This window comes from Haemophilus sp. HMSC068C11, from assembly GCF_001815355.1.
In the GTDB taxonomy this organism is placed as follows: Bacteria; Pseudomonadota; Gammaproteobacteria; order Enterobacterales; family Pasteurellaceae; genus Haemophilus_D.
In genome coordinates, this window is record NZ_KV820360.1 from 282,730 (window position 1) to 340,400 (window position 57,671).

Below are 57,671 nucleotides of genomic sequence, written 5' to 3' on the forward strand. Positions count from 1 at the left end.
AAAGAGAATTTGCCCATTGAGTGCAGGTTGCAACCCAAGCAAAGTTTTTAAGAAAGTGCTTTTCCCAGCCCCATTGGCGCCAAGCAAACAGCAAATTTGCTGAGGTTTTAATGCAAAATTGATCTTGTCTAACAGAGGTTTATTGCCATAACCAATCGTCAGTTGTTGAGTTTCAATTAAATTCATTTTCGCCCTCTCAACAATAAATAGAGGAAAAACGGTGCACCACAAGCAGAGGTTAAAATCCCTATTGGGAGTTCAATGCTCGCAACAGTACGGGCGAGTGTGTCTGTGAGAAGTAAAAAACTCGCACCAAGTAACAACGATGTTGGCAGCAATAAAATGAAATTGGCGCCCACTAATAATCGTGCAATATGGGGCACAAGCAAACCGATCCAGCCAATAATCCCCGTAATGGAGACCGCACTTGCCGTACAAAGCGTAGTGAAAATAATCAAAATATAGCGCGTACGTTGGATAGGAATACCGAGGCTTTTAGCCTCATCTTCTTCTAAAGCGAGCAGATTTAAGCGCCAACGCAATAAGAAAAGTGGCAGAATACCAAGTATTAAAATAGGGGTAAGTTGAGTTAATTCTTTCATACCAACGGCCGTGAAACTGCCTAATAGCCAAAAGGTAATCGAAGGTAATTGGGTGAAAGGATCAGCTAAAATTTTTAACAGTGAAATGCCCGCGCCAAGTAATGAACCGATCGCAATCCCCGAAAGCACTAAGACCAAAATGGGATCTTGATTACGGCTTCTTGATGCGACCATAGAGACACATAGCACCGCCAAGATACCGCCACTAAAGGCAAAAAGCTGCACGTAAAACATCGGTAAGTTGTAGAAAATCGCCAATGACGCACCAAGTCCAGCACCGCTTGAAACACCTAAGATATCAGGAGAAACCAACGGATTTTTAAACATCCCTTGATAAGTCGCGCCTGCGGCGGCTAATGCGGCACCTACTAAACAGGCGACCAAAATACGTGGGGTACGAATATGCCAAAGCACCGTTTCAACGGAAGAAGGCGTTTGACATTTCGTTTCAAATAGACAACGAATCGCTTGTCCAAGTTGAAGGGGAGAAATCGGAAATCGCCCCACATTCAACGAAAGCAAAATGGTGGCGACTAATAAAATCACTAAGGAAGTGAAAAAGAGTTTGGGATTACGTTGAACAAAATACGGCATAACTATTTCACATCATGTAGCAATTGAGTCGCTTGCTCTGGGGTTAATTCAATCTGATAGAACACGTGATAAAACGTTTGCACTTCTTTTGTAAATTCAGTCATAGGTTTACCGCTAACTAAATGCGAGACCCAACGCACCCCAAGCAAACGGTTCACACTAGGTGGCGAATCTAACCAACCAAATGGATTATTCGGGATTAAAAAAACTTGTCCATTTTTGACCGCACTTAACTGTTGCCATTGCGGATTCTCTTTTAAGGTTTGCAAAAACTCTGGGTATTGGCTAAAAATTACATCAGGATTCCATAATAAAAGCTGCTCCATCGAAACCTGCGTAAGCCCTTTATGATTGCCTTCTACCACATTTTTTAAACCCACGATTTCAATGGCTTCTGTATGAATAGAGCCTTTTTGCCCTGTTTGTAGGCCATCTGCACTACGAGCTAAATAGAAGGTTTTGGTCAATTTAGAGGCATTTTCGACCGCTTGTTTAAGGGTTTCTTCGGCATACTTCGCTTGAGGTTCTGTAAGATTTTCTACGCCTAACACTTTCCCTAAATAACGCAAAGTAGTGGGTGTTTCACTGAGTTTGCCGTCTAGCAGCAAATAAGGTACACCCGTTTGCTCAAAAGCCCGTTTAGCTTGGTCGATATAGTTTGGGGTGACATTGCCTACATCAATAATTAAATTCGGTTGCAATGCCACAATTTTCTCTGGCGAGAGCGTACTGCCTTTTCCGGCAATTTTTCCCAAGGTTGGGAGAGATTGTTGTGCTGCAGGAAACAATTTTCCACGTTTTTCCATATTAAATCCCGCCAATCCCGGTAATTTATTGGGCGCACTTGAAAGGAGCAACACGTCAGCCGGATTACCTGCACTTAATACTTTTTCAATTTTAGCTGACGGAGGTAATTCCCCTGCCAAATAAGCGATTTCCTCTGTTGCGAATGCACTGGTTGATAAATAAAACGCGAGTGCAATACCTATCCATTTTTTCATATTCTTCTCTCTTTAGCGGTTTAAAATGAGATGACTTTATTTTAACGCTATATATCTTTTAACATAGCAAATGAAATTTGGTAGAATGTCATCGTTATATTTTTTATTATATAATATTTATTATTCATAGCTAAAGGTGAAAAAATGAAATGGGATGTGATTTATAAGTTTTGCTTGCTTTGCATGCTCATTGCGGGATTGGCTGGCATATTGTTCAGCGGCTTGGGGATCTATTTTCAGTGGCCCATTCAGGGCATCTTTCAGTGGCATTTAGGTTCGGCTTTACTGTTTATTTTGGGCGTGGTTTTGCACTTCTTCAATCGTAAAAATAAAGCGGTCAAAATTGTGCAACAATTTAACGATTTGGTGACACATAATCGCTATCCCACCTATTGCAATTTAGATCGTTTAATCATGACGTTTGAGCACTTTTCAATTCTACAAATTGCAGAGCAACTTCAGCTCACCCCTTCGATTTTACTCACTGAATTAGCTAACGGAAAAATAAACTTCAGCGATTCTAACCGCACTTTACGAGAAAATTTCCCCCATAATGATGAGAAAATTTTCGCCGCGATCACCATTGCATTGAAGTTACGTTTCAACCCCAACCTAAAAGGATGTTCCAATGGAAAAGAAACTGCTTTGCATCGCCATTAGTTTGGCTTGTTTGCCTGCTTATGCCGAGAATGTATTTACTCTTGGTCAAATTGAAGTTATCGGTGAAAAAGCGAGTGATCTCAGCACCGCGCGTATTGATCAAGCTGAATTACAAAAAAATAACCAAGATCGTGTGTCTGATGTAGCAAAAAGCACACCGGGTGTGTTTGTCGAACATGGCGGCGCACGCAACGAATACAACTTACTAGTACGTGGTTTTAATGCTCGCCGGGTACCCGTATTTATGGATGGTATTCCGGTTTATGTCCCTTATGATGGTGAAATGGACTTAGGTCGTTTTACCACCTTTGATTTATCTCGCATTGATATTTCTAAAGGCGCAAGCTCTGTGCTTTATGGCGCAAATACGCTGGGTGGTGCAGTAAATTTAATTTCCAAAAAACCAGCTCAACCTATCGAAGGTTCTATTGGCTATGGCTTTTCACATGGTAAAAGTGGTGGTACAGCAACCAATAAAACAGATTTTGATTTAGGCACTAAACAAGAACGATTTTATGCGCAAGTAAGTGGTTCTTTTATTGAGAAACAAGGCTTACAACTTTCTCATCATTATCAACAAATCAATCCCAAAGGCGATGATGGTGGTCGAGCAGAAAATTCTAAACAACGTGATAAAAAATTAAGTTTGAAAGTCGCTTATACGCCAAATGAGCATGATGAATACGCACTGGCGTTCTCTACACAAAAAGGCACCAAAGAATCACCGTTCTATTCTGGCGCTGATAGTTTTGAACGCTATTGGCGCTGGCCGATGTGGGATAAAGACAGTATCTATTTCCTTTCCCATACTGAATTTGGCGCCCATCATCTCACATTGAACACGAAGGCATTTTATGACACCTTTAAAAATGACCTACATGCTTTTGATGATGCCACATTCAGCACTCAAAAGAAAAAATCAAGCTTTAATAGCTATTATCGTGACTACGCCTATGGGGCTGGCTTTGATTTAGGTGGCGATTTAACCTCCAAAGATCGCTTAAAATTCTCTACCCTCATTAAATATGACGTGCATCGCGAACATAATGATGATGAACCTAGCGCAGTCGATAAAGATCGTACCTACAGCTTTGGTTTAGAAAATACTCATCATTTTAATGAGCAAACCTCTCTGATTACAGGCATCAGCTACGACAAACGTGATTCACACCGTGCAGAGAAATTTGAAAAACAATGTGCATCAACTCACCAAAAAAATGCGATTTGTCCGTTTGATATCGGTAATAAACACGCCTTTAATTATCAAATCAAACTTGCCCATCATTTCTCTGAAAATGATGAATTTGCGCTAAGTTTTGCGAAGAAAACACGTTTTGCCACAATGAAAGAACGTTATTCTCGCCGATTTGGTCGTACTGAACCGAATCCGTTCTTAAGCCCAGAAACCGCTTACCATTACGAAGCTAGTTATATGCATACCTTCGGCGATTGGTTAAGAATGGATAGCGCACTTTTCTATTCTGAAGTGAAAGATGCTATTGAAGAAATCGCGATTAGCAAGAAACTCAATCAATATCAAAATGTGGGTAAAGAAGCCTTTAAAGGTGTTGAATTAGCCGTGAATGTTTTTGCAACCGATAATTTAACGTTAGGGGCAAACTACACCTATACTCACGCAAAAAATAAAACCCAAGATACCATTGCTAAGAATGTGCCAAAACATAAATTCTTTGCATTTGTTGATTGGAAAATGTTACCAAATCTTTCACTTTATGTGAGCCAAGAAGCGGAACATGGCCGTTATTATTTAGATGGCGGTGAAACCGTGAAACTCTCTGGTTTTGGAAACAGCAATGCAAAATTGATCTATGAACCGGTTTCAGGATTAAGTTTAGAAGCAGGGGTATCAAACCTCTTTGATAAAAACTACTACTATCAAGCAGGTTATCCGGAAGAAGGTCGTGTTTATTTCGGCAATATTCGATATAAATTCTAAAATAAAAAACGGGCAACTTGTAAAACAGGTTGCCCGTTGTTTTTATAAAGTTATTAATCTTTCAGCGATTTGATTTTCTCAATCACATTTGTAGTTGAACAGCCATTTTCGAAATTCAATACACGAACGTCACCACCATTCGCCCACACTTCTTTGCTGCCTGCAATCTCTTCAGGTTTATAATCGCCACCTTTTACTAATAAATCCGGTAAAATCTCACCGATTAAACGTTGTGGCGTATCTTCATCAAAAGAGACCACCCAATCCACTGACGCTAAACCAGCTAATACTGCCATACGTGCATTCAGATTGTTAATTGGACGACTTTCACCTTTTAAGCGTTTGACTGAATCATCCGTATTCACGGCAACAATTAAACGATCGCCAAGTTTGCGAGCATTTTCTAAATAAGACACATGGCCAGGGTGAAGAATATCGAAACAACCGTTTGTCATCACAATTTTCTCACCACGTGCTTTAGCATGATCTACGGCAATTTTTAATTGGCTTTCAGACATAATACCGAAACCCGTTTCAGAACGGCCATGGATTGCATTCTCTAACTCCACAGTAGAAACGGTTGATGTACCCAATTTACCGACCACAATACCTGCTGCCACATTGGCTAAATAGCAAGATTCTTCAAAAGAACGACCATCTGCAAGTGCAGTAGCTAAGACACTGATTACCGTATCACCTGCCCCCGTTACATCAAACACTTCTTTGGCAACGGTTGGCAAATGGAAAGGCTCTTGATTTGGACGAAGTAATGTCATGCCTTTTTCAGAACGAGTCACTAAAAGTGCGGTCAATTCAATGTCTGAAATTAATTTTAGGCCCTTTTCAATGATCTCTTCTTCAGAAACACATTTACCCACTACGGCTTCAAACTCAGACATATTTGGCGTCAGTAAAGTCGCACCACGATAACGCTCAAAATCTGTGCCTTTTGGATCGATCAAGACTGGTACGTTTGCTTTGCGTGCAATTTGAATCATTTTTTGCACATCTTTTAACGTGCCTTTACCATAATCAGAAAGCACTAACGCACCAAAGTTTTTCACTTCCGCTTCTAATTTCGCAAGCAACTCATGACATTCAACATTTTGAAAATCTTCTTCAAAATCCAAACGAAGTAATTGTTGGTGACGAGACAAAATACGTAATTTCGTAATGGTTGGGTGAGTATCCAATGCCACAAAATTACAATCAATTTTTTGATGTTGTAATAAATTGGTTAAGGCTGTGCCTGTTTCATCTTGACCAATTAAACCTAAAATTTGCACAGGGACATTAAGAGAAGCAATATTCATTGCCACGTTTGCTGCACCACCTGCACGCTCTTCATTATCTTGTACACGAACCACAGGAACCGGTGCTTCCGGCGAAATACGATTAGTCGCACCAAACCAGTAACGATCAAGCATGACATCGCCTAGCACTAATACTTTTGCTTGATTAAAATTGGCAGAATATTGAGCCATTTTGAAATCTCTCTGTTGGAATAATAAAAATTTGGCGCAATTTTACCACAACTCAAATTTGCGATAAACTACACGCCGAACTAACCAGAAAAGAATTATGAAAAACGAAAAACTCCCTCAATTTCAACCGCACTTTCTAGCCCCAAAATACTGGGGATTTTGGCTTGGTGTGGCGATTTGGCGAAGCCTTTTGTTACTTCCCTATCCAATTCTACGTCATATCGGCAATGGCTTAGGCTGGCTTTTCTCAAAATTAAAAGTGGGAAAACGTCGTGCGGCAATTGCCCGTCGAAATCTTGAGCTCTGCTTCCCTGAAATGCCCGTTCAAGAACGTGAAGGCGTTTTGCAAGAAAACTTACGTGCCGTTGGGATGGCGATTATTGAAACCGGCATAGCATGGTTTTGGTCTGATGCTCGCATCAAAAAATGGTCAAAAATTGAAGGGTTAAATTATTTAAAAGAAAACGCCCAAGACGGCATTATCTTTGTGGGTGTCCATTTCCTTACCCTTGAATTAGGCGCGCGTATTGTGGGCTTACATCATCCTGGCGTAGGCGTTTATCGTCCCAATGACAATCCTGTACTGGATTGGTTACAAATTAAAGGTCGTTTGCGTTCAAACAAAGACATGCTGAATCGAAAAGATCTGCGTGGCATGCTCAAAGCTTTACGTAAAGGTGAAACCATTTGGTATGCGCCCGATCATGATTACGGCCGAAAAAATGCGGTATTTGTGCCTTTCTTTGCAGTAAAAGAAGCCGCAACTACGACAGGCAGTTATTATCTGCTTAAATCTGCACCAAATTGTAAAGTTGTCCCTTTTGCTCCATTGCGTAATAAAGACGGCTCAGGCTATACGGTCAGTATTTCTCCACCAGTGGATTTTTCCGATCTTTCAGATGAAACAGCAATCGCTGCAAGAATGAATAAAGTTGTGGAAAAAGAAATCTTAAAAGGCGTGGAACAATACATGTGGTTACACCGCCGATTTAAAACGCGTCCAACTGAAGATGAACCAAGTTTGTATTCATAAGTGCGGTTGATTTTTCATCTATTTTCGAATACAAAAACGACATATCGAAAAATAAGGAAAATTTCCTTATTTTTTTCTTGATCTTTATATAATAAAATATATAATGAACTCGTTTTAAGGTTTTAGATAGTAAACTTGTGTTATGACATACACACTACTGGCTAGTGCATTCCCCCCACTCCTTTTGCACTAGCCATTTTTTTTTAAATCCCTTACCATATCTCACCCTTTTCTTTTTTCTCAAAAATGATGAACAATCTAAAACTTGAACGTTTACTAAACGAAAAACTTAGCACAGACAGAATCAATGATTACGCCCCTAACGGTTTGCAAGTAGAAGGTAAAGCAGAGATCAAAAAGATCATCACGGGTGTCACCGCAAGCCAAGCTTTGATTGATTATGCCATTGCACAACAAGCTGATGCGGTACTTGTCCACCACGGTTATTTTTGGAAAAGTGAAAATCCGTGCATCCGCGGTATGAAAGGCAAACGCATCAAAACCTTGCTTGTGAATGATATCAATTTATACGGCTACCACTTGCCTTTGGATGTCCACCCAGAATTAGGTAACAACGCAAAACTTGCTCAGTTATTAGGGATTAGCGATCTTCAACCTTTAGAAAATAGCGCAACCAGCATTCCTGTTTGGGGAACGTTAAAAGATCCCGTTACTGCTGAAGAATTTGCGCACCGTATTGAACAAGTGCTTCACCGTAAACCGTTAATTTGCACCGAAAACGGACCGCACTTAATCCGTAAAGTAGGCATTTGTACCGGTGGCGGACAAGGCTATATTGATTTAGCGGCAGCACAAGGTTGTGATGCCTTTATTACGGGCGAAGTTTCGGAGCAAACCATTCACTCTGCTCGTGAGCAAGGTATTCATTTCTTTGCGGCTGGTCACCATGCAACAGAACGCTACGGCATTAAGGCATTAGGTGAATGGCTAGCGGCTGAATATGGCTTGGATGTAGAATTTAAAGATATTGATAATCCGGCCTAACTGGTACAAAGTGTGATTAATTGACGAAAGCACACAAAACAAGTATAATCTTGTCGATTTTTTTAACTCAAACATAGGAAAAAAATATGGGTTTCTTAACTGGTAAACGTATTTTAGTAACAGGTCTTGCAAGCAACCGTTCTATTGCTTACGGGATCGCAAAAGCAATGAAAGAACAAGGCGCTGAACTTGCTTTCACTTATTTAAACGATAAATTACAACCACGCGTAGAAGAATTTGCAAAAGAATTTGGTTCTGACATCGTCCTTCCTTTAGACGTAGCGACCGATGAAAGCATCCAAAACTGCTTTGCAGAATTAAGCAAACGTTGGGAAAAATTTGATGGTTTCGTACACGCTATCGCATTCGCACCAGGCGATCAATTAGATGGTGATTACGTAAACGCAGCAACTCGTGAAGGCTACCGTATCGCTCATGACATCAGTGCATTCAGCTTTGTTGCTATGGCACAAGCGGCACGTCCTTACTTAAATCCAAATGCAGCGTTATTAACCCTTTCTTACTTAGGAGCAGAGCGCGCAATTCCTAACTACAACGTGATGTGTTTAGCGAAAGCGTCTCTTGAAGCGGCAACTCGTGTAATGGCGGCTGATTTAGGTAAAGAAGGTATTCGTGTGAATGCAATCTCTGCAGGTCCAATCCGTACCTTAGCGGCATCAGGTATTAAAAACTTAAAGAAAATGCTTGCTACATTCGAGAAAACCGCAGCATTACGCCGTACAGTTACTATCGAAGATGTGGGTAATTCAGCAGCATTCTTATGCTCTGATTTAGCATCTGGTATTACTGGTGAAATCGTTCACGTAGATGCAGGCTTCAGCATCACCGCAATGGGCGAATTAGGCGAAGAATAATTTTTCGTACAAGCTATTTTTAGGCAGGCTTTTCAGTCTGCCTTTTCTCTTTTTTTAAATATAACTATGTTCCAAGATAATCCATTACTCGCACAACTTAAGCAACAAATCCACGATAGCAAAGAACACGTTGAAGGCGTGGTAAAAAGTACTGATAAAGCTTATGGTTTTTTAGAGTGCGATAAAAAAAGCTACTTTATTGCCCCTCCTACAATGAAAAAAGTGATGCATGGTGACAAAATCAAAGCCACCATTGAAAAGCAAGGCGATAAAGAGCAAGCTGAACCTGAAGAATTAATTGAGCCAATGCTCACGCGCTTTATTGCCAAAGTGCGGTTCAATAAAGACAAGAAATTGCAAGTTTTGGTTGATCATCCAAGTATCAACCAACCCATTGGTGCGCAACAAGCTAAATCCGTCAAAGAAGAATTACAAGAAGGCGACTGGGTCGTCGCAAATTTGAAAACGCACCCATTACGTGATGATCGCTTTTTCTATGCTACTATCAATCAATTTATCTGCCGTGCTGACGATGAATTAGCCCCTTGGTGGGTCACGCTGGCACGTCATGAACAATCTCGTCATCCTGTGCAAGGTGCAGAAAGTTATGAGATGTTAGATCAACAAACACGTGAAGATCTGACCGCACTTCATTTTGTCACCATTGACTCTGAAAGCACTCAGGATATGGATGATGCCCTTTATATCGAACCTATCGAGCAAAATGGTACACAAAGCGGCTGGCGATTAGTCGTTGCCATTGCTGATCCAACAGCTTACATTGCATTAGATTCACAAATTGAAAAAGACGCTAAACAGCGTTGTTTCACCAATTATTTGCCTGGCTTCAACATTCCTATGTTGCCTCGTGAATTATCTGATGAATTATGTTCATTAATGGCAAATGAAACTCGTCCTGCATTAGTGTGTTACATTGAAACAGATCTTGCGGGTAATATCACGGCGAAACCACGTTTTGTGTCCGCTTATGTACAATCTAAAGCAAAATTAGCCTATAACAAGATTTCAGATTATTTAGAACAAGTACCGGATGCATGGCAACCGGAAACATCTGAAATTGCCCAGCAAATTGATTGGTTACATCAATTTACTCAAGCACGTATTCAATGGCGTAAAACCCATTCCTTGTTATTTAAAGAGAAACCAGACTACTCTTTTATTCTCGCTGAAAATGGCAAAGTGAAAGAAATTAAAGCGGAATATCGCCGTATTGCAAATCAAATCGTGGAAGAATCCATGATCATTGCCAACATTTGTGCCGCCCAATTCTTAGCGGAGCATGCTAAAACCGGTATTTTCAATACACACACTGGTTTTGATAAAAAATTCTTAGAAAATGCACATAATTTCTTAATGGCAAATTTAGCCAATGAAGAAAATCAAGCTGAACTTGCTGAACGTTATTCGGTAGAAAATTTGGCAACCTTAAAAGGTTATTGCCAAATGCGTCATGATATTGAACCGATTGAAGGTGACTATTTAGAATTCCGTTTACGTCGTTATTTAACCTTTGCGGAATTTAAATCAGAACTTGCTCCACATTTTGGGCTTGGATTAGAAGGTTATGCGACCTGGACATCGCCTATCCGTAAATATTCCGATATGGTGAACCATCGTTTAATTAAAGCCGTGCTCACACAGCAAGCTTGTGAAAAACCACAAGATGAAGTCCTTGCTCGCTTACAAGAAGCCCGTCGTCAAAATCGCTTGGTCGAACGTGATATCGCAGATTGGTTATATTGTCGCTATCTTGCTGACAAAGTCGCTGAAAATGCTGAATTTGATGCAGAGGTACAAGATGTGATGCGTGGTGGTTTACGTGTTCAATTATTAGAAAATGGTGCATCCATGTTCGTACCAGCTTCCACGTTGCATCCAAATAAAGATGAAATGCAAGTGAATGCTGATGAATTAGCGCTGTATATTCAAGGGGAGCGCCGTTACAAAATCGGTGATTTAGTGAAAGTAAAACTCACCGAAGTACGAGAAGAAACTCGCAGTATTGTCGGTCAATTAATCATTTAATAACCACTTCCTTTCTAATACTACAAATACCGCTCGTTACACAACGGGCGGTATTCTTTTATAGCACCAAAGTTGTGACAATATTTTTTACATTGATAGTATTATTTTGTGAATGGAATGAGGATGAGCAATATCGAGATGAAGTATTTATAATGATATCCCCGCCTTGAAGAGCGGGGATAAGATGAGGATTTAGGCAGAATTACATTTTAGGAATATCAACGCCAGATGAAAGCACGTCTTGAATATCCGATTTTAAGACATCTGCTTTTGGACCATAAATCGCTTGGATACCAGAGCCTTTCACAATAAAGCCCATTGCACCTGCTTGTTTCCAACTTGCTTCATCACCCACTAACTCTGGATTATGTACGGTGATACGTAAACGTGTCATACAAGCATCAACATCTGCAATGTTATTACGTCCACCAAGCAAGTTGATGATTTGGATAACTTGCGTACTAGCATTCGCCACTTTTGGCTCATTGCTAGGAGCTTCATCTGAAGAACCTTTTGCATCATAGTTACCATTACGGCCCGCTGTGGCAAGGTTAAATTTCTTAATCATAAAGTTCGCGATAAAGAACATAGCCACTGCAAAGAGGATCGATACCCAAATAAAGTTGATTACATCCATACCAATACCAGCTTTAATCGCCATCGGTGTACGCGTTAAGAACTCAATGTTACCGAATGAATGCACGCGTAAGTCCACAATATCTGCCATGGCGAAAGCACAACCTTGTACTAAAGCATAAACAATATAAAGCGGTAATGCGACAAACATAAACATATATTCAATTGGTTCAGTTACGCCTGTTAAGAACACCGCAAGTGCTGATGAAAGGAAAATACCTTTATAGAGTTTTTTCTTGTCTTCATCTACGTTGATATACATCGCAAGTGTCAAGCCCATTAGGATACCGGTTGAACCAATCATTTGCCCTACTTTGAAGCGAGCAGGTGTTACGGTTGAAAGAAGTTCATTATATTGCGTTAAATTACCTGCATCTTTAAGGTTAATTAAGTCAGTCACCCATGCGAGCCAAAGTGGATCTTGACCAAAGACCTGTTTACCTTGTTGCGCACCGGTTAAGAATTCATAAGTACCGCCTAATGAAGTGTAGTTCATTGGGATGGTCAACATATGGTGTAAACCAAATGGAAGTAAAAGACGCTCTAAAGTACCGTAAACAAATGGTGCTAAAATCGGTGCTGAACTTTGTGAGTTGGCAATCCATTGACCGAAATGGTTAATGCCGGTTTGAACTAAAGGCCAGAATAATGATAGGAAAATCGCCACTAATACAGAACGATAAATGACGACGAAAGGAACGAAACGTTTACCATTAAAGAAAGTGAGTACTTCAGGTAATTTACGGAAATTGTAGTAGCGATTGAAGGTTGTTGCACCCACAAAACCTGCGATAATACCGACAAATACCCCCATATTTAGCGCAGGTTGTCCAAGCACATTCACAAAGTAATTCGCCACAGGAATTTCTCCTGTAAATACAGTACTTACATGAGCATTTGGATCCGCTAACATTTCAATCTTCACGCCGAAAAAGTTACCGGTGATTAAGTTAATTAAAATGAAAGCAAGACCCGCTGCAAATGCTCCACCCGCACGCTCATTTGCCCAGCTACCACCAATCGCTAAAGCAAATAATAGATGAAGGTTACCGATAATCCCCCAACCAATTTGGGCGATAATATTTCCGACACGTGCTAGCCATTCAGCATCACTAATTAAAGGCAGCGAGTTACCAATACTCACCATTAAACCCGCGGCTGGCATCACGGCAATCACAACCATTAGGCACTTACCGAATTTTTGCCAAAATTCAAAACTGAGCATTTTTTTCATATTGATTCTCCTACAAGATGAGAGCTACTTCTACGCCAAAATGGTCGGAAACAATCGGTTTATTTTTTCCATTAAAAATAACCTGACTGGATAAAACCCTTTTTGCTTGGTTTAAAAAAATATAATCTAATCGCTTTTCTTGACTATGACCTTTCCAGCCGTCAATCGCTTTTTCCACAGTGATACCGCTATCCTTCTGCTCAGCCATTTCAAATGTATCAAATAAGCCTAAGGATTTAATTTGCTGGTAAGCTTGATGATCACTTATTGCATCAGTATTGAAATCGCCCATCAAGATTTTAAGATTCGCACTTTGACTCCGCTCTACAATATAACGAACATTATCGAGTTGGTTTTCCCCATCACAATTTGGCAAATTGATATGGCAAGAATAACATTCAATTAACTGACCGTGATATTCCACCGTCAAACCAATAATTTTACGCGAAAGAATTGAGTCAAGACGTTGGTGTTGGCTACAATAAAATGCATCAACATCATAAACAGGTAAACGCGTTAGAAACGCAATACCTTCATCATATTTATCATAACCAATATGCGAATTGCTCCAAAAAAGCGAATATTTTTGTGCAACGCGTTGATTGATTTTATTTAACAGAATGACACCATAGTTATCTTGCTTTAACGTTGGCGAAATAGCAGGAGCAGACATCAATTGATTAACCTCTTGTAAGGCAATGATGTCATAACCCTTTTCCACAATAGTCTCAGCAAGAATCTCTATTTTTTCCGCTTGGTTAGCTTCTAACCAAGCGTGTACATTCAGGGTAAGTAGTTTCATTGCTTCCCCTTAGCCCTCACTATGCCAAATGTCTGCATTATATTGAGCAATCGTGCGGTCTGATGAGAAGAACCCTGCTTTGGCGATATTGTGAACCACTTTCTCATTCCAACTATCTTGATCTTCATAATCGGCTAAGATTTGTTCTTTCGCATCAACATAAGCATTAAAGTCAATTAACGTCATAAACCAGTCTTTATTCAATAATTCGTTATAAAGACGTTCTAAACGTGTTTTATTGCCTAATTTCACCACGGCAGGATTTAGAATAAAATCGACCGCTCTTTTAATATCCTTGTCGTTTTCATAATACTCTTTTGAAACATAACCTGCTGTTTCATAAAGTTTAATAATGCTTTCTGAATCTTTACCGAATGTATAGATATTTTCAGCACCAGCTAATTCTGCAATTTCAACATTAGCCCCATCCATTGTGCCTAAGGTTAATGCACCATTGAGCATAAATTTCATATTCCCTGTACCGGAAGCTTCTTTAGAGGCAAGTGAAATTTGTTCTGAAATATCCGTTGCTGGAATGAGTTTTTCCGCCACACTCACATTATAGTTTTCAACTAAATGCACGTTTAAATACTTGTTCACTTCAGGATCATTATTGATTAACTCAGATAAACAAAGAATTAAGTGAATAATATCCTGTGCAATAATATAAGCAGGTGCCGCTTTTCCTCCAAAAATCACGGTAATTTTACGTTTTGGTAATTTACCTGCTTTAATTTCTAAGTATTTATGAATCACATAAAGTGCATTCATTTGTTGGCGTTTATATTCATGGAAACGCTTAATTTGCGTATCAATAATTGAGTTTTCATCTAACTCAATACCTTTATTTTCTTTAAGGTACGCTTTTAGCGCTAATTTGTTTTCAAACTTAATTTTCGCTAATTGTTGATGAACCTTTTTGTCATCTTTAAAGGCTAACAATTTCTCTAATTTCGTTGCATCATGCAAATACTCATCACCAATCAATTCTTTAATGTAAGCCGCTAATGCTTGGTTAGAAAACTCTAACCAACGACGGAAGGTAATGCCGTTTGTCTTATTATTGAATTTTTCAGGATACAAAGCATAGAACGCTTTAAGTTCTGAATTTTTCAAAATCTCCGTATGTAACGCGGCAACACCATTCACAGAATTTGAAAAGTGAATATCCATATGTGCCATATGCACACGTTTTTGTTTATCAATAATTTGTACGGCAGGATCTTTATATTCTGCACGCACTAATTTATCTAATTTTTTAATGATCACCACCAAATGCGGCACGACTTCATCTAGATAATCGAGTGGCCATTTTTCTAGCGCTTCAGCCAAAATCGTATGGTTGGTATAGCCCACCATATTACGTACGATTTCAACCGCTTCTGCAAATTTAATCTGATGTTTTTCCGTTAATAAGCGAATTAATTCAGGAATCACCATTGAAGGGTGAGTATCGTTGATCTGAACATACGCATAATCGGCTAAATCATGTAAATTACTGCCACGCGCAATTGCTTCATCAATTAATAATTGTGCAGCATTTGATACCATGAAATATTGTTGATAAATACGTAATAATTCCCCATTTTTATCTGAATCATCTGGGTAAAGGAATAAAGTCAGATTTTCTTCAATCGCAGTTTTATCAAACTCAATACCTTTTTTAATCAATTTAGGATTTACTGATTTAATATCAAATAAATTGAGATAGTTTTTCGTGTCTTTCTTATAACCTAGAATATCAATACGATCTAATTTAGAAGTTAACGTAAATTTCTTAAATGGCACCTCATAGCTAATATCCGTTGGAATTAACCAAGAATTATCTTTAATCCAATCATTAGGCTCGGCATGTTGTTCATTCTTTTTAAAGACTTGTTTGAATAAACCATAATGATAATTTAAACCTACCCCCTCAGCATTTAAGCCAAGCGTAGACATTGAATCAATAAAACAAGAAGCCAAACGACCTAACCCACCATTTCCTAAAGACGGTTCTGGCTCAATATCTTCAATATGGCTTAATGATTTACCCACACTTTCTAATTCCCCTTTAATATCTTGATACACACCAAGGTTAATGAGATTATTAGAAAGTAATTTACCGATTAAAAACTCTGCTGAGATATAGTAAACCTTACGTTTACCCGTGTTTTTAGGTTTATCTGCAGCAAGTGCTTTTACGTAATTTAATAATTGAATATAGGTTTCTTTATCACTTAATTGATCAAGCGATTTATTGGTTTCGTTTTTTACAAATGTACTAAATTTAATCATTGGATTTTCCTGATTAGCACGTTGATATAACGTGGTCATTTTGGCTAAAAAGTCTTTTTTATCTTTCGTTAAATCTGATTGCTGCATTCTCCATTGCCAGTTTCCACCAATTGTTGAAGGAACATTCATTCTTGAACTCGCAGGCAAATCTAAAACATCTTGCATTGTGGCAATCGCCGTATTGCTAACCGTTGCAAAGAGCTGACGAATCATCGCCTGACAAATCGACTCATCCTCACTACGATGCGTATAATCATTAATATATTGTTGCTGTTGTTCGGTAAGTCCGTTATACCAACCATTAGTCACATCGTTATCATGTGTACCGGTATAAACAATGGAATGTGGGATGCAATAATGCGGACTATCTAAGCTTTTTCCGCTGACATCTTCAAAACCAAATTGTAGGATCTTCATGCCTGGGTAATTACAATCTGCAAGCAATTTTCTGGCTTTATCATCAATATTACCTAAATCTTCGGCAATAATCGGTAAGTCACCCAATTGCTCTTTAACAGCTTTGAATAAATCATAGCCGGGACCTGGCTGCCAACTACCATATTTAGCAATATCTGCTTTTCCATCTACCTGCCAATAATCAGAGAAACCTTTGAAATGGTCGATACGAAGTACATCATAAATCTTGAAGCTTTCTTCAATACGATGAATCCACCACGCATAGCCTTGTTTTTTATGCTCTTCCCAATCGTAAAGCGGATTGCCCCAAAGTTGCCCAGTTGCACTGAACTGATCGGCAGGAACCCCCGCGACAAAAAGCGGATTACGTTCTTTATCTAATTGGAAGAGTTCAGGTTTTGTCCAAACTTCCACGCTATCTGCAGCCACGTAAATCGGCATATCACCGATGATCTGAATGCCTTTTTGATTTGCGTAATTTTTTAATTCAGTCCATTGTTTGAAGAAGAAATATTGCGTCACTTTAAAGTACTGAATTTGCTCCGCTAACATGGTGCGATATTTTTCCAATGCACTTGGATCTCGAGCCACAGCTTTTTTATCATCCCATTTTTGCAATGCTTGATTGCCAAAATGCCCTTTAATTGCCATAAACTCAGCAAAATCATCCAACCATAAACGATTGCTTTTCTCGAAGTGTTTGAAATCAGCTTGGAATGATTGATTCTCTAAAAAATTTTTCACGGCTATTTCTAAAATCGGACGGCGCGCATAGAAGACGCGCTCATAATCCACGCTAGTTGGATCATCACCAAAATTGACTGATGCATAATCAGCTTCTTTCAACAAGCCCATTTGGGTTAATAAATCAAAATCAATAAGATGAGTATTACCTGCAACCGCAGAGAAAGATTGATAAGGAGAATCACCATAACTGGTGGTAGTGAGTGGAAGAATTTGCCAATAAGTTTGTTTGGTTTCAACTAAAAAATCGACAAAATCATAAGCCGATTGCCCAAAGCTACCAATTCCGAATGCATTTGGTAGCGAGGTAATGTGCATAAGAACACCACTTGAACGAGTAAGCATAATATTTCCTCTAGGAAGTTATCATTTTGGCTCATTCTAACCTAACCGTATTTTTATGCAACAACTTATACGTAAAAGTTTAGAACATTTTCGTAAAAGAGTGACTAATATCACATTTTATACGTATAACATTTATGATTTTATGATATGCTATGACGACACCTATGGAACCAACGATAGATAAAAGGATTAAAAATGAGCAAGTATAAGCAGGTCTATAATGAGATAAAGACCCAAATTAACAATGGTAATTTAGCGCCATTGCAAGAGCTTCCGAGTGAAAATGAACTCATGCAAAGCTATGGTTTTTCTAAAGATACTATTCGAAAAGCGCTTTCTTTACTTGAAATCGATGGTTATATTCAAAAGCAACAAGGCAGAAATTCGATTGTTTTAAAACATGATTTATCTAAACCACAAATGCTTTCCGAAATTAAAACCGTCAGCGAATTAAATAGTGCCTCAACACATCAAGTAAAAACCACATTAACCAGCTTGTATATTGTGCAAGGTGAAGAAGAGCTGATGCATATTTTTAATGTCGACGATCAGATCGATTTCTACCGTATTGCTCGCCTCCGTGAAATTGATGGCGAAGCCGTTGAATATGAGGTTTCTTATTTTGATCGCCGCATCGTGCCTTTTATTAGCCGAGAAATCGCTGAACACTCTATTTATCACTATTTGGAAAACGAATTAAAATTAAAAATTAGTCACTCACAACGAAAAATTGTCTTTCGCTATGCAAACGAAGAAGAAAAAAAGGCAATTGATCTTGGTGAGTATGACATGGTTGTGAATGTGACGAGTACCACTTATTTGGCGGATGGTCGACCGTTTCAATATGGGAGTATTAGCTATCGACCAGATAAAATTGCATTTACATCAACAGCAAAACGACATGTCTAGTTTTTTTGTAAATGACACGTTGTGATTAAAAATTCATAAAAAAAGTGCGGTCATTTTTAACCGCACTTTTTGTTTAAACTACTTTAACCAAAATTGTCCTTTTAAGAGCTTTCCTAGCGTCATCAGTACTAAGCCACCAATCATCAAGTTAGCAAAGATAAACGCACCGTTTGCCAACCCGCTCAGTACGTTATGGTGCACAAAAGAAACCGCCCCATTTGCTAAAGAAGCTAATCCGAATGAAAAAGACCAAAAACCAATATTTAGCCCTTTTTCACTAATCCAAGGGAACAGGCGAATTAAAAATAACATTTGTAAAAAGCCATATCCCCATAAGAGCTTAACGAAAAGATCGATCTCTCCCCCATTAAGCGATAAGTAAGCTGACGAGCCCACAAATGCTGGAGCGAGAATGATCCCCATGGTTGGACGAAATTGTGGTTCAATCTGCAACACGCGTAAACGTTGGAATAATACCGGTTCATAAATAATCCAAGCGATCATCCCTGCACCTAAGAACAAATAGCCTAAATCTTGATAGCCTAACAAGGCTAATGATGAGGCACTTGTAAAGTTAGTCGCCACAGAGGGCAAATAAAAAGGTGGCAGTGTCGATTTTTCCTCAAATGTGCCATCTTTCCATAACGCACTAATTCGCACTGAAGCAAACAATAATTGCCCAATTGTCCCGATCCAAATTAATCCCTCACCGATGGTAGGAAACCAGCGATACAGAACATCCCCGCTTAACATCGTTGTAATCGGTATTAATGCAAGAAAAGAAAAACGTATCGGACAACAATATTCATCTCGTACTTCTTGAGAGAAATAAATCATTTTATAAATATAGAGCAAGACGAAAAGTGCCCATACTGAAACAGACGTTACGCCAATAATATCACTCACATTTCGAGAAAAAGAGAGCGTATCGCCCATATGCAACCAGGCTAAAGATAAAGCGCTTAAACCTAATGGAATCGCAAAATACCCTGTTGGTAATGGAAATGGTCGTTTATCAGTCATTATTATTCTCCTAAAAATTGATACCTTATAAGATTACCTCTAAATGCATGAATATTGATGTGGATTTATCTCAAAGACTAGAATAAAAATCTCATTTCTCTAGATGAAAGAAAGGGCTAATAAACATTAGCCCTAAATTGAATTTATATATTTTGGATTATTTGCAGATCACTTCTAATCCGCCCATGTAAGGACGTAATACTTCTGGCACCGTAATTGAGCCGTCTGCATTTTGGTAGTTCTCAAGCACGGCTACTAAAGTACGACCGACTGCTAAACCAGAACCATTTAATGTGTGTACTAAGCGAGTTTTCTTATCCCCTTTCGCTTTACAACGTGCTTGCATACGACGGGCTTGGAAATCCCACATATTTGAGCAAGAAGAAATCTCACGATAAGTATTTTGTGCAGGCACCCACACTTCTAAGTCGTAAGTTTTGCAAGAACCAAAGCCCATATCTCCGGTACAAAGTAAGACTTTACGATATGGTAGATTTAAAAGTTGTAATACTTTTTCTGCATGGCCGGTTAACTCTTCAAGCGCTTCCATAGATTTATCTGGATCGACGATTTGTACCATTTCGACTTTATCGAATTGGTGCATACGAATTAAACCACGGGTATCACGACCATATGATCCCGCTTCAGAGCGGAAACATGGTGTATGTGCGGTCATTTTGATTGGCAATTCTGCTTCATCAATAATCACATCACGTACAAGGTTGGTCACTGGCACTTCCGCTGTTGGAATTAATGCGTAAGGTTGCTCACCTTCTAACGCTAAAGTATGGAATAAATCTTCACCAAATTTTGGTAATTGGCCTGTACCATAAAGGGTCGCATGGTTAACTAAATAAGGCACATAGGTTTCTAAATAGCCATGTTGTTCGGTATGAAGATCTAACATGAATTGCGCTAACGCACGGTGCATTTTAGCAATTTGACCTTTCATTACCGCAAAGCGCGCACCTGCTAATTTAGCTCCAGCAGCAAAATCTAAGCCATTGGCATCTTCACCTAATGACACGTGATCTTTGATATCAAAATCAAAGGTACGCGGTGTACCCCAACGTAAAATTTCTTTATTTTCAGTATCATCTTTACCTAATGGCACTTCATCTGCTGGAAGGTTTGGAATGCTTAACGCGATTTGATTGATTTCGGCTAACACGGCATCTAGTTGGGACTTCGCTTCATTAAGCTGTTCGCCCATGTTATCTACTTCAGCCAATAATGGTGCAATGTCTTCACCACGTGCTTTTGCCGCACCAATAGCTTTGGAACGCGCGTTACGCTCTGCTTGTAATGTTTCAGTTTTTACTTGTAAATCTTTGCGTTGTTCTTCTAATGCGGTAAGTTTTTCCGTATCAAGAATAAAGTTACGTTTTACTTTTAATTTTTCTGCTACTTCAGCCAGATTATTACGGAGTAAATTTGGATCGATCATTGGAATTCCCTATTTTTCATTATGAAACAGATACCTTTATTCTAGCGTGCTTTGAGCAAATAAACCAGTTAAAACCCTGATTTTTCTTTAATTAACCACTTCAAAAAAGATTCAATTTTGTGACCGCACTTTGCCATAATTTAATTTTGTGATCTCTGTCAAATTCTGAGAATGAGGCACTAGAAACAGCAAAAAAAAGTTCTATAATGAAAATGAACGTTAACCAAGAGGAGTAACCTATGTTTCCTGAATTTCGCGATTTAATTACTAATCTCAAAAACAAAGATGCTTATTTTGATCGCTTGTTTGAAAAACACAATGTGTTAGATCAAGAGATCAAAAATAAGATTGATAACATAGAACTCGCTACTCATACGGAAATTGAGAACTTGAAAAAAGAAAAATTACGGATTAAAGACGAGCTCTATCAATACTTGAAAAAGAAAGCAGCTGAGTAATTGGTTTAATGTGAAGACAAAGTGCGGTGAAATTTACCGCACTTTTTTGTTTTAAGTGGTTTTGTTTTTTTGAGAGCCCAGATAAATCGCCACTAATGTCAGCACTGCCCCTGCCCATTGCCAATGATTGATTGGCTTATCTAATCCAAAATAATCAATTACGAGCGCCACCACCGGTTCAGAAAGAAGTAATAAACCCGTTAAGCCTAACGATAAATAAGGGATTGTATAAGCAATCATGCCCCATGCGACACATTGCATCACTGCACCATAAATGAAGACCAATCCCCAATCGGTGAAGGTGGTTGGATAAAGATTATCAGGATTAAAAATTATCGAAGGAATAATTAAGACAAGCGCACCACTTAAGCTCAGAATAAACATTAACGAAAATAAAGCGGTAGGTTCTTCTTCGTGCACTTTTTTAATCATAATCATTGAAGCAGCAAGCATGCCTGCCGAAATGAGCCCAATGATAATGCCGTACATACCGTCAAAATTATGTTGCAATTCTTCCCCTGAGATTAAGACTACACCCGCAACCGCTAAAAAAAGGCTTAACATTTGTAATTTCGTTTGGCGTTCACCAAAGAAAAAATAGCCAATTGCGGCCAAAAAGAAAATCTGCAAGCTATTCAGCAATGTTGAAATACCCAGCCCTACCGCATATACACTTTCATGCCAAAAAGATAAATCAAAAGCTAAAAAGATGCCGGCTAATGCAGCATACATCATCGCTTTACGGCTTTTCGGGAAACGCTGTCTTTTTAATTTCATTAAGAACCAGAAAATAAAAGAGGCAATAAGTAAACGCCAAAATGCAATGGCATAACCACCCACTGGCACAAACTTCACAATTAGGCTTCCTAAACCGAATAGCACGCAGCCCACGACTAACATCGGGGCGGCGTAAGATTTTATTTTATCCATTAAATAAACATTGCCCAGACAGCCAAACTCGCTGCCATAAAGAACAAAATGAGTAAGCTGTTATAACTAAGTTTCCATTTATTAACACTGTGCAAAAGCAATACCCCTGCTATTACTAAATGAAGAATAAAATAAATACCGTATGCGAAAACACCATCAAAACTGACCGCACTTACACCTTGATAAACAATAAAGATCAGTACTGCTAACGCATTCAGTGCAAGCAGTAAAATCATCAATAATGGCAGTAACGCAATGAAACCTTGCAGACGATTACGAGAAACAGACAAGCATAAATTCGCCAATAATACCCCCATCACCGCTTGCGCCAATGGATTATATTGCACGAAATTTGGTGTTGGATTGCCAAAGAAAATCATCAAATACGCAATCACACCCAATCCACTCACCAACGATGCCATTAAAAGAAAACCACGGCGAGCGACTTCATCCTTAGGTTGTTTCCATACTGCATATACAGCAGATAATCCACATAAACTGACAATATCAGTCATCACATAATGATGTGGTGAGGCTAAGCTCATTCCAAGCCAAACTAACCAATAAAGTGCAAAACAGACATTTGCTTTGATTAAACGTCCGCGTTGTCCTGGACAAATTTCGCCTTTAATAAAGGCTACCAAACAAAGTAACTGAGCAATCAGCACACCAAAGGCTAAATGAGGAATCAATTTTTCAGCAGATTGCAAAGACTCTGCAAAAAATTCAATAATTAATAGCAACCCAATTGGCAAGAGAGCAAGAAATGCGGCTAAGGGTTTGGATTGTTCTTCTGACATAAGATTCTCGATTAGAAAAAGAAGGCGTCATTATGCCAAAATTTACAGCTTTTTTTAATGGCTTTCGTGCATTTTGACTCATTCCCTTTTAAAATAAGCAGAATTATAACCGCACTTAGGAACCACAAAAAAATGCTATTAAGCGTACTTTATATTATTGGAATAACTGCCGAAGGAATTACCGGTGCATTAGCCGCTGGACGAGAAAAAATGGATATTTTTGGGGTAATTATTATTGCCTGCGTGACGGCGATTGGCGGCGGTTCGGTACGCGATGTTTTACTTGGGCACTACCCGCTTGGCTGGGTTAAACATCCTGAATATTTCATTATGGTGGCTGGTGCAGCTGTATTAACGGTTTTTATCGCGCCCTTCATCAAACATTTCATGCGCTACTTCCGCACGATTTTCTTGGTGTTAGATGCTTTAGGATTAATCGTATATTCCATTATCGGTGCGCAAATTGCCATTGATATGGGTTATGGCTTTACCGTGACATCCATTGCGGCAACGGTGACAGGTGCATTTGGTGGTGTGTTGCGTGATTTACTGTGTAACCGCATTCCCCTTGTGTTCCAAAAAGAACTTTACGCGAGCGTGTCATTCTTCTCTGCCGCTATGTATATGGCATTACAACACATTCAAGTAGAACACACGCTTTCAATTTTACTCACGTTATTCAGTGGTTTTGCATTACGTTTACTTGCTGTTCGATTTGGCTGGGGACTACCCGTTTTCGATTTCCAAGAGCAAGAAGAGGAAACAAATGATAAATTACCGAAGAAAACAAAATAACATCATGTCAAAATATGTGACACATTAGGAAGTCAGCTTGGATATTTGTCTGCTCTACCGTACTAGGACGATATATCTAAGATTTCCTTTTCTTTAATTTCTTCATTTCTTTTAATTTTTTAGCCTTTTCAATCTTTTTTAAAGATTCTTCATCATAAATTTTTTGATAGTAAGAAGCCCCTAAAAGAACAAAAATAAAAAATGGCCCCCATATTAATAAATTATAAAAGAAATGATTAAAGCTCGGTGTTATATCGTTTCTCAATACTAAGGTAAAGTAAATAAAACTAACAGAAAAAATAGAGGCTATTACTATCCTAACAAATTTATTTAGTCTCATTTTTAATCACCTTATTTAAAATCTAGCTTTACTGCAAGTAATTGGTTACCCCACTGGAGACTATTTTCAAAATAGGCCGAGCTTACAAAACACCAATACAAAATCTATCAAATGATAAATCATCACACCTAATTCACAAAATCCTTAATTTTAATCATTTCACCTTACGCATTTTTACGATAAGCTACACCATATTTTGTTGCAATAACAAGGGATTCAATATGTTAGAACAAATGGGCAAACAGGCCAAAGATGCAGCCTTTATTTTAGCGCAGTTAAACACCACTGAAAAAAATCATGCGCTCAGCATTATTGCAGATCAATTAGAACAACAAGCGGAGCGTATTCTTGCCGCAAACCAAAAAGATATTGAAATTGCGAAACAAAATGGCTTATCTGAAGCCTTAATTGACCGCCTCTTATTAACCGAAGATCGCCTAAAAGGCATTGCGAATGATGTGCGGCATGTGATTTCTCTCACGGATCCTATAGGTAAAATCATTGATGGAGGTACCTTAGATAGCGGATTAAAAATTGAACGCGTTCGTACACCGCTTGGCGTAATTGGTACCATTTACGAAGCACGTCCCAATGTCACCATTGATGTAGCAAGCCTTTGCTTAAAAACCGGTAATGCCGTGATTTTACGTGGAGGAAAGGAAACACAACATTCCAACCAAATTTTAGTAGAAGTGGTACAAAATGCCCTTGAACAAGCGGGATTACCTCGCCATGCAGTCCAAGCTATTACGGATCCGAATCGTGAACTTGTGATGCAATTGCTTAAATTGGATCGCTATGTGGATATGATTATTCCTCGCGGGGGCGCCGGTTTGCATGAGCTTTGTAAACAACATTCTACCATTCCAGTGATTGTCGGTGGTGTGGGTGTTTGTCATCTTTTTGTGGAAGAAAGTGCTGACCAAGAAAAAGCCCTAGCGGTGATTGCTAATGCAAAATGCCAACGTCCAAGCACATGTAATACGCTGGAAACGCTTTTAGTTCAACGCTCGATTGCAGAAACCTTCCTACCAAAACTCGCGAAATATTTAGCCGAGAAAAAAGTAAAATTCCATGCAAAATCGACCGCACTTTCTATTCTTCAAGCTGCAAATGTCGATGTGCAAGAAGCGACTGAACAAGCATTACGCCAAGAATGGGGCTCACTCGATCTCAATGTCGTGGTGGTTGAAGATATGGATGCGGCAATTGCTCACATTCGTGAATATGGCACACAACATTCAGAAAGTATCTTGACGGAAAACCAACGATTAGCCACACAATTTATCAATCAAGTAGATGCAGCAGCCGTGTATGTTAATGCAAGTACTCGATTTACCGATGGCGGACAATTTGGTTTAGGTGCAGAAGTGGCGGTAAGTACTCAAAAACTTCATGCTCGTGGCCCAATGGGATTAGAAGCCTTAACCAGCTATAAATGGGTTTGTGTTGGCGATTACACTTCCCGCAAATAATCTGTTCCATCCATAAAAAAAACCGCACCTTGAAAGCATCAAAGTGCGGTTATTTTTTATCTCGTTTTTAGTGTTTACCAAATAATTTCATTGCGGGTAATACAATCGCACAAGCAATCGCTCCCACAATCACACCCACGACTAACGTCGCTACATTACCTAATAAGCCATCAGCTAATTGATAATCAGCGAGCAAATGATGAATGAAATCCACATTATGTACAAAAATACCGCCACCGACTAAGAACATCGCAAGCGTACCAATAAAGCTAAGTGAACGCATGAATTTAGGCATAATCACTAAAATTGCATTTCCGATTGACTTCGCTACGCCCCCTTTTTTGATAAGGTATAAGCCGAAATCATCCGCTCTAACAATCAATGCGACCAAGCCATAAACAAAAATAGTAATTCCGATACCCACTATCGAAAGAGAAATGATGCGAGTCAGCAAGCTCGCTTCGGTTAATTCGCCCAATGCAATGATAATAATTTCAGCGGAAAGAATAAAATCTGTACGAATTGCCCCTTTAATTTTAGCGGCTTCATTAAAGGTTGTTTTTTCTTCGTGCTCTTCATGAGCAATAAATTTATGTAGAATTTTCTCTACACCTTCAAAACATAAATATGCCCCACCTATCATCAAAAGTGGCACGATCAACCAAGGTAAAAACGCAGAAAGCAGTAAAGCAATTGGAATTAAAATGACTTTATTGACTAGCGATCCTTTGGTGACTGCCCAAACAATGGGTAATTCACGATCGGAAGATGCACCCGTTACTTGATTAGCATTTAAGGCTAAGTCATCGCCTACTACGCCAACGGTTTTCTTGGCTGCCATTTTGGTCATCAAGGCGACATCATCAAGAATCGATGCAATGTCATCAATAAGGGTAAAAAGAGAGCTAAACGCCATATTCTTTCCTTTATAAAGTTAAAATTTAGAGAAATGAGTTTTAGACTGGTCGAATGCTTTCGACATCCAACTTCGCATCAAACTCTTTTTGTAATAAAAGTAGTTTTTTATCTTGCTGTAAATCCGTACGTGCCTGTTCACGCAACTCCTGATAAACTTTTTTACGGTAATCCATCGGGGTTAAAACATCGGAATCTTCAACAAAAATCGACAATTTGACTGGTTTTTCATATAAACGTTCAAGATGATCCACTAAATTTTTAATATTTCGATCTTGTTTTAAATGGGCTTTTTCAGAATGAAGCCCGAGTTGAATTTCATCTTCTGTTTGCGACTTAATAAAGCAATTTAATGCCAACTCTTTTGAGAAACCAGTCACGCCAGAGCGTTCAACGATATCCGTCCAAGGATCTTGTTTTTGCGTAATTTGAATAATTTTCTCACGCAATTCTGGTGTCACATCTTTTAAAATTGCCTGTTTAATATCAGAAGGTCGCACACCGCTATCCACTTTAGCTAAATCCGGATTGCTCCACTCCCAACGATAGGTTTCCGCATCCAGAATTTCTTGCTCTTCCGCATCCATTTCAGCATTGTCATCAATGGTATTTTCAACCGTCTCAACACTTTGCTTTAACGCTTCTGCTTGTTGAGTAATTGGGTTTGGCACCGCTGCCTTCGTTTGCGTCGCTTTCGGTGGTGTCATCTCTCGCACTGGAAGTGCGGTCATTTTTGGTGAATTTTTTTGCTCATCTAACGCTTGGAGATGATGTAAGGTTTCTTCCACTGCGGCTTGTTGTTCATCATGATGATGTTGGCGCTCTGATTGCTCAATTTGCGTTAATTGATTCAATGCCTCTAGCGCAGCAAGGCTAGCTAAATTCAATGAAGATGTGGTTTGCGTGGCAACAGGTTGAGAAGGTGAAGAATGCACAACCGCCGATTGAGCCATCGGCTTTTGCGCTTGTGCAGAATAATTTGCTTTGATGTTTTGCGACAGCACCGGCATATCTACATACCCAGAAACAGGCTGATTTTCAACCGCACTTTTCTGTGTATTTTGTTCAGGGGATAGCCCGTCTTGTTTAGGCGTTTGTGCTGCCGTAAGGAACTTTGGGTGGAATGCCAATGCCCTCAATAATGTCATTTCTGCACCAATTCGACGATTAGGCGCAGAAGCCAATTCTTTTCGACCCGATACAATTACTTGATAGAAGAATTGTACGTCTTCCGGTGAAATATGTTTAGCCAGAAAACCTAAGTGATCGTTTTCATCTGTGGCACTTTTAGCGAGTAACTGCATTAATGCAATTTGATGTAATTTCTCAGCTGTTTCTGCCAGTAACTCATCCCAATCGCCTGCTTTTTCTGCCACCGTTTGGATGGTTTTCATTAAACGCTCACCGTTACCTTGATGTAAGGCGTAAATGATTTCAATCGGTTGGTCTTCATCTAACAGCCCAAGCATACTATTCACCACATCGGTGGAAACTTTACCGTTGCCCATGGCAATGGCTTGATCCGTTAAACTTAAGCTATCACGAATACTACCCTGTGCTGCTTTGGCTAATTTATCTAGTGCTGGCGCATCAAAAGGGATATTTTCGGCAGTAAGCACGCGATTAAGATGTGCTGAAATTTGCGGTTCATCTAATGCTTTGAGATGAAATTGCATACAACGGGATAAAATCGTAACTGGCAATTTTTGTGGATCCGTTGTAGCCAATAAGAATTTCACATATTCAGGTGGTTCTTCCAAGGTTTTTAACAATGCATTGAAAGAATGGCGGGAAAGCATATGCACTTCATCGATGAGATAGACTTTATAACGCCCCACTACCGGCTTATATTGCACGTTGTCTAATAGCTCACGGGTATCTTCTACTTTAGTACGAGAAGCCGCATCGATTTCAATTAAATCAATAAAGTTGCCCGCTTCGATCGCTTTGCAGTTTTCACATTCACCGCAAGGATCGGCAGTAATACCGTTTACGCAGTTCAAGCCCTTCGCAAATAAACGAGCAATAGAGGTTTTACCCACGCCACGGGTGCCGGAAAATAAATAAGCATGATGTAAACGGTTTTCTTTTAAACCGTTTTCCAAAGCAGTGAGCACATGGCTTTGCCCCACTACTTCAGAAAAGTTTTTTGGTCGCCATTTTCTGGCTAAAACTTGGTAGCTCATCGCATCCCTTTAAAAATTAATGGCCTTCAAAATTCACTAAGGTGTAGCAATCAATGCCTAAATCACGTAAGCGTTTTTCGCCCCCTAATTCTGGCAAATTAATCACAAAGGCAGCATGTTTCACTTCACCACCTAAACGTTGAACTAATTTCACGGTAGCTTCAACTGTTCCACCCGTTGCTAACAAATCATCAATGATTAACACGTTATCACCTTGTGAAATCGCATCTGTATGCAATTCAAGGGTGTCTTGACCGTATTCTAATTGATAAGACTGTGCAATCACTTCACGCGGTAATTTGCCCGGTTTACGAACGGGGATAAATGGCAAGCCTAATGCTAATGCAACTGGCGCACCAAAAATAAATCCACGAGACTCGGTACCGATGACTTTTGTGAGACCTTGATTTTTATACTTTTCAACGATCAAATCGATTGTGGCTTTGAAAGCTGCAGGCACTTCAAGCAAGCTCGTGATATCACGGAAAATGATGCCTTCTTTTGGATGATTTGGGATAGATTTGATAGAAGATTTAATTAATTCAAGTTGTTTGTTCATAAATAATTGCTCAAAAAAGAGTAAGAAAAAATCCTGTTTTTAGGCTCGCATTCTAGCATATAAAAATACAAAAGTGCGGTGAATTTTGACCGCACTTTTGTAAATAAAATGAATTAATCTGGGTAAATATCTTCCCCGTCTTTTCGGGTACGAAGAAGCTGTAAAATCCAGACATATTGTTCGGGGGTTGGTGTAACGAAATATTCAATTTCTTCGTTCATCGCACGGGCTGATTGCTCAGGATCTTCGCTTAATTGCATCGGTGGGCGAATTTCCATTTCATACTTGCCATTCTTAGCGTTATAACGTGGGAACATTGGGATAACCACCGCTTTCGCTAATTTCGCCATTTTGTTTAACCCAGGAAGTGTCGCTTTATAAGTGGCAAAGAAATCCACAAAGACACTTTGCTCAGCACCAAAATCTTCATCAGGAAGATAATACCCCATTTGACCTTGTTTGATGTGTGCTAAAAATGGCTTAATCCCATTTTGGCGCGCATGCATTTTCCCGCCAAAACGCTGACGCGCTAAAGTCCACAACCAGTCCACCAACGGATTTCGGTGCGGGTTATACATTGACGTCATCGGCATGCCGTGTGTATGCAAAATAATGCCAGAGGCATCAATCGCCCAACCATGTGGCACCATCAAAATGATGTTATGCCCTTCTTCTTTGGCTTGTTTGATATACTCAAGACCAATAAATTCGCTACGTTTTTGTAAATGTTTTTTAGAACGAATGGCAATTTCGCCAATACCAAGCATTACTTGTGCAACAGTCACAAACATCTCTTCAATCACTTTGTTACGTTGCTCATCCGTCCAATCTGGAAAACAAAGTTTCAAATTAATCTCAGCACGAATACGTGGTTTACCGATTTTTTTTGTCAGCGTACGCGCCAGTTTCTCAGCCATTTTATCGCGTAAACGAAATGGCACAAAAGCGAGTAACAAAAGCACAAAAATACCGAGCCAAATACCCCAATTTTGGGGGTGCAAATATGACCATGAAAAATGTGGTTCATAGCCCGTTCGTGCCGTAATACGTAATTTTTTTTGAGAATCTGTCATAATCAATCGTTAAAAATAAAACCAACCTTGATCATACGCCATTTTTATCGTCATGATAAATGACATAATCACCACCATCGGTCTGATCAGTTGTTTGCCTTTTGCCATCACCATTTTAGCACCTAAATTTGCACCTATCAGGCTTCCTGCCATCATTACTAAACCGACAGTCCAAATCACATGACCACCAATAAAGAAGAAAATTAATGAAGCAAAATTAGAGGTTAAATTCATCACTTTCGCATGAGCAGTCGCTTTGGTGAGGTTAAATCCAAGTAACGTCACACAAGCTAGATTCATTAATGAACCTGTTCCCGGCCCAAAAAAGCCGTCATAAAAACCCAGTAATGAACCAAAACATAATGCAAAAACAGCGTAAGAAATTCGTTGTTTACGATCACTTTCACCCAATTTAGGCGTAAATAAAAAGTATAAGCCGATCGCTAAAATGAGAAATGGAAGCCCTTTTTTAATTAATGATGCATCTAAATTTTGTATGAGTAACGTACCAATCACCGAGCCGATAAAAATCACCAGTAAGATGAAAGAAAACTCGGGTAAATTGACCGCTCTTTTACGCAGAAAGTAAATACTTGCCGACAACGCCCCACCAAACGCTTGTAATTTATTTGTACCTAACGCCATCGCAGGTGGCATGCCTGTCATTAATAAGGCAGGGATTGTAATTAAGCCTCCGCCACCCGCTATCGCATCAATAAATGCGGCAATAAAGGCAGCTGCAAAAAGCATGGCTAATATATCAATCCCCAACTCCATGATTTAACTCCTACTCTAACCATTCGCTACTATTTGGCGAACTCAACACTTGTTGGCACAAGAACGGTTCTGGCGGTGTCACTTTTGGTTTAGAAGAGCCTGAACCTGGTTTTGCTGGTTCAAACCAAGAATAAAGTTCATCACCACATCCATCACCTGCGGGTACCGGTGCTTGATCTTCACAATAAGCGGCATCTTTCGGACAAGCAATACGCACATGGAAATGCGAATCATGTCCAAACCATGGGCGAATTTTATGTAACCAGGTACGATCATCTCCTGCAGTTTGACAAAGTTTTAATTTAATTGCAGGGTTCACAAAAATACGGGTGACTTTTGGATCTTGCGCAGCCAATTTAATTAGCGTTGCATGATTGTTATTCCACACATTTTCATCAACACGTTGTGTTTGACGATTCACCACGAGCAAACCTTTTCCATCAGAATTTAGCGCTTCGCTGTCTGTCATGGTGCCCATACGCAACCAAATATCCGCATCTAATCCCATTTGATGGCTTGCATGCCCTGTTAAAAAGCGACCGCCACCAGGCATAGCAATATCCCCAACTAACATCGTTGGTAAGCCTGCTGACTTCGCTTTTTGCCCAAGACGCTGTAAGTAGGCAATCATATCCGGATGACCATAATAGCGATTTTTATTCATACGAATGACTTGGTACCCCTCACCTTTATAAGGCAAAGGTTCAGCCCCAATAATACAACCATTTGAATAGCTACCAATTGGATTCGCTTTACCGTCTGTTGCTGGAATCGGACGTTTAATTCGTTGCCAGTCTTGTGGCGAGGCCGTTGTTTGTAGCGAGAAAAAAACACTCCCTAAAACAACCGCACTTGAAAGTAATTTTGCTAAAGATCTACTCATAAAATTTCCTAAAACGAATCTTCTTATCTTTAATGAAAGAAAAATAAGCTTAATTTAAAAGAGTTATTTGCATTGCGCTTTAAAACGTAATAAATGATCGAGTAACACAATTGCGACCATGGCTTCTGCAATAGGGACTGCACGGATTCCCACACAAGGATCATGACGGCCTTTTGTTACGACTTCAACAGGATCACCCTCTAAATTAATAGAACGTCCTGGAATCGTAATACTGGATGTTGGTTTTAGTGCAATGGTCGCAATAATTGGCTGACCTGAGCTAATACCTCCTAAGATACCGCCAGCATGGTTGCTTTCAAAACCATTTGGTGTCATTTCATCACGATGTTCACTTCCACGCTGTTCAACCACGGCAAAACCATCTCCAATTTCTACACCTTTAACGGCATTAATTCCCATTAACGCATGGGCTAAATCCGCATCAAGTCTATCAAAAACGGGCTCACCTAAACCAACAGGGACATTCTCTGCAATCACGGTTAGTTTGGCACCAATCGAATCCCCTTCTTTTTTCAATTCACGGATTAATTCATCAAATTTTTCGACCGCACTTTCATCTGGACAGAAAAATGGATTGCTGTTGACTTTATCCCAATCAATTTTGCCGACAGTTTGTGGCGCAATCTTCACTTCACCGATTTGGCTTAAAAAACCACGCACTTCAATGCCAAACTGCTCACGTAAATATTTCTTCGCAATCGCTCCCGCAGCAACACGCATGGCGGTTTCACGTGCAGAAGAGCGTCCACCACCGCGATAATCACGAATACCGTATTTTTGTTGATAGGTAAAATCCGCATGCCCAGGACGGAAACGATCTTTGATATCGCCATAATCTTGTGAACGTTGATCACCATTTTTAATGATCATTCCAATGCTGGTACCGGTTGTTTTACCTTCAAATACTCCAGATAAAATCTGTACTTCATCGTTTTCACGACGCGGTGTGGTATAGCGTGATGTACCCGGTTTACGACGATCTAAATCAGGTTGAATATCGGCTTCCGATAATTCAAGATTCGGCGGTACGCCATCTACGATACAGCCTAATGCAATACCATGTGACTCCCCAAAGGTCGTCACACGAAAAAGTTGTCCGATAGTATTCCCTGCCATATTTTCTCTCTTTAATTAATGATTTTGGGCTAATTTTGCCACATCAATAAATGGAATTTCCTCGCCAGTATCTTTATTTTTAATAAAGATATCTAATTGATTGAATGCAATATCAATATTATTTTCTGCAAATAACTGATTTACACGACGATTGAGTGCATCAAGCGTATCATTTCGCTCAGACACTTGCCCAACATAAACACGTAGTTCGTGATCTAACGTACTTGCACCAAAGGTTAAAAATAGCGCTCTTGGTTCTGGATCTTTTAAGATGTTTGGTTGCTCATTTGCAGCTTGCAATAATAAACGTTTCACTAACTCTAAATCTGAACCATAAGCCACCCCAACGGACACAACTAAACGAGTAACGGTATTAGATAATGCCCAGTTAGTCACTTGTCCGGTTACAAAAGATTTATTTGGCACAATCACTTCTTTTCGATCCGGATCGATCATCGTGATAGCTCGAATACGGATTTTTGCTACCGTACCTGTTACATCGTTGATGGTCACGGTATCGCCCACACGAATTGGACGTTCAAATAATAAAATGATACCGGAAACAAAGTTCGCAAAAATTTCCTGCATACCAAAACCGAGACCAACGGAAAGGGCAGCAAATAACCATTGTAATTTAGACCATGACATCCCAAGCGTCGAAAATGCCCATGCCCCACCCACTGCAACCAAGATATAGGTTAATAATGTTGTAATGGTATAAGGCGTACCTTGCGAAAGTTTCACTCGCGAGAAGAGCAATATTTCTAAAATACCTTGAATATTACGCACTAAAATATAGGTAATCACGACAATAATTAATGCAACAATCAAGTTAAAGAGTGAGATCGTTTCTGTCACCACGCCCGCTTCAGTTGTTGAAGTTTGTTGCCACAAGGTAATATCACGTAAATAACTTACAACCGTAACTAAATCTGACCATACATAATAGAAGATGGCAAAAAGTGCGGTCCAAATAAAGAGATCGGCAAAGCGTAGTAACTGGCTACGCACTTCATTTAAGGCCAATCCCTCTTCTTGTTCGGTAATTACGACCACATCATCAGAGGCTGAAGTATCACTTGAATCTTGTTGTTTTTGCTGACGTTTTTCTTGTAAACGTCGATAAGCTAAACGTCTTGATGCAACCGTAATACCACGATAAATAGTATGACGCACCAACGACCACACCACCCATGCAATGTAGGTATTAATAATATGCGTAATTAAATTTAAGGCGGTGTAATAATAGCCTAAAGCAACTAGTGCAATTAAAATAACAGGGACCAATTGCAATAAAACGCGCATAATTTTTAAAAGCGTTCTATCACGCTGATCCGTTACGCTTGAATTCAACGATTTTTCTGTGCGAACAAAACGTGGCGCAATAATCACAATACAGAAAAGCAAGGCAACAATCGTATTAATTTCGCCGAGGACGTCATTGGCTAAACCTGTATCCATGACATTACTGAAAATTGATGTATTCAGTAATAACACAACAGAAACAATAATACGTTTCGTAACATCTTGTAGGCTAGCTGCACTCTCTTTAGCAAAACCAAAATGGCGCACTAAAATACCATTCGGACGAAGAATAGCTAAAACAAAACTAAAGAACCACCAATAGCCCGCCATACTGAGCGACCATTCCCAAAACTCTTGTGGGTTTTTTACAAAGAAAAAGCCTAAAAGTTGGCAAGCTGCTAAAAACCAAAGGGTACCTGATAACGATAAAAGCGCCGTATAAAATAACGCAAGCGGCGTATGCCATTGGCTATCAGAACGAAGCGTATTAATTTCGCCATTAATCACGCTCAAACGTTGTTTAATCGATTCTTTAAATTTGAAAATCAACCCACCAATCACAAACAAAATAAAGACATAAGTGAGTAAATACGGCAAATTATCAAAGTTTGTTGGAAAACCTAATTTTTTACCAATACCATCAAATTGCGCTTTGAGTGACATCGGTAATTTCTTGAACCAATCTAGATTAATTGGGTTATTACTTTTTACCCAGAAACTTTGTTGATCAAGTTTAGACTGGATCTGATCACTGATTTGTGTAATTTGTTGTTGGGTTAGCTCTAAGGAAATCGCCAAATTTAACTGATTATTCAATGACTTAATCAAATCAGAAGCCACTTTTCGACGTTCTGTCAATAAATTGGTTAATTGTGCTTTTTCCGCCGGTGTAAACGATTTGTTTTCATCCTGCTCAATTTTACTGATGTAGGCATCAATATCATAAAGCTCATTACGTTTTTGCGTGATATCAAAGATCTGTACACGTAAATCTGCAATTTGTTTTGAAAGACCTTGAATATTTAAATTGGTCGGTAATTTTTGTTTTTGTTGCTGAATAATGCGAGAAAGCACCAACGTGCCTTGTAACGCACTGATTTGCTCATCAATGGTACGTTGTGTCTGCGTTAAGTTATCCAACACATTTCGCATGCGTAGTTCATCTTGCGTTAATGTATTGGTTTTCTCTGTTTGCTCAAGTAAATATTGGCTAAGTTGCGAATTTAAATCTAACTCTTTCTGGATCAGCGGATTTTGCTCAATGCTTTGGCTTTGTTGCTGTGCTTGCTCAACTTGGTTTTGTGTTTTAGCCAAATTCTTTTGATTAATCGCTTCTTGAATGGCTGCAATTTGTTGCTGCAATGCTTGAACACGAGTATTTAATAGTTCATATCGGCTTTGATAAAGCACTGTCAATTGATCGCTATTTTTTAATAGCACTTGATTATAGATATTTTTTAGCTCAATCAATTGCAATTCAAGCTGAATTTGCTGTTTTAACAGTGCACTTGTCGTTGGATCAGCTAATTTCTGATTCAATTCTTGCGTACGTTTAACATTGTCTGTTAAGGCTGTTTGAGCTCGTTCAGACACTGAGCTCTGTCCTGCAAGTTGTGTATTCACCGCACTTAAGGCAGATTGCGCATCTTGTTGTTGATTGGTCAGTTTCTCAACCTGAGCCTGTAGATTGGCTAAACTTTGTGAAGCATAATCGGTGTTACTTGGCGTACTTAGCTGTTTTTTAAGATTTTGAAGATCGGCATTATTCTTCTGAATTTCAGAATCTGCATCAATAAGCGTATCTTGCAAATCATTGTTATTTTTTTGCTGAGTTTGAATTTGTTGCAAGAAATCAAGCGAAGCCTGGATTGTCGCAACATTATTTGTTTTTTCATCACCATCCGGTAATTTTTGTGCATCAGCTAATTCACTTTTTAGTGTTTTTTCTGTCGGCAAATCAGCATTACTATTCTCTGCCCAAACAGGCTGAGAAAGCGACATTGTAAAAACAAATGAAAGACCAAGTGCGGTCAAAACACGAGAGATTTTTTTCATTAAACTAACTTTCCTATTGTTGCGACAGCCAATCGGCGAGTGCTTTGCGAGAAATCTTTATTGCCCCTTGGATTAAATTCGTCGGGAGTTCATAGTAGGCAATGGGTTGCTTAAATCGTTCCAATCGCCCTTGTAAAAAAACATTGAGAGATTCAACCGCACTTTCATTAAATGAGGTATGAAATTCAACAATCGCGACAGGACGATGGCCAAATTCCTCATCATGTTTAGGTAAAACAAAGACTTGTTTCACCAAATCTGATTGTGCAATCACTTTTTCAATTTCTTCCGGCTGAATATTTTCACCACCGGAAATAAACATATTATCTAATCGGCCTTGAATGACTAATTCGTTATCGAGCCATTGACCTTTATCTTTGGTTTGGAACCAACCTTCAGCATTAGTAAGCGGATCGACATACCCATTGCGCCAATATCCCACGGCAAGCCCGGCACCTTTTAGCCAAACTTCTTCATTCACTAACTTGAACTCTCGACCAAGCAAAGGCTGCCCCACACCGATTTTTCCATCTGATTGTTTAGCGAATGCGGTAGAAGCCATTTCGGTCATACCATAACCTGAATAACTGCGAATCCCTAATTCATTTAATGCTTGGGTTAATTTAACAGGGATTTGTGTTCCACCCAATAATACCGCTTGAGTTTGGGTAGATTGTGGATGTTCGATCAAATAATCAAACCAACGTTGTAATTGCGTTGGCACGAGAGAAACATGTGACACCTCACCAATAGATTGATAAAAATCTTCTTTCGGTAAAACTAAGGTTGCACCTACGTAAAGCCAACGCCACACAATGCCTTGTCCAGAAACATGATAAAGTGGCAAAGAAAGTAGCCACGATTGATCTTTGCCAAAATTCATTAAGGCACAAACGCCTTCTGCATTAGCTAAATGAGCAGACACATTATGCACCACCGCTTTAGGCAAACCAGTCGAGCCCGATGTTAATGTCATCGTTGCCGCTTTTGTAAAGTCAGCGTTATGTTCGGGTAATGCTTTAGTAGCTAAATAATGAATATCTTCAGTTTGATAACAAAAATCCACCCCATACACTTGGCACAATTCTTCTCTTTTCTCTTGAGGAAATGCCGGATTGATCCCTAAAATTTTTGCGCCTAGCTGAATAACGGCTAAATAAAGAAATAAGATCTGTTCTGAATTTTTACCACAAAAAGCGACCGCACTTTGCGTCGTCACACCTTGTTGTAAAAGAAAGGCTTCTACTTGATTAATTTTCTCAGCAAGTTCCACCCAAGTAAAAGGATCGCCCTGCGAATTTCGCAACGCGATCTGATTTGCATACGCTGAATTTTGGGCAAACGCTTGCCAAGGAAATTTTTGCATTGACTTAGTTGCTAACGAAATAAGGGCGAACTTCGTCAATTAAATATTCCGGCAAATGCATAGATTGCATCGCCCCTTCTAGCATGAGCATCTTACGATTACTATTGGTATTGGTAATCACCCAATATGGTGTGTCAGGAATTTGTTTTGGTTTCGTGTGATTACCTGCCACAAGCAACGTCCCTTCATCACGAGCAAAATACACACGAGTACGGCCTTGTAAGCTTTCGGTTGCCTGTGCAAAGCTTTCTGGATTGGTACGATAAAGAGTACGTAATATACTTAAAAAACGCACAACGGCTTTTGGCTCTTCTTTAAATTCAGCAGAATTCAAGAGTGCACGCACTTTATCAACAATGTGATTTATTGCTTCATCCGATTGTTTTTTCACTACTTTTGGCGGTTCGACAGGTTCAACTTTTGGTTGAGATGCTTCGGTTGTTTTTTCCGCTAAAACAGGCTCAGAATGCACCGCGCTTTTTGGCGTTTCAGCTGACGCGACTGATTCAAAGAAATCAACCGAGCTTGTTGCGTGAGTGGGTAAATTCAACAAACGGCGAAGAATATCAGACGCACTTTCTCCAATAGATTGAGTTTGTGCCGCAATGTATTGATATAATTCCTCATCGACTTCAATTATCTTCATTTTTTTCTCTCCGTTTGCTAAAATTTTCGTCCATTATAACGATTTCTAACCAAATTCTCACGCAAAATATATGTCATCTTCCCAATTATTAAACCATCAATTTCACCAAGCAAAACAATCAATTAATTCGCCTACTTTAGTTTTCATTCATGGCTTGTTTGGGGATATGAATAATCTTGGCGTCATCGCGCGTGCATTTAGCGATCACTATAATATTTTGCGCGTAGATTTACGTAATCATGGGCATAGTTTTCATTCAGAAACAATGAATTACTATGTCATGGCTGATGATGTATGGCAACTTATCGATCATCTTCAATTAGATAAGGTTATCTTAATTGGTCATTCAATGGGTGGAAAAACGGCCATGAAAATGACCGCTCTTCAACCACAGCGCGTAGAAAAATTGGTCGTCATTGATATTGCCCCAGTCGCAAATAGCAGTGCTGGACATGATGATGTGTTCCGTGGTTTGTTTGCTGTGAAAAAAGCGCAGCCACAAACTCGTCAACAAGCTAAGCCTATTTTAGAAACTGAAATTGCTGATCCGAGTGTGGTGCAATTTATGTTGAAATCTTTTGAGCCTACTTCAAGTGAATATTTTCGTTTCAATTTGACCGCACTTTTTGAACATTATGCGGAGCTAATGGATTGGCAAGAGCTCTTCGCTAATACGCCTACACTCTTCATCAAAGGTGGGCTTTCATCTTATATTAAACCTGAATATACAGAAACCATTCTAAAACAATTCCCGAATGCGACCTCCTTTACCATCAATGGTTCTGGGCACTGGGTTCATGCAGAAAAACCTGATTTTGTAATACGTGCTATTGATAGGTTTCTAAATAAGAATTAATCGTTTTAAATGAGAATTATTCTATTCAAATGAGAATTCATTTATGTTATAGTTCGCACAAATTGTGGGGCTTGGATCCCTCATCTTTTTTTCTACTCACCTAATTTTATTTCAAAAGGAAAGAACAATGGCAGTTGTCGGTTTATTTTACGGTAGTGACACAGGTAATACAGAAAACATTGCAAAAATGATTCAAAAGCAATTAGGCAACGAACTTGTTGATATTCGTGACATTGCAAAAAGCTCTAAAGAAGATATCGAAAGTTATGATTTTTTACTTTTCGGTATTCCAACTTGGTATTACGGTGAAGCACAAGCTGACTGGGATGATTTTTTCCCAACTCTAGAAGAAATTGATTTTACTGACAAATTAGTCGGTATCTTTGGCTGTGGCGATCAGGAAGACTACGCAGATTATTTCTGTGATGCTATCGGTACAGTACGAGATATCGTTGAACCACGCGGTGCGATTATTGTAGGGAACTGGCCAACGGATGGTTATACCTTTGAATCATCAAAGGCATTATTAGATGATGGAAACTTTATCGGTTTATGTATTGATGAAGATCGTCAACCTGAACTTACTGCAGAACGCGTAGAGAAATGGACAAAACAAATCTACGATGAAATGTGTTTAGCAGAATTAGCTTAACCATCTCTAATTTAGCAAATTTAAGGGAACATTATGTCTGAAGAAAACATCAAATTACTCAAAAAAGCAGGATTAAAAATTACTGAACCTCGGCTCACTATCCTTGCATTAATGCAAGAGCATAAACATGAACATTTCTCAGCTGAAGAAGTATATAAAATCTTGTTAGAGCAAGGCAGTGATATTGGCCTTGCAACTGTATATCGCGTGCTTAACCAATTTGATGAAGCGCATATCTTGATTCGCCATAATTTTGAAGGCAACAAATCTGTTTTTGAGCTTGCGCCAACAGAACACCACGATCACATTATCTGTGAAGATTGTGGCAAAGTATTTGAGTTTACTGATAATATTATCGAACAACGTCAAAAAGAAATCAGTGAACAACATGGCATCAAATTAAAAGCACACAGTTTATATCTCTACGGCAAATGTAGCGATATCAACAAATGTGAAGAGAAAAAATAATTCGTGCTAAAAAATAAAAACCTTAGGTTAAAACCTAAGGTTTTTTATTATCTCAGCTAAAAGTGCGGTCAAAATCGACCGCACTTTTGTACATTAAGCCGCTGATTTAATAATCACTTTTGAGTCATCCCAGAAATCTACCGGTGCATTCACCACAGGCTTAATAATGCCGGTACGAATGGTGAAATCACCAAAGCCTTCATTTTCATGACGCTCACTTGCCCAACGGCCAATCAGAGTATCAAGTTCACTGATAATTTCCCGAATCGTGATATTTTCTTTATAAAGACGTGGAATACGCACACCTTCACGATCCCCACCAATATGCAAATTGTAACGACCAATTGCTTTGCCTACCAAACCGATTTCCGCCAGCATTGCGCGGCCACATCCATTTGGGCAACCGGTAATACGTGTAACGATATAATCATCAGCCACGTGATGTTTCGCCATCACTTTATCCAGTTCATCAATAAAGCTTGGGAGAATTCGCTCTGATTCTGCCATCGCCAATGGACAAGTTGGGAAAGAAACGCAGGACATTGAGTTTTCACGTAATTTACTCACATCATCACGAATCAAACCGTAATCGCGTGCAATTTGTTCAATTTGTGCTTTATCCTCTTCCGCTACATTTGCCACGATCAGATTTTGGTTGGCGGTGATACGAAAATCACCTTTATGAATTTTGGCAATTTCCAATACACCACTCAGTAATTTTTTCTCATCGTTATCCACCAAGCGACCGCTTTCGATAAACAGGGTCAAATGCCAGTTGTTATCAATGCCTTTTACCCAACCGATACGATCACCGCGTTCGGTAAATTTAAACGGACGAATCGGTTCAAATGGAATCCCCATACGACGTTCGACTTCGGCGCGGAAATTATCTAATCCCATGTTTTGAATGGTATAACGACTACGTGCATTTTTACGATCGCTACGGTTACCAAAATCTCGTTGGGTCGTTACCACGGCTTCCGCTGCTTTTAAGGTGTATTCCAACGGCACATAACCCAGTTCAAGGGAAATATGCGGATAGGTTTTGGTGTTACCATGCTCAAGGGATAAGCCACCGCCCGCCAAGACATTAAAGCCAACCAAATTGCCGTTCTCGTCTGCAATGGCGACAAAATCTAAGTCATTCCCGTAACAATCCACGTCATTGAGTGGTGGAATCACCACGGCTGTTTTAAATTTACGTGGCAAATAAGTTTTACCGAGAATCGGTTCTTCCTGTAAAAAATCATCGCTACTTTGGACTTTCTTACCATCAATCCATACATCTAGATAACCTCGTGTACGTGGTAACAGATGTTCTGAAATTTTCTTCGCATATTCATATGCCTGCTGATGTAGCTTTGATTCAATTGGGTTCGAAGTACACAACACATTACGGTTCATATCTGAAGCCGTTGCAATGGAGTCTAATCCCAAACTATGCAATAAACGATGCATGGTTTGTAATTGGCTTTTCGGCACACCGTGATATTGGAAAGTTTGACGATTGGTCAAACGAATCGAACGATAATAACTATGTTCACGGGCGAATTTATCCAATTCAATCCATTGGAATGGCTTGATAATCCCACCCGGTAAACGGCAACGTAACAGCATAAATTTCAACGGTTCGAGTTTTTCCTCTGCGCGTTCGGTACGAATATCACGATCGTCTTGTTCATACATACCGTGGAAACGGATTAATTGAAAGTTATCCCCACGAAAACCACCGGTTAAGGAATCCTCTAAATCATCTAAAATGGTACCGCGTAAAAAGTTACTATCGGTTTTTAAACGTTCATTGTCAGAAAGCGGTTTTTCTTGCCATTCCAAGCCTTTTTGTTTGTTTTGCTCTGTCATTTTTTCACCCCACAAATCTAGTACACATCGCGTTGATAACGTTTTTCTTCACGCAGTTCATTTAAATAATCTTCTGCTTCATCCGGACTTAAATTGCCTTCTTTAGCAATGACTTCGAGTAATGCTTGTTCCACATCTTTTGCCATTTTTGATGCATCTCCACAGACATAAAAATAAGCGCTTTCTTGTAACCATTGCCAAAGTGCGGTCGAATTTTCACGAATTTTATCTTGCACATAGATCTTCTTCTCTTGATCGCGTGACCAAGCAAAATCGTATTTATGCAAGAAGCCCTCTTTGGCAAATTGTTGCCATTCAGTTTGATAAAGGAAATCGCTGGCAAAATGCGGATTACCAAAAATCAGCCAGTTTTTACCATTTGCCTCATCGGCTACGCGTTGCTGCATAAAGGCACGGAATGGTGCCACGCCGGTACCGGAACCCACCATAATAATTGGCTTAGTCGTGTCAGTTGGCAGACGAAAATTATCGTTATGCTCTACAAATACACGCACAGCACCATCTTCTTCTACTCGATCCGCTAAAAAGCTTGAAGCTGCGCCGCTGCGTGCTCGACCTTCATGTTCAAAACGTACCACGCCAACAGTTAGATGCACTTCTTCCCCAACCTCTGCTGAAGAAGATGAAATGGAATACAAACGAGGCGTTAAAGGACGTAATAATGAAACCAGTTGTTCAGCGGTTAATTTTGCAGGAAATTTATGTAATACATCCACAATCGGTGTACGTTGAACCAATTCTTGCAATGCTTGATTATCCGAAACAAAATCATTTAGCTGTTCGTTATGTGCCAAAGCTGCATAGCCTTTCACAAAAGCAGGTGTGTTTTGAGTAAGCTCTAAATGTGATAAAAGTGCGGTCGAAATAGTTTGCGTTTTTCCCTCAATTGTCACTTCTGTAGTAGGATCAATCTGCGCGAGCGATAAAATTTCATCGACTAACTTAGGATCATTGTCAAACCATACACCAAGTGCATCCCCCGCTTGATAATGAAGATCCGAACCTGCTAAATCAAATTCTAAATGACGCACATCTTTATCCGACTGACGGCCGGTAATTTTCTGGTTAGTAATTAACGTTGCAGGAAATGGATTGGCTTTATTGTATTGGCTTTCCTTGGCTACCGGTGCAGTTGTAGCTGTAGCAATACTTTGCACAACCGGTGAAGCCTGCGCAGCCTTTTCTTTTACGATAGCCACAATATCTCGGATCCATTGTTCCGCGGTTGCACTGTAATCTAAATCGGCATCCACTCGCTCAAATAAACGCGTCGCGCCTAATTCAGCAAAACGCTGATCAAAATCCTTGCCTGCTTGGCAGAAATTTGGATAAGAACTATCCCCTAATCCCAACACAGCAAATTGCAATTCGGTGAGTTTGGGTGCTTTTTTACCGTTTAATAACTTATGCAATACCACGCCTTCTTCTGGTGGCTCGCCTTCACCTTGTGTGGAAGTCACTAAAAGCAAGTATTTTTCATCAGCAATGGTTTTCGCTTTATAATCTTTTAAAGCGACACGTTTCACGGCAATACCGGCTTCTGTAAGCTCTGCGGCAACTTTATCTGCCACCGATTTAGCATTGCCAGTTTGTGAGCCTGAAAGCACTGTAATTGAAAAAGGTTCTGCCGAAAGTGCGGTCAAATTTGCTGCCAAATGTTGCCCAGCAACCTGTTGTTCTACACCGGAAGCTTGCGACCATGCATAACCCGAAAGCCATGCCAATTGAAGGGGCGTTAGTGTTGGTAAGAGATTTAGTATTTCTGTTGGTAATGGATTGTTGTGTTGCATAAGTTTCCCCACAAGAAAATGAGTAATATCAGTAAATTCACATATTAAAGAAAACGCGAGTTAGAGAATCATACCGGCTGCTACGGTGTTATAAGTTGCCTCATCAACTAAAATAAAGGCACCACCAGCAATATTTTCTTCATAAGTTGTGGCAACAATCGGTTTCTGTAAACTTAAACGTACTCGAGCAATATCATTCATCTTTAAGGCTGTAGCGCCACTTTCTTGTTCGAGTGTATGAACGTTTAACACGCTTTCAATTTCACTGATTTTGGCAAATATGGTTTGCGTACCATGTTTAAGTAAATATTTACGGGCAGTATTTAATGGGCGTTCATCAAACCAACAAATTGTGGCTTCAAGTTGCTTTTGTGGTGTAAGTGATGAACTTTCATCTACAAATAAATCACCACGGGAAATATCAATATCGCGATCTAAACGTAAGGTAATCACTTCCCCGGCCACCGCCTGTGTCACCTCACCTTTTGGCGTAATAATCTCGGTCACCTTAGCTGTTAATCCATTTGGTTCAATTCGAATAGTCTGCCCCAGTTGCACTGAGCCACGTTCGATTCGACCTTGATAACCGCGAAAATCATCAGCTTTATCTGCATCCTGACGTACGACTAATTGCACGGGGAAATAGAAATCAGCATTGGAATGACTCACCTCATCCACACTTGGTAAATTTTCTAAAATGGTGAGTAAAGGTTCGCCTTGATACCAAGAGGTGCTTTCACTTGCATATACTAGGTTATCGCCAAGCAATGCAGATACCGGCACAAAATGTACCTCTTTTAATCCGAGTTGTGCCACCAATTGACGATACGCCTCCACAATGGCATTGAATTTTTCTTCGCTGTAATCCAATAAATCCATTTTGTTCACCGCCACTAAAATATGCGGACAATTTAATTGACGTAAAATCGCTGAATGACGTTTAGTTTGTGGTAAGAGTTGTAACGGTTTTTCATCAAAATTCAGCTGAGAAGCATCAATTAAGACGATTGCAGCAGATGCTGTACTCGCGCCTGTCACCATGTTACGTGTGTATTGCTCATGTCCTGGGGTGTCGGCAATGATGAATTTACGTTTTGCCGTGGAGAAATAGCGATAGGCTACATCAATGGTAATGCCCTGTTCACGTTCTGCTTCCAAACCATCTGTCAAAATAGAAAAATCAATGGCTTCTTTATTGCCTTTCTCTTTTCCTGCGTTAAGGGTTTTGATTTGGTCGGTCAATAACGCTTTGCTATCGTAAAGTAAGCGGCCGATTAAGGTACTTTTCCCGTCATCTACACTACCGGCAGTAATAAAACGAAGTGGAGTTGAATGTTGTGTCATATTTCTTCCTTATATTCTGTTAATTATTCTTTTGTATTTCATCATCTTTGAATCATGCCCCATATCAATCGCTTAAGCCATTTAACTGTATCTTACTCTTTGTTACTTTCTGGCGTAGAAATACTAGAAATATCCTTCTTTTTTCCGTTTCTCCATGGCGGCTTCGCTGGCTTGGTCGTCTAGACGAGTCGCGCTGCGCTCAGAAATGTCGGCAATAGCGGTTTCTTCAATAATTTCTAATGGTGTTGATGCTGTGCTTGCCACCGGACAGGTACAACTAATATCGCCTACGGTGCGAAAACGAACATCCAATACTTCGCTGACTTCATTCGGCAATTTAGGGGTTAATGGCGTCACTGGCACTAATAAACCTTTTCGACGTACAACTTCGCGTTTATGACTGTAATAGATAGGAGGCAATTCCAAATTCTCACGAGCGATATATTGCCAAATGTCTAATTCCGTCCAGTTAGAAATTGGAAACACCCGCATGTTTTCGCCTTTATGCAATTTAGCATTGTACAGAGACCATAATTCCGGACGTTGTGCCTTAGGATCCCATTGACCGAACTCATCACGGAACGAGAAAATTCGTTCTTTTGCACGGGCTTTTTCCTCATCACGGCGTGCACCGCCCATCAAGGCATCAAATCCATTCTCTGCGATGGTCTCTAATAAAGTGACCGCCTGTGCCGCATTACGCGAATCAGTTTCTTTGCGCAATACCACCGTACCTTTGGCAATAGAATCTTCCACATGTCCAACAACTAAACGCGCGTTAAGTTTTGCCACTTGCTCATCTCGAAATTGGATCACTTCCGGATAATTATGACCGGTATCAATATGCACCAAGGGAAACGGTAAATGTACCGGACGATCACCTAACTGAAATGCTTTACGGGCTAACGCCAGCAATACCACAGAATCCTTCCCTCCGGAAAAGAGCAACGCCGGGTTTTCACATTCCGCGACGACTTCACGAATAATATGAATCGACTCTGCCTCGAGCCAGTCTAGATGTTGGTTGTTGAGTTCGGTTTTTGTCATGTTTTTCTTCCTATATTTTTCTACTTATGTAATCCACATTCCTTACTATCTTTACTCTCCCACCACCAGCGGCCGGCGCGAATATCTTCGCCCTGTTTAACTTGGCGGGTACAAGGATCGCAGCCAATGCTTGGAAATCCTTGATGGTAAAGATCGTTATAAGGCACATTGTTCGCTAAGATATAAGCCCACACATCTGTTTCTGACCAATCAAAAATAGGATTGTATTTATCAATACCACGAGACTGATCTTGCTCAGCAAAAGGGAGCGCAGTACGTGTAGCCGATTGTTCTCGACGTTGTCCGGTCAGCCATGCATCTGCACCTTGAATCGCGCGATTTAACGGTTCGATTTTACGGATATGGCAACACTCGCGACGTAATTCCACGCTTTCATAAAAAGCAAATTTCCCTTTTTCTTCCTCGTAGCGAGTCACTTCATCAGCAATCGGCTGAAAGCGTTCTATTTGAAGATGTGGATAGACTTTCTCAAGGTTGTCTAATAAATTTAACGTATCTTGATGGAGTAAACCGGTATCTAAAGTAAAAATACCAATATCTAAGTTTTCACGCGCAATGACATCGGTAATGACCATATCTTCTACGGCTAAACTGCTGGCAAAGCGTGCATCCTGATGGCCATCAGCTATTTGATGTAAACGTTGCTTCAATGTGGCTGTTTTTTCTGCCAAGTGATCTTTAGTATCAAGGCTAACGAGTGGAATTCGCCAAAAAGTCGGTTTAAATAAACTCATCATCCACTCCTTACGCCACTTGACCGATAGTTAAACTTTCTAGGGTAAAGTGCGGTTGTTTTTGACGTTGTTTTTCTTCGCCAAACCACGCTAATTGTTCGTGTAATTTCACCACTTCTCCCACCACAATTAAGGCCGGCGTCTCTGCTTTTTCTGCTAATTCAGCTAAATTTGCGAGTGTACCAATCGCTGTTTTTTGAGTAATTTGAGTGCCTTGACTAATAATCGCAACAGGCGTATTCGCAGCGCGACCATATTGTTGTAAATGTTCAGCAATGACTTGCGCTTTTAACGTCCCCATATAAATGACTAAGGTTTGATGACTTCTTGCTAAGGTTTGCCATTCAATATCAGACGCATCGGCTTTACGATGACCGGTCACAAAAATGGCGCTTTGTGCATAATCACGGTGAGTTAATGGAATGCCGGCATAGGCTGTTGCGCCAATGCCTGCTGTAATACCGGGTACAACCGAAAATGGAATTTGATGTTGAGCTAATACTTCTAATTCTTCACCACCGCGTCCAAAAACGAAAGGATCGCCGCCTTTTAAGCGCACTACTCGCTTGCCTTGTTGGGCAAGGGTTAATAACAATTGGTTGGTTTCTTCTTGTGCGACAGAACGACCATTGGCACGTTTCCCCACAAAAATACGTTCTGCATCACGACGAATCAAAGAAAGAATCTCATCAGAAACCAATGCATCGTAAAGCACCACATCAGCTTGTTGAATTTCCTGTAAACCGTTAAGAGTTAATAACCCAGCATCGCCAGGACCGGCACCAACTAAAGAGACAAAACCACCTTGATAGTTATTTTCTAGTTGTTCAGCTAATTCCTCTTCAGCTTGTGCCTCTTGTTGATTCTTAACGAGACTTGCAAAACGTCCACTAAACATTTTTTCCCAAAAACGGCGACGTTCGGTGACCGATGCCAATTTTGCTTTTACTTGATCACGCCACTTACCAGAAATCTCAGCGATTTTGCCTAAATGTTGTGGCAATAATGCTTCCAGTTTCTCACGTAATAAACGGGCTAATACCGGCGCCTTTCCACCACTCGAAATCGCGATTTGGATCGGATTACGATCAATAATAGAAGGAAAGATAAAACCACAATGAGGTTGATCATCTACCACATTGACTAATTTATGTTGGCTTTCGGCTAAATGGAAAATACGGTGATTTAATACCTCATCATTTGTTGCCGCGATCACTAACATCACCGTTCTCATTTGTTCGGCATTAAATTCTTTCGCAATCCATAGCACTTTATTTTGACGTTCAAGCTCGCTTAATTCCTCATTTAATTGGCGAGCAACAATACGGACTTGAGCATTTGCTTTGAGCAACAACCCAACTTTACGAGCAGCTACTGAACCACCGCCGACAACAAGTACCGGGCGACCAGTTAAATCAGCAAAAAGTGGAAAATAATTCATGGGTATCACTCCTATTTATTCACTTTATCAGCACATTGTGCACTGACATATAAACGATCAAATAAGCCGTTATCGACAAAATGTTTGGTATTAATCGCCTCCCACGAACCAAAACGTTGGTTCACATCAAATTGATTCACTTCAGGAAAAAGTGCGGTCGTTTTAGCAATAATTTTTTTATCTGTCGGACGGAAATAATTTTTGGCTGCCAGTTCCTGTGCTGAGATTGACCATAAATAGCTCAAATAATCATGGGAAAGTTGATGCAAACCATCTGCCTGCGTATTTTTATTCACTTCCGCCACATAAATTGGGGTATAGGCTGTTATACTCGGATACACCACTTCAAAGCTATTTTCGCCCAGTGTTTTAGCCGCTAGCGCTGCTTCATTTTCCGGGGCAATTAAAACATCACCGATATTACGCTGTGTAAAAGAAATACTGGCACTGCGCGCCCCCGCCTCTAAAACCGGCACATTTCTTAGCAGGCGTAACATAAAATCTTGTGGTTTATCACTATGCTGTTCGGCATAAGCTAAAGCCGATAAATAAGCAAAGCGTCCATTTGCTGACGTTTTGGGATTAGCAAAGACAACTTTGACATCATTCCGAATCAAATCCGACCAGTCTTGAATGTGTTTTGGATTTCCTTTTCTCACCAGAAGCACCATCACTGACCCAAAAGGAACGGCACCATTCGGTAATACTTGCTGCCAATCCGCATCCACTAAGCCTTTTTTAACTAAAGCGTCGATATCATTACTTTGTGTCAATGTCACCACATCTGCAGGCAAGCCGTTTAACACGCCGAGCACCTGTTTACTGGCGCCACCATGCGATTGTGAAATCATCACGTCTGAGGGAAATTCACGTTGAAATGCGATGTTATATTCCTTATAGAAATCACGAATCACGTCATAAGACACATTCAGTAGCACTGTTTTTTGTTCCGTACTGGTATGCCATAAACAAGCTGCTAAGCCGAAAGAAAGCACTGAAAATAAAGCAATTTTTTTCATTTTCACTCTCCTTCGTTATTACCCTCAATTTCGTGTGGCTAAATTTATATCGTAAAATGTTAAGTACAAAAAATAACGAAAAAGCATTTTATAGAACAAAACGAAATATAAAATCAAAAACCAAACGTTTTCTTATTTCACTTTGGAATATTAAATAAATTTCCGTTCTTTGCCATTATGGAAAAGAGCGGTTATTTTTTTGAACATTTCAAAACGCTTACAAAGCTTAGGTATTTATCTGTTGTGAAGGTGGGATAATGAAAACCGTATTACCAGGATTTAAACGAAGTATGTTAATTACATTAGCCTGGCTCGGCTCAATGGTATTGTTGCCATTAACATTGCTTGTGCTCACTGCATGGCAGTTAAAATGGGCTGATATCGTTCAAATCATCACGAGTGAACGAGTGATCTCATCCTTAACGCTATCCTTTGAAATGGCGGCAATTGCGACGTTAATTAATATCGTTTTTGGCTTTTTATTGGCATGGGTTTTAGTGCGTTATGACTTTCCAGGTAAGAATCTCGTCAATGCTTTAGTGGATTTACCTTTTGCTTTACCCACTGCCGTTGCTGGTATCGCACTTGCCTCGCTTTATGCTCCGACTGGACTGATTGGGCAATGGCTAAGCCATTTAGGGATTCAACTTGCTTATACTCCAAGTGGTATTGCGATTGCGTTGATTTTTGTCAGCTTGCCTTTTACCGTTCGAGCGATTCAACCCGTATTAGCAAATCTCGATCCTAGCTATGAAGAAGCAGCCCAAATTTTAGGTGCATCCAGATTAACAACATTGCGAAAAGTCATTATCCCAGCGGTATTGCCTGCATTAATAGGCGGTGCAGGTATGGGATTTGCGCGATCGCTTGGTGAATACGGCTCAGTCATTTTTATTGCGGGTAATGTGCCACTCGTCTCAGAAATTGCACCATTGATTATTATGTCAAAACTTGATTTGTATGACGTGCAAGGCGCATCTGTGGTTGCATTATTAATGCTTGCCATTTCATTTCTGTTGATTTTATTCATTAACTTAGCGCAATGGTCTGTTGCCAAACGCATTAGTCCAATTCGATAAGAGGTATTTATGAAAACCCAATCGTGGCAAAAATGGATCTTAATTCTGACCGCACTCAGTTTTTTTACGATCATCTTATTGCTCCCATTATTTACCGTATTCTATTCAGCCCTTGAACAAGGAATTGGTCTATTTTTCGCTGCATTAAAAGAACCTGAAGCCTTAGCGGCTATTTGGCTTACGATCAAAGTCTCGTTAATTGTATTACCTATTAACATTTTTATCGGTGTGGTTATGGCTTGGGCTATTGCTTATTTTGACTTTAAGGGGAAAAGCTTATTAACCGCACTACTCGACCTCCCCTTTTCCATTTCACCAGTGGTTGTAGGATTAATGTTCTTACTGTTGTTTGGGTTAGATGGACTTTGGGGCGCATGGTTTGCTGAACACCATATTCGTTTTATGTTTGCAACACCAAGCATTGTTATCGTGACCTTATTCGTCACCTTTCCACTTATTGCAAAATCATTAATTCCAACCATGTCAGCACAAGGCACAAGTGAGGAACAAGCTGCGTTAATCTTAGGTGTATCTACTTGGCAACTTTTCTGGCACGTAACGCTACCAAAAATAAAATGGGCATTAATTTATGGTGTGATTTTAAGTAACGCTCGTGCAATGGGTGAATTCGGTGCCGTAAGTGTTGTATCTGGTCATATTCGCGGTTTGACTAATACAATTCCGCTTTATGTAGAAATTAGTTACAACGAATATCAATTTGTTGCCGCATTTACTTGCGCCAGTTTATTAGCATTAATCGCAGTGGGAACACTAGGATTGCAAAACGTAGTGAGATATGTGGAAAAGAAAAAAATCCAAGAATAACAACAGGAACACAATACATGACAATCAAAATCCAGCAACTAAACAAACACTTTGGACAGTTTCATGCGTTGAAAGATATCAATCTCAGCTTTCCGGTAAATCAGCTAACCGCCTTGCTTGGGCCAAGTGGTTGTGGAAAAACAACGCTATTACGGATCATTGCAGGATTAGAATTTGCTGATAATGGACACATTTGGTTTGGTGAAAAAGAGGTAACTCAACTTTCAGCTGCTGAACGAGGTGTTGGCTTTGTGTTTCAGCATTATGCACTATTTCAAAATATGACCGTCTTTGACAATGTCGCTTTTGGCCTAACGGTAAAACCCCGTAGAGAACGTCCTTCCGCAGAAGAAATTCGCGAAAAAGTCACCGCACTTTTAAAGCTAGTGAAACTTGAATGGCTAGCCGAGCGCTACCCTAATCAACTTTCTGGTGGGCAAAAACAACGGATAGCCTTAGCTCGCTCCCTTGCTGTTCAACCGAAAGTCTTACTACTTGATGAACCCTTTGGTGCATTGGATGCTCAAGTTCGTAAAGAATTACGCCGTTGGCTGCGAGAATTGCAACATGAACTCAATGTGACCAGCATTTTCGTTACCCATGATCAAGATGAAGCATTAGATATGTCTGATCGCATTGTGGTGATGAATAAAGGTCAAGTGGAGCAAATTGATGAGCCTAGCCAAATCTATCATGCACCACAAACCCCTTTCGTCACGCAATTTGTGGGGGATGTTAATGTGTTCCACGGACACATTGATCAAGGCAATTTAGTCATTGGTGAATTTGCTCATAATTTACAAACACATAGCAATGCGACTCATGCAATCAATAACCAATCTGCAACGGCTTATATTCGCCCTTACGAACTGACACTTTCGCGTGAATCTCATAATGCCTTAGCGAGTGGTACGATTCGTCATATTAATGCTATTGGTTTTATCGTGAGAATTGAAGTAGAAAGTTCGCAAACAGAACAACCGATTGAGGTGATTCTTACCAAAGAAAATTATCTCAATGCGCAATATAAAATAGGTGATCAAGTTTATCTCGTGCCGGATAAATTAAATCTATTTCAAGAAATGAATATTTAGAAAAGTAAAAGTGCGGTCAAAATCGACCGCACTTTTAATATTTAAAGGAGAGAATTATTTTTTACCTAATTGCGGTAAAACTGAATCTTTCCCTGCAGTTAAGAGACCTACTTGAGAATAGATACTTAATTTTCCGCGCGTATCTGCTACGTCTAAATTACGCATAGTTAATTGACCAATACGATCGATTGGATCAAATGGTGCATTTTCTACTTTTTCCATACTTAAACGTTCAGCCGCATAAGTTAAGTTTGGTGATTCAGTATTTAAGATTGAGTAGTCATTACCACGACGAAGTTCTAGTGTCACTTCACCAGTCACGGCACGAGCAACCCAACGTTGTGCTGTTTCACGTAACATTAACGCTTGTGGATCAAACCAACGACCTTGGTATAACAAACGGCCTAAACGTAAACCGTTGATACGATATTGTTCAATAGTATCTTCATTGTGAATACCCGTTACTAAACGTTCATAAGCAATGTGGAATAATGCCATTCCCGGTGCTTCATAAATACCGCGTGATTTAGCTTCGATAATACGGTTTTCAATTTGGTCTGACATGCCTAAACCATGACGACCACCAATGCGATTTGCCTCTAAGAAAAGATCCACTACGTTATCAAATGTTTTGCCGTTTAATGCAACCGGCACACCTTCTTCAAAGCGAACAGTCACCACTTCTGGTTTCACTTGAACATTTTCATCCCAGAATGCCACGCCCATAATTGGTTTTACAATTTTAATGCCTGTGCTTAATTCTTCTAAGTCTTTCGCTTCGTGTGTCGCACCTAACATATTAGAGTCAGTTGAATACGCTTTTTCTACCGACATTTTGTAGTCAAAACCATTTGCGATTAAGAATTGTGACATTTCAAAGCGACCGCCCAACTCATCGATGAATTGTTGATCTAACCATGGTTTGTAAATTTTTAAATTTGGGTTGGTTAATAAGCCATAACGATAAAAACGCTCAATATCGTTACCTTTGAAAGTTGAACCATCACCCCAGATATTCACATCATCTTCTTTCATGGCTGCAACAAGCATCGTACCTGTTACCGCACGGCCAAGTGGTGTGGTATTGAAATAGGTTGCTCCACCAGTAGAAATATGGAATGCACCACATTGAATAGCCGCAATCCCTTCATGGGCTAACTGCGCACGACAATCCACTAAACGCGCATTTTCCGCACCATATTCCATTGCTTTTTTGGGAATTGCATTGTAATCATCTTCATCTGGTTGACCTAAGTTTGCTGTATAAGCATAAGGTACTGCACCTTTTTGACGCATCCAAAGTAATGCCGCACTGGTATCGAGCCCGCCTGAAAAAGCGATACCAACTTTTTGACCTTTAGGTAAATGTTGCAGAATCGTATTTGACATATTTTATTTCCTTCATTGTGGTTATGGTGAGTGAGTCTTTAAAAAGTGCGGTCAAAAATCACTGCGCTTTTCTAACATATCATCGGGATTTGGATAATGATAAGCGAAGCCTAAATCTCGACAAATTTTATCTGCCATAATGATTCGTTTCGGATCCGAATCACTACATTCGAATTGCGGTATGGGTAAATCATAAAATACTGCTGCTTTTGTGTAATATTCTGCTCGAGTAGGATGAATTGGCGCGCAAAGATGATAAGTTCGCAATCCATTTGGATTCATGAGTAAGGCGGTAATAGTTTCAATGCAATCCTCTAGATGCACCAAATTAACAGGTGAATAGCCCTGTTTTAAATTGCATTTTCCTGCTAAGAATTTAACCGGATGGCGTTGTTTACCAATTAATCCTGCAAGTCGAAGAATATCGCAATGCAATATTCCTGATTGGAACAAGCACTGTTCTGCTTGTATCAGTGTTTTACCCATTTCTGTTTCAGCTGAACGTTGAGAACTTTCATCAAATTGCCCCGAAATATCAGGAAAAACAGAAGTTGAACTGGTAAAAAGTACATGTTGTACACCTTGTTTCTTGGCTTGATTGGCTAAAAAAGCAAGATATTCACAATACTGTTGAGAAGAAAAACGGCTAGGTGGTAGGGTGATAATGAGAGCATCTACATTAAAAAGAGGGCGAATATGGTCTGGTAAACGTTTCATTTCGTCAGAAAGCGAAAAAGGATAAGTTTCAATGCCTAGCTGATGCAATTTCTGAGCATCATCAGGGGATTGTTTTGAGCCTTTTACACACCAACCAAGCTCTTTTAAGTGCAGCGCCAGCGGTAAGCCTAGCCAACCTAAACCAACTATCGCAACAGATTTCATACTCTTTTATTCACAATATTTTATCCATAAAAATCCCTGCTATTCTAAAGCATAGCAGGGAGTTTGTTAATGTTATTTTGTTAATAAATCCAACGCCTCTTGATATTTAGCCACTGTTTTTTCAATCACTTCTTTTGGTACTTTCGGTGCTGGCGGTTGTTTATTCCAACCACTTTGTTCTAACCAATCTCGTACAAATTGCTTATCAAATGACGGTGGATTTGTTCCTTCTTTATAAGTATCAACTGACCAAAAACGGCTAGAATCCGGTGTTAATACCTCATCCATTAAAGTGAGCGTGCCATTTTCATCTAAACCAAATTCAAATTTGGTATCACAAATAATAATACCTTTAGTCAGCGCATATTTTGCTGCCTCAGTATAAAGTGCAATCGCTTTTTCTCTCACTTGTGCCGCTAACTCTGCGCCAATAGCTTTTTCACATTGTTCATAGCTGATATTGATATCGTGATTACCCAATTCTTCTTTACTTGATGGCGTAAAAATCGGTTCAGGTAATTTACTTGCCTCAACTAATCCTTCCGGTAATTTCAAGCCACAAATGGTCCCTGTTTGCTTATAATCTTTTAGCCCGCTACCTGTTAAATAACCACGCACGATAGACTCAATTTTAATTGGATTCAAACGTTTGCAAACCACTGCGCGATCTTTTACTAAATCAGCTTCTTCTTTTGGTAACACATCATAAACTGAATCACCCGTAAAATGATTCGGCATAATATGAGCTAACTTATTGAACCAGAAATTGGAAATTTGAGTCAGGATTTCACCTTTACGTGGGATAGGATCATCTAAAATCACATCAAATGCGGACAAACGGTCACTGGCTACCATTAACATCCGTTTATCATCGATCTCATAAAGATCACGCACTTTTCCCGAATAGATTTTTTTTAGACTAAGTTGTGTCATTGCTTGCACCTTTAATTATAAGAATAAAAAATCGGTAGATATTGTACCGCACTTTTGGCGCAAACGTTTGCTTTTTTTTATGAAAAATTTTAAAGAAAAGAAACTACAGAGTCATACACCTAAATAAGCTATAGATAACAAAAGAAAAGCAATTTAATTTGAGCTCAATCTGAAAATCAGCGACAATACAGCATCATTTAAAACAGAAGAAACAAGACAAATGAGTTATCCATTAGAAGAAGTGAATAAACGTCGCACATTTGCGATTATTTCCCACCCTGACGCGGGTAAAACCACCATCACCGAAAAAGTATTGTTATACGGCAATGCCATTCAAAAAGCAGGCTCAGTAAAAGGTAAAGGCTCTGCACAGCATGCAAAATCTGACTGGATGGAAATGGAAAAACAACGTGGTATTTCCATTACCACTTCCGTGATGCAATTCCCTTACAATGAATGCTTAGTGAATTTATTGGATACGCCGGGGCATGAGGATTTCTCGGAAGATACCTATCGCACGTTGACGGCTGTGGATAGCTGCTTAATGGTTATCGACTCGGCAAAGGGGGTTGAAGAACGTACCATTAAATTAATGGAAGTGACCCGTTTACGCGATACGCCAATTATCACTTTCATGAATAAACTTGACCGTGATATTCGTGATCCAATGGAATTATTAGATGAAGTGGAAAGCGTATTAAAAATCCATTGTGCGCCAATTACTTGGCCGATTGGTTGCGGTAAATTGTTTAAAGGGGTTTATCATTTATATAAAGATGAAACCTATCTTTACCAAAGTGGGCAAGGCTCTACAATCCAAGAAGTACGCATTGTGAAAGGTCTAAATAGCCCAGAATTAGATGCTGCCGTAGGCGATGACTTAGCCCAACAACTGCGTGATGAATTAGAGCTTGTAAAAGGTGCAAGTAATGAATTTGATTTGGATTTATTCCTAAGTGGTGAATTAACACCTGTCTTTTTCGGTACAGCATTAGGTAACTTCGGTGTTGATCATTTCTTAGATGGTTTAACTGAATGGGCACCTGCACCACAAGCTCGTCAAGCTGATACCCGTAAAGTCTCAGCAGAAGAAGAAAAATTCACTGGTTTCGTATTTAAAATCCAAGCCAATATGGATCCAAAACACCGCGACCGCGTGGCTTTCTTACGCGTAGTTTCTGGCAAATATGAAAAAGGCATGAAACTTAAACACGTGCGTATTGGTAAAGATGTAGTCATTTCTGACGCCCTCACCTTTATGGCGGGGGATCGTACTCATGCAGATGAGGCTTATGCTGGCGATATTATCGGTTTGCACAATCACGGTACGATTCAAATTGGCGATACCTTTACGCAAGGCGAAGAGCTTAAATTTACCGGTATTCCAAACTTTGCCCCTGAATTATTCCGTCGTATTCGTTTGAA

49 protein-coding genes (2 of these 49 only partly in view) are annotated in these 57,671 nt (G+C 39.7%); 17 read left to right on the forward strand and 32 right to left on the reverse strand.

Translation table 11 applies throughout. The features are described 5' to 3' along the window. The 3 genes in view from HMPREF3020_RS03150 to HMPREF3020_RS03160 are tightly spaced (at most 2 nt apart) and all read right to left on the reverse strand, a layout consistent with a single transcriptional unit that may run on beyond the window. Positions 1-186, reverse strand: partial view of an ABC transporter ATP-binding protein gene (locus HMPREF3020_RS03150; RefSeq protein WP_070775516.1) — the 5' end (the start) only. The gene continues 564 nt to the left of window position 1, outside the view; only the first 186 of its 750 coding nucleotides appear in the window; it begins with the start codon at positions 184-186; its stop codon lies off the left edge, out of view. Further along, positions 183-1,196 carry a FecCD family ABC transporter permease gene (locus HMPREF3020_RS03155; RefSeq protein WP_070775517.1) on the reverse strand — a complete coding sequence of 338 codons (1,014 nt, stop codon included), beginning with the start codon at positions 1,194-1,196 and terminating at the stop codon, positions 183-185. The genes HMPREF3020_RS03150 and HMPREF3020_RS03155 overlap by 4 nt, the downstream gene beginning before the upstream one ends. A gap of 2 nt (positions 1,197-1,198) precedes the next feature. Then, positions 1,199-2,197, reverse strand: coding sequence for an iron ABC transporter substrate-binding protein (locus HMPREF3020_RS03160; RefSeq protein ID WP_070775518.1), 999 nt, complete (start codon positions 2,195-2,197; stop codon positions 1,199-1,201). 144 nt (positions 2,198-2,341) lie between these two features. Here HMPREF3020_RS03160 and HMPREF3020_RS03165 point away from each other — a divergent pair, with 144 nt between their 5' ends. Both HMPREF3020_RS03165 and HMPREF3020_RS03170 read left to right on the forward strand, forming a co-directional pair. Beyond that, on the forward strand, positions 2,342-2,857 hold the full coding sequence (locus HMPREF3020_RS03165; protein ID WP_070775519.1) for a hypothetical protein: 516 nt from the start codon (positions 2,342-2,344) through the stop codon (positions 2,855-2,857). After that, a complete protein-coding gene (locus HMPREF3020_RS03170) occupies positions 2,826-4,814 on the forward strand; it encodes a TonB-dependent receptor plug domain-containing protein (RefSeq protein ID WP_070775520.1) in 1,989 nt (662 codons plus the stop codon). Before HMPREF3020_RS03165 ends, HMPREF3020_RS03170 begins: the two co-directional genes overlap by 32 nt. A gap of 53 nt (positions 4,815-4,867) precedes the next feature. Here HMPREF3020_RS03170 and hldE read toward each other — a convergent pair whose 3' ends face one another. Further along, entirely contained in the window at positions 4,868-6,298 is a 1,431-nt protein-coding gene (gene hldE / locus HMPREF3020_RS03175) for a bifunctional D-glycero-beta-D-manno-heptose-7-phosphate kinase/D-glycero-beta-D-manno-heptose 1-phosphate adenylyltransferase HldE (RefSeq protein ID WP_070775521.1), read from the reverse strand. A gap of 97 nt (positions 6,299-6,395) precedes the next feature. Here hldE and HMPREF3020_RS03180 point away from each other — a divergent pair, with 97 nt between their 5' ends. From HMPREF3020_RS03180 to rnb, 4 genes are all read left to right on the forward strand, one after another. Continuing rightward, positions 6,396-7,331: a Kdo(2)-lipid IV(A) acyltransferase gene (locus HMPREF3020_RS03180; protein ID WP_070775522.1), complete on the forward strand. Its 936-nt coding sequence runs from the start codon at positions 6,396-6,398 to the stop codon at positions 7,329-7,331. A 249-nt stretch (positions 7,332-7,580) separates the two neighbouring features. Beyond that, on the forward strand, positions 7,581-8,336 hold the full coding sequence (locus HMPREF3020_RS03185; protein ID WP_070775523.1) for a Nif3-like dinuclear metal center hexameric protein: 756 nt from the start codon (positions 7,581-7,583) through the stop codon (positions 8,334-8,336). A gap of 86 nt (positions 8,337-8,422) precedes the next feature. Beyond that, positions 8,423-9,211 carry an SDR family oxidoreductase gene (locus tag HMPREF3020_RS03190; protein ID WP_005635869.1) on the forward strand — a complete coding sequence of 263 codons (789 nt, stop codon included), beginning with the start codon at positions 8,423-8,425 and terminating at the stop codon, positions 9,209-9,211. Between the two features lie 66 nt (positions 9,212-9,277). Beyond that, entirely contained in the window at positions 9,278-11,257 is a 1,980-nt protein-coding gene (rnb, locus tag HMPREF3020_RS03195) for an exoribonuclease II (RefSeq protein WP_070775524.1), read from the forward strand. Positions 11,258-11,459: 202 nt separating this feature from the next. Here the strand turns inward: rnb and HMPREF3020_RS03200 are convergent, their stop codons facing one another. Genes HMPREF3020_RS03200 through malQ form a run of 3 tightly spaced genes read right to left on the reverse strand, consistent with a single transcriptional unit; the run spans position 11,460 to position 17,712 of the window. Next, the gene (locus HMPREF3020_RS03200) at positions 11,460-13,127 is read right to left on the reverse strand and encodes a PTS transporter subunit IIBC (RefSeq protein WP_070775525.1); all 1,668 of its coding nucleotides are present in this window, start codon (positions 13,125-13,127) and stop codon (positions 11,460-11,462) included. A 10-nt stretch (positions 13,128-13,137) separates the two neighbouring features. After that, complete coding sequence (locus tag HMPREF3020_RS03205) at positions 13,138-13,929, reverse strand: endonuclease/exonuclease/phosphatase family protein (RefSeq protein ID WP_005698783.1); 792 nt, start codon at positions 13,927-13,929, stop codon at positions 13,138-13,140. A 9-nt stretch (positions 13,930-13,938) separates the two neighbouring features. Continuing rightward, positions 13,939-17,712, reverse strand: a complete 3,774-nt coding sequence (malQ, locus tag HMPREF3020_RS09340; RefSeq protein ID WP_083315422.1) for a 4-alpha-glucanotransferase — start codon at positions 17,710-17,712, stop codon at positions 13,939-13,941. Positions 17,713-17,907: 195 nt separating this feature from the next. On the opposite strand from malQ, the gene HMPREF3020_RS03215 reads away from it, so the two are divergent. Next, positions 17,908-18,621 (forward strand): GntR family transcriptional regulator, encoded by a 714-nt coding sequence (locus tag HMPREF3020_RS03215; RefSeq protein ID WP_070775526.1) that lies wholly within the window; start codon positions 17,908-17,910, stop codon positions 18,619-18,621. Positions 18,622-18,699: 78 nt separating this feature from the next. On the opposite strand, the gene tehA is transcribed toward HMPREF3020_RS03215, so the two are convergent. Together tehA and serS are read right to left on the reverse strand one after the other, a co-directional pair. Next, positions 18,700-19,644, reverse strand: coding sequence for a dicarboxylate transporter/tellurite-resistance protein TehA (tehA, locus tag HMPREF3020_RS03220; RefSeq protein WP_070775527.1), 945 nt, complete (start codon positions 19,642-19,644; stop codon positions 18,700-18,702). A 157-nt stretch (positions 19,645-19,801) separates the two neighbouring features. Next, positions 19,802-21,091, reverse strand: a complete 1,290-nt coding sequence (gene serS, locus HMPREF3020_RS03225; protein ID WP_070775528.1) for a serine--tRNA ligase — start codon at positions 21,089-21,091, stop codon at positions 19,802-19,804. A 239-nt stretch (positions 21,092-21,330) separates the two neighbouring features. On the opposite strand from serS, the gene HMPREF3020_RS03230 reads away from it, so the two are divergent. Continuing rightward, on the forward strand, positions 21,331-21,549 hold the full coding sequence (locus HMPREF3020_RS03230; RefSeq protein WP_005695756.1) for an HP1242/YdcH family protein: 219 nt from the start codon (positions 21,331-21,333) through the stop codon (positions 21,547-21,549). Positions 21,550-21,600: 51 nt separating this feature from the next. Here the strand turns inward: HMPREF3020_RS03230 and HMPREF3020_RS03235 are convergent, their stop codons facing one another. Continuing rightward, positions 21,601-22,479 (reverse strand): DMT family transporter, encoded by an 879-nt coding sequence (locus HMPREF3020_RS03235; protein WP_070775529.1) that lies wholly within the window; start codon positions 22,477-22,479, stop codon positions 21,601-21,603. Next, positions 22,479-23,279: a hypothetical protein gene (locus tag HMPREF3020_RS03240; RefSeq protein WP_070775530.1), complete on the reverse strand. Its 801-nt coding sequence runs from the start codon at positions 23,277-23,279 to the stop codon at positions 22,479-22,481. The genes HMPREF3020_RS03235 and HMPREF3020_RS03240 overlap by 1 nt, the downstream gene beginning before the upstream one ends. A gap of 132 nt (positions 23,280-23,411) precedes the next feature. Between HMPREF3020_RS03240 and HMPREF3020_RS03245 the strand changes: the two genes are divergently transcribed. Next, positions 23,412-24,074, forward strand: a complete 663-nt coding sequence (locus tag HMPREF3020_RS03245; protein WP_065243137.1) for a trimeric intracellular cation channel family protein — start codon at positions 23,412-23,414, stop codon at positions 24,072-24,074. 76 nt (positions 24,075-24,150) lie between these two features. Here the strand turns inward: HMPREF3020_RS03245 and HMPREF3020_RS03250 are convergent, their stop codons facing one another. Then, on the reverse strand, positions 24,151-24,414 hold the full coding sequence (locus HMPREF3020_RS03250) for a hypothetical protein (RefSeq protein ID WP_049374566.1): 264 nt from the start codon (positions 24,412-24,414) through the stop codon (positions 24,151-24,153). Between the two features lie 221 nt (positions 24,415-24,635). On the opposite strand from HMPREF3020_RS03250, the gene proA reads away from it, so the two are divergent. After that, positions 24,636-25,889, forward strand: a complete 1,254-nt coding sequence (gene proA, locus HMPREF3020_RS03255) for a glutamate-5-semialdehyde dehydrogenase (protein WP_070775531.1) — start codon at positions 24,636-24,638, stop codon at positions 25,887-25,889. 67 nt (positions 25,890-25,956) lie between these two features. Here the strand turns inward: proA and HMPREF3020_RS03260 are convergent, their stop codons facing one another. From HMPREF3020_RS03260 to seqA, 10 genes are all read right to left on the reverse strand, one after another. After that, on the reverse strand, positions 25,957-26,805 hold the full coding sequence (locus HMPREF3020_RS03260; protein ID WP_070775532.1) for a DUF808 domain-containing protein: 849 nt from the start codon (positions 26,803-26,805) through the stop codon (positions 25,957-25,959). A 40-nt stretch (positions 26,806-26,845) separates the two neighbouring features. Next, positions 26,846-28,990, reverse strand: a complete 2,145-nt coding sequence (gene dnaX, locus HMPREF3020_RS03265; RefSeq protein ID WP_070775533.1) for a DNA polymerase III subunit gamma/tau — start codon at positions 28,988-28,990, stop codon at positions 26,846-26,848. A gap of 16 nt (positions 28,991-29,006) precedes the next feature. Further along, positions 29,007-29,549, reverse strand: a complete 543-nt coding sequence (gene apt / locus HMPREF3020_RS03270; protein ID WP_070775534.1) for an adenine phosphoribosyltransferase — start codon at positions 29,547-29,549, stop codon at positions 29,007-29,009. Positions 29,550-29,662: 113 nt separating this feature from the next. Then, positions 29,663-30,622, reverse strand: a complete 960-nt coding sequence (lpxM, locus tag HMPREF3020_RS03275) for a lauroyl-Kdo(2)-lipid IV(A) myristoyltransferase (protein ID WP_070775535.1) — start codon at positions 30,620-30,622, stop codon at positions 29,663-29,665. A gap of 9 nt (positions 30,623-30,631) precedes the next feature. Beyond that, positions 30,632-31,399, reverse strand: a complete 768-nt coding sequence (locus HMPREF3020_RS03280; protein WP_070775536.1) for a TSUP family transporter — start codon at positions 31,397-31,399, stop codon at positions 30,632-30,634. A 10-nt stretch (positions 31,400-31,409) separates the two neighbouring features. Beyond that, the gene (gene mepA / locus HMPREF3020_RS03285) at positions 31,410-32,282 is read right to left on the reverse strand and encodes a penicillin-insensitive murein endopeptidase (protein WP_070775537.1); all 873 of its coding nucleotides are present in this window, start codon (positions 32,280-32,282) and stop codon (positions 31,410-31,412) included. A gap of 63 nt (positions 32,283-32,345) precedes the next feature. Beyond that, positions 32,346-33,419, reverse strand: coding sequence for a chorismate synthase (gene aroC, locus HMPREF3020_RS03290; RefSeq protein WP_070775538.1), 1,074 nt, complete (start codon positions 33,417-33,419; stop codon positions 32,346-32,348). Between the two features lie 15 nt (positions 33,420-33,434). Further along, a complete protein-coding gene (gene mscK, locus HMPREF3020_RS03295) occupies positions 33,435-36,779 on the reverse strand; it encodes a mechanosensitive channel MscK (protein ID WP_070775539.1) in 3,345 nt (1,114 codons plus the stop codon). A 13-nt stretch (positions 36,780-36,792) separates the two neighbouring features. Next, entirely contained in the window at positions 36,793-38,145 is a 1,353-nt protein-coding gene (menE, locus tag HMPREF3020_RS03300) for an o-succinylbenzoate--CoA ligase (RefSeq protein WP_070775540.1), read from the reverse strand. A 4-nt stretch (positions 38,146-38,149) separates the two neighbouring features. After that, the gene (seqA, locus tag HMPREF3020_RS03305; protein ID WP_070775541.1) at positions 38,150-38,791 is read right to left on the reverse strand and encodes a replication initiation negative regulator SeqA; all 642 of its coding nucleotides are present in this window, start codon (positions 38,789-38,791) and stop codon (positions 38,150-38,152) included. Positions 38,792-38,861: 70 nt separating this feature from the next. Between seqA and HMPREF3020_RS03310 the strand changes: the two genes are divergently transcribed. From HMPREF3020_RS03310 to fur, 3 genes are all read left to right on the forward strand, one after another. Continuing rightward, positions 38,862-39,647, forward strand: a complete 786-nt coding sequence (locus HMPREF3020_RS03310; protein ID WP_070775542.1) for an alpha/beta fold hydrolase — start codon at positions 38,862-38,864, stop codon at positions 39,645-39,647. A gap of 127 nt (positions 39,648-39,774) precedes the next feature. Next, positions 39,775-40,299, forward strand: coding sequence for a flavodoxin FldA (fldA, locus tag HMPREF3020_RS03315; RefSeq protein WP_070775543.1), 525 nt, complete (start codon positions 39,775-39,777; stop codon positions 40,297-40,299). 33 nt (positions 40,300-40,332) lie between these two features. Then, positions 40,333-40,767: a ferric iron uptake transcriptional regulator gene (gene fur, locus HMPREF3020_RS03320; protein WP_049366031.1), complete on the forward strand. Its 435-nt coding sequence runs from the start codon at positions 40,333-40,335 to the stop codon at positions 40,765-40,767. Between the two features lie 93 nt (positions 40,768-40,860). Here the strand turns inward: fur and cysI are convergent, their stop codons facing one another. The 7 genes from cysI to HMPREF3020_RS03355 all read right to left on the reverse strand — a co-directional run bounded on the left by cysI (position 40,861) and on the right by HMPREF3020_RS03355 (position 50,044). Beyond that, the gene (gene cysI / locus HMPREF3020_RS03325) at positions 40,861-42,627 is read right to left on the reverse strand and encodes an assimilatory sulfite reductase (NADPH) hemoprotein subunit (protein WP_070775544.1); all 1,767 of its coding nucleotides are present in this window, start codon (positions 42,625-42,627) and stop codon (positions 40,861-40,863) included. 17 nt (positions 42,628-42,644) lie between these two features. Further along, on the reverse strand, positions 42,645-44,438 hold the full coding sequence (locus HMPREF3020_RS03330; RefSeq protein WP_070775545.1) for an assimilatory sulfite reductase (NADPH) flavoprotein subunit: 1,794 nt from the start codon (positions 44,436-44,438) through the stop codon (positions 42,645-42,647). A gap of 60 nt (positions 44,439-44,498) precedes the next feature. Next, on the reverse strand, positions 44,499-45,782 hold the full coding sequence (locus HMPREF3020_RS03335; RefSeq protein ID WP_070775546.1) for a sulfate adenylyltransferase subunit 1: 1,284 nt from the start codon (positions 45,780-45,782) through the stop codon (positions 44,499-44,501). Positions 45,783-45,905: 123 nt separating this feature from the next. Beyond that, entirely contained in the window at positions 45,906-46,829 is a 924-nt protein-coding gene (gene cysD / locus HMPREF3020_RS03340) for a sulfate adenylyltransferase subunit CysD (RefSeq protein ID WP_049362808.1), read from the reverse strand. Positions 46,830-46,849: 20 nt separating this feature from the next. Then, on the reverse strand, positions 46,850-47,584 hold the full coding sequence (locus HMPREF3020_RS03345; protein ID WP_070775547.1) for a phosphoadenylyl-sulfate reductase: 735 nt from the start codon (positions 47,582-47,584) through the stop codon (positions 46,850-46,852). Positions 47,585-47,594: 10 nt separating this feature from the next. After that, a complete protein-coding gene (gene cysG, locus HMPREF3020_RS03350; RefSeq protein WP_070775548.1) occupies positions 47,595-49,025 on the reverse strand; it encodes a siroheme synthase CysG in 1,431 nt (476 codons plus the stop codon). A gap of 11 nt (positions 49,026-49,036) precedes the next feature. Further along, entirely contained in the window at positions 49,037-50,044 is a 1,008-nt protein-coding gene (locus HMPREF3020_RS03355) for a sulfate ABC transporter substrate-binding protein (protein WP_070775549.1), read from the reverse strand. A gap of 257 nt (positions 50,045-50,301) precedes the next feature. Between HMPREF3020_RS03355 and cysT the strand changes: the two genes are divergently transcribed. Genes cysT through HMPREF3020_RS03370 form a run of 3 tightly spaced genes read left to right on the forward strand, consistent with a single transcriptional unit; the run spans position 50,302 to position 53,042 of the window. Then, a complete protein-coding gene (gene cysT / locus HMPREF3020_RS03360) occupies positions 50,302-51,123 on the forward strand; it encodes a sulfate ABC transporter permease subunit CysT (protein ID WP_070775550.1) in 822 nt (273 codons plus the stop codon). A gap of 9 nt (positions 51,124-51,132) precedes the next feature. Beyond that, on the forward strand, positions 51,133-51,948 hold the full coding sequence (gene cysW / locus HMPREF3020_RS03365; protein WP_070775551.1) for a sulfate ABC transporter permease subunit CysW: 816 nt from the start codon (positions 51,133-51,135) through the stop codon (positions 51,946-51,948). A 17-nt stretch (positions 51,949-51,965) separates the two neighbouring features. Continuing rightward, the gene (locus HMPREF3020_RS03370) at positions 51,966-53,042 is read left to right on the forward strand and encodes a sulfate/molybdate ABC transporter ATP-binding protein (protein WP_070775552.1); all 1,077 of its coding nucleotides are present in this window, start codon (positions 51,966-51,968) and stop codon (positions 53,040-53,042) included. 54 nt (positions 53,043-53,096) lie between these two features. Here the strand turns inward: HMPREF3020_RS03370 and argG are convergent, their stop codons facing one another. The 3 genes from argG to HMPREF3020_RS03385 all read right to left on the reverse strand — a co-directional run bounded on the left by argG (position 53,097) and on the right by HMPREF3020_RS03385 (position 56,246). Continuing rightward, the gene (gene argG, locus HMPREF3020_RS03375; protein ID WP_005698733.1) at positions 53,097-54,431 is read right to left on the reverse strand and encodes an argininosuccinate synthase; all 1,335 of its coding nucleotides are present in this window, start codon (positions 54,429-54,431) and stop codon (positions 53,097-53,099) included. Positions 54,432-54,482: 51 nt separating this feature from the next. After that, the gene (locus HMPREF3020_RS03380; protein WP_070775553.1) at positions 54,483-55,313 is read right to left on the reverse strand and encodes a Rossmann-fold NAD(P)-binding domain-containing protein; all 831 of its coding nucleotides are present in this window, start codon (positions 55,311-55,313) and stop codon (positions 54,483-54,485) included. 72 nt (positions 55,314-55,385) lie between these two features. After that, entirely contained in the window at positions 55,386-56,246 is an 861-nt protein-coding gene (locus tag HMPREF3020_RS03385) for a phosphoribosylaminoimidazolesuccinocarboxamide synthase (protein WP_070775554.1), read from the reverse strand. A 220-nt stretch (positions 56,247-56,466) separates the two neighbouring features. Between HMPREF3020_RS03385 and prfC the strand changes: the two genes are divergently transcribed. Further along, positions 56,467-57,671 carry the 5' portion of a peptide chain release factor 3 gene (gene prfC, locus HMPREF3020_RS03390; protein ID WP_070775555.1) on the forward strand. It continues 379 nt past the right edge of the window, so only the first 1,205 of its 1,584 coding nucleotides appear in the window; it begins with the start codon at positions 56,467-56,469; its stop codon lies beyond the right edge, outside the window.

Bases quoted from the DNA above. Each gene is read 5' to 3' on its own strand.
- HMPREF3020_RS03330 (WP_070775545.1), bottom strand. From the start codon at position 44,438: ATGCAACACAACAATCCATTACCAACAGAAATACTAAATCTCTTACCA.
- aroC (WP_070775538.1), bottom strand. From the start codon at position 33,419: ATGGCAGGGAATACTATCGGACAACTTTTTCGTGTGACGACCTTTGGG.
- HMPREF3020_RS03245 (WP_065243137.1), top strand. From the start codon at position 23,412: ATGCTATTAAGCGTACTTTATATTATTGGAATAACTGCCGAAGGAATT.
- HMPREF3020_RS03170 (WP_070775520.1), top strand. From the start codon at position 2,826: ATGGAAAAGAAACTGCTTTGCATCGCCATTAGTTTGGCTTGTTTGCCT.
- hldE (WP_070775521.1), bottom strand. From the start codon at position 6,298: ATGGCTCAATATTCTGCCAATTTTAATCAAGCAAAAGTATTAGTGCTA.
- serS (WP_070775528.1), bottom strand. From the start codon at position 21,091: ATGATCGATCCAAATTTACTCCGTAATAATCTGGCTGAAGTAGCAGAA.
- HMPREF3020_RS03385 (WP_070775554.1), bottom strand. From the start codon at position 56,246: ATGACACAACTTAGTCTAAAAAAAATCTATTCGGGAAAAGTGCGTGAT.
- lpxM (WP_070775535.1), bottom strand. From the start codon at position 30,622: ATGACAGATTCTCAAAAAAAATTACGTATTACGGCACGAACGGGCTAT.
- HMPREF3020_RS03380 (WP_070775553.1), bottom strand. From the start codon at position 55,313: ATGAAATCTGTTGCGATAGTTGGTTTAGGTTGGCTAGGCTTACCGCTG.
- HMPREF3020_RS03185 (WP_070775523.1), top strand. From the start codon at position 7,581: ATGAACAATCTAAAACTTGAACGTTTACTAAACGAAAAACTTAGCACA.
- HMPREF3020_RS03260 (WP_070775532.1), bottom strand. From the start codon at position 26,805: ATGGCGTTTAGCTCTCTTTTTACCCTTATTGATGACATTGCATCGATT.
- rnb (WP_070775524.1), top strand. From the start codon at position 9,278: ATGTTCCAAGATAATCCATTACTCGCACAACTTAAGCAACAAATCCAC.
- HMPREF3020_RS03355 (WP_070775549.1), bottom strand. From the start codon at position 50,044: ATGAAAAAAATTGCTTTATTTTCAGTGCTTTCTTTCGGCTTAGCAGCT.
- HMPREF3020_RS03205 (WP_005698783.1), bottom strand. From the start codon at position 13,929: ATGAAACTACTTACCCTGAATGTACACGCTTGGTTAGAAGCTAACCAA.
- dnaX (WP_070775533.1), bottom strand. From the start codon at position 28,990: ATGAGCTACCAAGTTTTAGCCAGAAAATGGCGACCAAAAAACTTTTCT.
- menE (WP_070775540.1), bottom strand. From the start codon at position 38,145: ATGCAAAAATTTCCTTGGCAAGCGTTTGCCCAAAATTCAGCGTATGCA.
- HMPREF3020_RS03165 (WP_070775519.1), top strand. From the start codon at position 2,342: ATGAAATGGGATGTGATTTATAAGTTTTGCTTGCTTTGCATGCTCATT.
- HMPREF3020_RS03200 (WP_070775525.1), bottom strand. From the start codon at position 13,127: ATGAAAAAAATGCTCAGTTTTGAATTTTGGCAAAAATTCGGTAAGTGC.
- cysT (WP_070775550.1), top strand. From the start codon at position 50,302: ATGAAAACCGTATTACCAGGATTTAAACGAAGTATGTTAATTACATTA.
- proA (WP_070775531.1), top strand. From the start codon at position 24,636: ATGTTAGAACAAATGGGCAAACAGGCCAAAGATGCAGCCTTTATTTTA.
- HMPREF3020_RS03240 (WP_070775530.1), bottom strand. From the start codon at position 23,279: ATGTCAGAAGAACAATCCAAACCCTTAGCCGCATTTCTTGCTCTCTTG.
- HMPREF3020_RS03235 (WP_070775529.1), bottom strand. From the start codon at position 22,479: ATGGATAAAATAAAATCTTACGCCGCCCCGATGTTAGTCGTGGGCTGC.
- tehA (WP_070775527.1), bottom strand. From the start codon at position 19,644: ATGACTGATAAACGACCATTTCCATTACCAACAGGGTATTTTGCGATT.
- argG (WP_005698733.1), bottom strand. From the start codon at position 54,431: ATGTCAAATACGATTCTGCAACATTTACCTAAAGGTCAAAAAGTTGGT.
- HMPREF3020_RS03160 (WP_070775518.1), bottom strand. From the start codon at position 2,197: ATGAAAAAATGGATAGGTATTGCACTCGCGTTTTATTTATCAACCAGT.
- HMPREF3020_RS03310 (WP_070775542.1), top strand. From the start codon at position 38,862: ATGTCATCTTCCCAATTATTAAACCATCAATTTCACCAAGCAAAACAA.
- cysW (WP_070775551.1), top strand. From the start codon at position 51,133: ATGAAAACCCAATCGTGGCAAAAATGGATCTTAATTCTGACCGCACTC.
- HMPREF3020_RS03190 (WP_005635869.1), top strand. From the start codon at position 8,423: ATGGGTTTCTTAACTGGTAAACGTATTTTAGTAACAGGTCTTGCAAGC.
- mscK (WP_070775539.1), bottom strand. From the start codon at position 36,779: ATGAAAAAAATCTCTCGTGTTTTGACCGCACTTGGTCTTTCATTTGTT.
- mepA (WP_070775537.1), bottom strand. From the start codon at position 32,282: ATGAGTAGATCTTTAGCAAAATTACTTTCAAGTGCGGTTGTTTTAGGG.
- seqA (WP_070775541.1), bottom strand. From the start codon at position 38,791: ATGAAGATAATTGAAGTCGATGAGGAATTATATCAATACATTGCGGCA.
- fur (WP_049366031.1), top strand. From the start codon at position 40,333: ATGTCTGAAGAAAACATCAAATTACTCAAAAAAGCAGGATTAAAAATT.
- apt (WP_070775534.1), bottom strand. From the start codon at position 29,549: ATGAACAAACAACTTGAATTAATTAAATCTTCTATCAAATCTATCCCA.
- HMPREF3020_RS03230 (WP_005695756.1), top strand. From the start codon at position 21,331: ATGTTTCCTGAATTTCGCGATTTAATTACTAATCTCAAAAACAAAGAT.
- cysI (WP_070775544.1), bottom strand. From the start codon at position 42,627: ATGACAGAGCAAAACAAACAAAAAGGCTTGGAATGGCAAGAAAAACCG.
- HMPREF3020_RS03370 (WP_070775552.1), top strand. From the start codon at position 51,966: ATGACAATCAAAATCCAGCAACTAAACAAACACTTTGGACAGTTTCAT.
- cysD (WP_049362808.1), bottom strand. From the start codon at position 46,829: ATGACAAAAACCGAACTCAACAACCAACATCTAGACTGGCTCGAGGCA.
- malQ (WP_083315422.1), bottom strand. From the start codon at position 17,712: ATGCTTACTCGTTCAAGTGGTGTTCTTATGCACATTACCTCGCTACCA.
- HMPREF3020_RS03280 (WP_070775536.1), bottom strand. From the start codon at position 31,399: ATGGAGTTGGGGATTGATATATTAGCCATGCTTTTTGCAGCTGCCTTT.
- HMPREF3020_RS03335 (WP_070775546.1), bottom strand. From the start codon at position 45,782: ATGACACAACATTCAACTCCACTTCGTTTTATTACTGCCGGTAGTGTA.
- HMPREF3020_RS03215 (WP_070775526.1), top strand. From the start codon at position 17,908: ATGAGCAAGTATAAGCAGGTCTATAATGAGATAAAGACCCAAATTAAC.
- HMPREF3020_RS03155 (WP_070775517.1), bottom strand. From the start codon at position 1,196: ATGCCGTATTTTGTTCAACGTAATCCCAAACTCTTTTTCACTTCCTTA.
- HMPREF3020_RS03250 (WP_049374566.1), bottom strand. From the start codon at position 24,414: ATGAGACTAAATAAATTTGTTAGGATAGTAATAGCCTCTATTTTTTCT.
- HMPREF3020_RS03180 (WP_070775522.1), top strand. From the start codon at position 6,396: ATGAAAAACGAAAAACTCCCTCAATTTCAACCGCACTTTCTAGCCCCA.
- cysG (WP_070775548.1), bottom strand. From the start codon at position 49,025: ATGAATTATTTTCCACTTTTTGCTGATTTAACTGGTCGCCCGGTACTT.
- fldA (WP_070775543.1), top strand. From the start codon at position 39,775: ATGGCAGTTGTCGGTTTATTTTACGGTAGTGACACAGGTAATACAGAA.
- HMPREF3020_RS03345 (WP_070775547.1), bottom strand. From the start codon at position 47,584: ATGAGTTTATTTAAACCGACTTTTTGGCGAATTCCACTCGTTAGCCTT.